Annotated in this window: 39 protein-coding genes, 1 tRNA gene and 2 pseudogenes; 25 read left to right on the forward strand and 17 right to left on the reverse strand. The window is 62.7% G+C overall.

What is annotated here, in order from left to right; genetic code table 11:
• Positions 1-174: 174 nt before the first annotated feature.
• Both NKI99_RS30530 and NKI99_RS30535 read right to left on the reverse strand, forming a co-directional pair.
• Complete coding sequence (locus NKI99_RS30530) at positions 175-693, reverse strand: disulfide bond formation protein B (protein WP_352613258.1); 519 nt, start codon at positions 691-693, stop codon at positions 175-177.
• Between the two features lie 34 nt (positions 694-727).
• Positions 728-1,315: a YqaA family protein gene (locus NKI99_RS30535; protein ID WP_023811139.1), complete on the reverse strand. Its 588-nt coding sequence runs from the start codon at positions 1,313-1,315 to the stop codon at positions 728-730.
• A 276-nt stretch (positions 1,316-1,591) separates the two neighbouring features.
• Between NKI99_RS30535 and NKI99_RS30540 the strand changes: the two genes are divergently transcribed.
• Positions 1,592-1,676: transfer RNA gene (locus NKI99_RS30540), tRNA-Leu, on the forward strand.
• Between the two features lie 42 nt (positions 1,677-1,718).
• On the opposite strand, the gene NKI99_RS30545 is transcribed toward NKI99_RS30540, so the two are convergent.
• The 5 genes from NKI99_RS30545 to NKI99_RS30565 all read right to left on the reverse strand — a co-directional run bounded on the left by NKI99_RS30545 (position 1,719) and on the right by NKI99_RS30565 (position 8,139).
• Complete coding sequence (locus NKI99_RS30545; RefSeq protein ID WP_352613260.1) at positions 1,719-2,843, reverse strand: coiled-coil domain-containing protein; 1,125 nt, start codon at positions 2,841-2,843, stop codon at positions 1,719-1,721.
• 378 nt (positions 2,844-3,221) lie between these two features.
• Positions 3,222-4,502 (reverse strand): GNAT family N-acetyltransferase, encoded by a 1,281-nt coding sequence (locus NKI99_RS30550; protein ID WP_128304568.1) that lies wholly within the window; start codon positions 4,500-4,502, stop codon positions 3,222-3,224.
• The gene (locus NKI99_RS30555; RefSeq protein WP_128304567.1) at positions 4,502-5,902 is read right to left on the reverse strand and encodes a lipopolysaccharide biosynthesis protein; all 1,401 of its coding nucleotides are present in this window, start codon (positions 5,900-5,902) and stop codon (positions 4,502-4,504) included. Before NKI99_RS30555 ends, NKI99_RS30550 begins: the two co-directional genes overlap by 1 nt.
• Before the next feature lie 1,641 nt (positions 5,903-7,543).
• Positions 7,544-7,738 carry a hypothetical protein gene (locus tag NKI99_RS30560; protein WP_128304566.1) on the reverse strand — a complete coding sequence of 65 codons (195 nt, stop codon included), beginning with the start codon at positions 7,736-7,738 and terminating at the stop codon, positions 7,544-7,546.
• 215 nt (positions 7,739-7,953) lie between these two features.
• Positions 7,954-8,139, reverse strand: a complete 186-nt coding sequence (locus tag NKI99_RS30565) for a DUF6471 domain-containing protein (protein WP_352613262.1) — start codon at positions 8,137-8,139, stop codon at positions 7,954-7,956.
• Between the two features lie 26 nt (positions 8,140-8,165).
• Between NKI99_RS30565 and NKI99_RS30570 the strand changes: the two are divergent.
• A pseudogene (locus tag NKI99_RS30570) lies at positions 8,166-8,321 on the forward strand (IS1595 family transposase); the annotation flags it as partial.
• A gap of 10 nt (positions 8,322-8,331) precedes the next feature.
• Here NKI99_RS30570 and NKI99_RS30575 read toward each other — a convergent pair.
• On the reverse strand, positions 8,332-9,321 hold the full coding sequence (locus tag NKI99_RS30575; protein ID WP_128304564.1) for a hypothetical protein: 990 nt from the start codon (positions 9,319-9,321) through the stop codon (positions 8,332-8,334).
• A 410-nt stretch (positions 9,322-9,731) separates the two neighbouring features.
• Between NKI99_RS30575 and NKI99_RS30580 the strand changes: the two genes are divergently transcribed.
• Positions 9,732-9,941 carry a hypothetical protein gene (locus NKI99_RS30580; RefSeq protein ID WP_128304563.1) on the forward strand — a complete coding sequence of 70 codons (210 nt, stop codon included), beginning with the start codon at positions 9,732-9,734 and terminating at the stop codon, positions 9,939-9,941.
• 309 nt (positions 9,942-10,250) lie between these two features.
• Here the strand turns inward: NKI99_RS30580 and secA are convergent, their stop codons facing one another.
• On the reverse strand, positions 10,251-12,983 hold the full coding sequence (gene secA / locus NKI99_RS30585) for a preprotein translocase subunit SecA (RefSeq protein ID WP_128304562.1): 2,733 nt from the start codon (positions 12,981-12,983) through the stop codon (positions 10,251-10,253).
• A gap of 268 nt (positions 12,984-13,251) precedes the next feature.
• Here secA and NKI99_RS30590 point away from each other — a divergent pair, with 268 nt between their 5' ends.
• A complete protein-coding gene (locus NKI99_RS30590) occupies positions 13,252-14,169 on the forward strand; it encodes a peptidylprolyl isomerase (RefSeq protein ID WP_352613264.1) in 918 nt (305 codons plus the stop codon).
• Positions 14,170-14,235: 66 nt separating this feature from the next.
• On the opposite strand, the gene NKI99_RS30595 is transcribed toward NKI99_RS30590, so the two are convergent.
• Together NKI99_RS30595 and NKI99_RS30600 are read right to left on the reverse strand one after the other, a co-directional pair.
• Positions 14,236-14,835: a TetR/AcrR family transcriptional regulator gene (locus tag NKI99_RS30595; RefSeq protein ID WP_352441706.1), complete on the reverse strand. Its 600-nt coding sequence runs from the start codon at positions 14,833-14,835 to the stop codon at positions 14,236-14,238.
• Positions 14,836-15,138: 303 nt separating this feature from the next.
• Positions 15,139-16,368 (reverse strand): caspase family protein, encoded by a 1,230-nt coding sequence (locus tag NKI99_RS30600; RefSeq protein WP_023811148.1) that lies wholly within the window; start codon positions 16,366-16,368, stop codon positions 15,139-15,141.
• Positions 16,369-16,537: 169 nt separating this feature from the next.
• On the opposite strand from NKI99_RS30600, the gene argJ reads away from it, so the two are divergent.
• The 5 genes from argJ to NKI99_RS30625 all read left to right on the forward strand — a co-directional run bounded on the left by argJ (position 16,538) and on the right by NKI99_RS30625 (position 19,714).
• Positions 16,538-17,779 (forward strand): bifunctional glutamate N-acetyltransferase/amino-acid acetyltransferase ArgJ, encoded by a 1,242-nt coding sequence (gene argJ, locus NKI99_RS30605; RefSeq protein ID WP_352613265.1) that lies wholly within the window; start codon positions 16,538-16,540, stop codon positions 17,777-17,779.
• 29 nt (positions 17,780-17,808) lie between these two features.
• On the forward strand, positions 17,809-18,561 hold the full coding sequence (locus NKI99_RS30610) for a GNAT family N-acetyltransferase (RefSeq protein ID WP_352613267.1): 753 nt from the start codon (positions 17,809-17,811) through the stop codon (positions 18,559-18,561).
• Positions 18,554-18,976 carry a (deoxy)nucleoside triphosphate pyrophosphohydrolase gene (locus tag NKI99_RS30615; protein ID WP_352613269.1) on the forward strand — a complete coding sequence of 141 codons (423 nt, stop codon included), beginning with the start codon at positions 18,554-18,556 and terminating at the stop codon, positions 18,974-18,976. Before NKI99_RS30610 ends, NKI99_RS30615 begins: the two co-directional genes overlap by 8 nt.
• Positions 18,977-19,104: 128 nt before the next feature.
• Positions 19,105-19,419, forward strand: a complete 315-nt coding sequence (locus NKI99_RS30620; RefSeq protein WP_352613271.1) for a hypothetical protein — start codon at positions 19,105-19,107, stop codon at positions 19,417-19,419.
• 109 nt (positions 19,420-19,528) lie between these two features.
• Positions 19,529-19,714: a Flp family type IVb pilin gene (locus NKI99_RS30625; protein WP_128304558.1), complete on the forward strand. Its 186-nt coding sequence runs from the start codon at positions 19,529-19,531 to the stop codon at positions 19,712-19,714.
• Positions 19,715-19,742: 28 nt separating this feature from the next.
• On the opposite strand, the gene NKI99_RS30630 is transcribed toward NKI99_RS30625, so the two are convergent.
• The gene (locus NKI99_RS30630; protein ID WP_352613273.1) at positions 19,743-20,618 is read right to left on the reverse strand and encodes a class I SAM-dependent methyltransferase; all 876 of its coding nucleotides are present in this window, start codon (positions 20,616-20,618) and stop codon (positions 19,743-19,745) included.
• Between the two features lie 65 nt (positions 20,619-20,683).
• Between NKI99_RS30630 and NKI99_RS30635 the strand changes: the two genes are divergently transcribed.
• Genes NKI99_RS30635 through NKI99_RS30650 form a run of 4 tightly spaced genes read left to right on the forward strand, consistent with a single transcriptional unit; the run spans position 20,684 to position 23,080 of the window.
• On the forward strand, positions 20,684-21,484 hold the full coding sequence (locus NKI99_RS30635; protein WP_023811155.1) for a ComF family protein: 801 nt from the start codon (positions 20,684-20,686) through the stop codon (positions 21,482-21,484).
• A 27-nt stretch (positions 21,485-21,511) separates the two neighbouring features.
• The gene (grxC, locus tag NKI99_RS30640) at positions 21,512-21,781 is read left to right on the forward strand and encodes a glutaredoxin 3 (protein WP_023811156.1); all 270 of its coding nucleotides are present in this window, start codon (positions 21,512-21,514) and stop codon (positions 21,779-21,781) included.
• A 10-nt stretch (positions 21,782-21,791) separates the two neighbouring features.
• Positions 21,792-22,658 carry a carbon-nitrogen hydrolase family protein gene (locus NKI99_RS30645; protein ID WP_023811157.1) on the forward strand — a complete coding sequence of 289 codons (867 nt, stop codon included), beginning with the start codon at positions 21,792-21,794 and terminating at the stop codon, positions 22,656-22,658.
• A complete protein-coding gene (locus NKI99_RS30650) occupies positions 22,655-23,080 on the forward strand; it encodes a DUF1178 family protein (RefSeq protein WP_023811158.1) in 426 nt (141 codons plus the stop codon). The genes NKI99_RS30645 and NKI99_RS30650 overlap by 4 nt, the downstream gene beginning before the upstream one ends.
• 4 nt (positions 23,081-23,084) lie before the next feature.
• On the opposite strand, the gene NKI99_RS30655 is transcribed toward NKI99_RS30650, so the two are convergent.
• Positions 23,085-23,570, reverse strand: coding sequence for a MarR family winged helix-turn-helix transcriptional regulator (locus NKI99_RS30655; protein ID WP_023811159.1), 486 nt, complete (start codon positions 23,568-23,570; stop codon positions 23,085-23,087).
• Positions 23,571-23,669: 99 nt separating this feature from the next.
• Between NKI99_RS30655 and NKI99_RS30660 the strand changes: the two genes are divergently transcribed.
• The gene (locus NKI99_RS30660; protein ID WP_023811160.1) at positions 23,670-24,596 is read left to right on the forward strand and encodes a DMT family transporter; all 927 of its coding nucleotides are present in this window, start codon (positions 23,670-23,672) and stop codon (positions 24,594-24,596) included.
• On the opposite strand, the pseudogene NKI99_RS30665 reads toward NKI99_RS30660, so the two are convergent.
• Positions 24,593-24,933: pseudogene (locus NKI99_RS30665) on the reverse strand (MmcQ/YjbR family DNA-binding protein). The gene NKI99_RS30660 and the pseudogene NKI99_RS30665 sit on opposite strands and share 4 nt — an antisense overlap.
• A gap of 26 nt (positions 24,934-24,959) precedes the next feature.
• On the reverse strand, positions 24,960-25,709 hold the full coding sequence (gene ubiG, locus NKI99_RS30670) for a bifunctional 2-polyprenyl-6-hydroxyphenol methylase/3-demethylubiquinol 3-O-methyltransferase UbiG (protein ID WP_023811162.1): 750 nt from the start codon (positions 25,707-25,709) through the stop codon (positions 24,960-24,962).
• Positions 25,710-25,988: 279 nt separating this feature from the next.
• On the opposite strand from ubiG, the gene NKI99_RS30675 reads away from it, so the two are divergent.
• Positions 25,989-26,561: a putative glycolipid-binding domain-containing protein gene (locus NKI99_RS30675; protein WP_348629846.1), complete on the forward strand. Its 573-nt coding sequence runs from the start codon at positions 25,989-25,991 to the stop codon at positions 26,559-26,561.
• Between the two features lie 11 nt (positions 26,562-26,572).
• On the opposite strand, the gene NKI99_RS30680 is transcribed toward NKI99_RS30675, so the two are convergent.
• Positions 26,573-28,429 (reverse strand): CHASE3 domain-containing protein, encoded by a 1,857-nt coding sequence (locus NKI99_RS30680; protein ID WP_352441701.1) that lies wholly within the window; start codon positions 28,427-28,429, stop codon positions 26,573-26,575.
• Between the two features lie 257 nt (positions 28,430-28,686).
• Here NKI99_RS30680 and NKI99_RS30685 point away from each other — a divergent pair, with 257 nt between their 5' ends.
• The 9 genes from NKI99_RS30685 to NKI99_RS30725 all read left to right on the forward strand — a co-directional run bounded on the left by NKI99_RS30685 (position 28,687) and on the right by NKI99_RS30725 (position 42,217).
• Complete coding sequence (locus NKI99_RS30685) at positions 28,687-29,940, forward strand: aspartate kinase (RefSeq protein ID WP_013529459.1); 1,254 nt, start codon at positions 28,687-28,689, stop codon at positions 29,938-29,940.
• Positions 29,941-30,023: 83 nt separating this feature from the next.
• On the forward strand, positions 30,024-32,294 hold the full coding sequence (gene ptsP / locus NKI99_RS30690) for a phosphoenolpyruvate--protein phosphotransferase (RefSeq protein ID WP_013529460.1): 2,271 nt from the start codon (positions 30,024-30,026) through the stop codon (positions 32,292-32,294).
• 10 nt (positions 32,295-32,304) lie between these two features.
• On the forward strand, positions 32,305-33,384 hold the full coding sequence (prfA, locus tag NKI99_RS30695) for a peptide chain release factor 1 (RefSeq protein ID WP_352613274.1): 1,080 nt from the start codon (positions 32,305-32,307) through the stop codon (positions 33,382-33,384).
• Complete coding sequence (gene prmC / locus NKI99_RS30700) at positions 33,377-34,249, forward strand: peptide chain release factor N(5)-glutamine methyltransferase (protein WP_352613275.1); 873 nt, start codon at positions 33,377-33,379, stop codon at positions 34,247-34,249. The genes prfA and prmC overlap by 8 nt, the downstream gene beginning before the upstream one ends.
• A 303-nt stretch (positions 34,250-34,552) precedes the next feature.
• Positions 34,553-35,476 carry a DUF4167 domain-containing protein gene (locus tag NKI99_RS30705; protein WP_352613277.1) on the forward strand — a complete coding sequence of 308 codons (924 nt, stop codon included), beginning with the start codon at positions 34,553-34,555 and terminating at the stop codon, positions 35,474-35,476.
• Positions 35,477-35,695: 219 nt separating this feature from the next.
• A complete protein-coding gene (clpB, locus tag NKI99_RS30710; protein ID WP_352613279.1) occupies positions 35,696-38,302 on the forward strand; it encodes an ATP-dependent chaperone ClpB in 2,607 nt (868 codons plus the stop codon).
• A gap of 115 nt (positions 38,303-38,417) precedes the next feature.
• A complete protein-coding gene (locus tag NKI99_RS30715; RefSeq protein ID WP_352613281.1) occupies positions 38,418-38,783 on the forward strand; it encodes an MmcQ/YjbR family DNA-binding protein in 366 nt (121 codons plus the stop codon).
• Positions 38,784-38,931: 148 nt separating this feature from the next.
• Positions 38,932-40,437, forward strand: coding sequence for a L,D-transpeptidase family protein (locus tag NKI99_RS30720; RefSeq protein ID WP_352613283.1), 1,506 nt, complete (start codon positions 38,932-38,934; stop codon positions 40,435-40,437).
• Positions 40,438-40,657: 220 nt separating this feature from the next.
• A complete protein-coding gene (locus NKI99_RS30725) occupies positions 40,658-42,217 on the forward strand; it encodes an MFS transporter (protein WP_352613285.1) in 1,560 nt (519 codons plus the stop codon).
• 6 nt (positions 42,218-42,223) lie between these two features.
• Here the strand turns inward: NKI99_RS30725 and NKI99_RS30730 are convergent, their stop codons facing one another.
• Positions 42,224-44,191 carry a M23 family metallopeptidase gene (locus tag NKI99_RS30730; protein WP_164892966.1) on the reverse strand — a complete coding sequence of 656 codons (1,968 nt, stop codon included), beginning with the start codon at positions 44,189-44,191 and terminating at the stop codon, positions 42,224-42,226.
• A gap of 252 nt (positions 44,192-44,443) precedes the next feature.
• On the opposite strand from NKI99_RS30730, the gene NKI99_RS30735 reads away from it, so the two are divergent.
• The coding region (locus tag NKI99_RS30735) for a hypothetical protein (RefSeq protein WP_352441783.1) at positions 44,444-44,652 on the forward strand (209 nt) is incomplete at its 3' end.

Genomic DNA, 44,652 nt, shown 5'->3' on the forward strand with positions numbered 1-44,652 from the left:
CCGCCCGGACCTTGGCTCAATCGCTCTAATCCCACGAAATCTCTCTCGTGTAGATACAAGGTGGCTCGGCGAAGCCGAGACGGAGTGGGGGTCGATCTTGCTCGGACGTCGAAAGTCGCGCCATCCGGCTCAGTCTGGCGAATTTTTGCTCGAACTCTGCGTCGCGCTGCTCAATCAGTCGCGCGTGAAAGCGCCGCGGAAGGCTACGGCGGCGAGGATCAGGCTGGCGATGGCGTTCCAGCCGGCCAGCGACAGGCCGAGGATGCGTAAGGCGGCCTTGTCACAGGACGGCGGCACGAATTTGTCGAGCGCGTCGAGCACGCCCTTGCCGCCGGTGTCGACCGGCCCGGCGCCTGCGGTACAATCGGTCGGGCCGGCCCACCACTGCCATTCGACGCCGGAGTGGTAGACGCCGAGATAGAGGCCGTAGAGCATCAGGATGCCGCCGACGGCCAGCAGGCCGCGCGTTAGCCATGCCGGTGCGTGCAGCATCGACGCAATCACCGCCAGCACCATCAGCGGCACGCCGATATAGTAGGGCGTGCGCTGTTCGAGGCAGAGGTGGCAGGGGATGTAGCCGCCGAGATACTGGAAGCCGAGCGCCGAGCCGACGGTGGCGGCCATGGCGACGGCGAGGAACAAGGCGGTTAGCGTGCGCTGGCGTCCGGTGTCGGCATTCATGGTCGCTGTCATTTCAATCGGTCCGTCCGGCTCGCAATGGTTCTGTTCAGAACGCGTATTTGACCAGGATATAGAGCAAAATCAGGGCAGCCGCGCCGGCGCCGGCGATGAGGCCGAGGCGCTTCTCGATGAATTCGCGGATCGGTTCGCCATAATGGCGCAGCAGCCAGGCGAGCAGCAGGAAACGGCCACCGCGGGCCACGATCGCCAGCACCACGAACAACAGCAAATTGACGCCGATGACGCCGGACAGGATCGTCACCACCTTGATCGGCGGCAGGTGGGCAGCGCCCGATGTGATCAGCATCAGGACGATGAAGCCGACGCCTGCCCCCGCGCGCAGCGCTTCGAACTCGTCGTACTTGCCGTAGAATTCGAGGATCGGCCGCGCCACCGCGTCATAGGCGTAGTGGCCGATGAACCAGCCGGCGATGCCGCCCAGCACCGAGGCGACGGTGGCGATCAGCGCATAGCGGTAGGCGCGATCCGGCCGCGACAGCGCCATCGGCAGATAGAGCACGTCGGCCGGCACCAGGAACACCGAGCTCTCGACGAAAGCGATGAAGGCCAGCCACCATTCGGCGGATTTGCGGGCCGCCAGCGACAAGGTCCAGTCGTAAAGTCCGCGAAGCATCGGCACTCCTAATGCGTGTCGTTCAATTGCGCAGGCAGGTTGGGGTGTAACGGCATGCACAGAACAAAGACCCAGAGCACGCCATCCGTCCCCGCAGACGTGCCGCGCTTTGATGCGCCGCCTGTCTAGAAAGATTTTCCGCGCTGCACAATGGCAGCCCCGTCACGAAATCGAAAGGCGCAGTTTGGTCGCATCTTGAGAGCGCCGGAGAATTGGCCAGTTGACGAACAGCCCTCCAACCGTATAGTCCCGCGCCATCCAGGCCGCCCGGCCTGAGCCCCTATGGCGGAATTGGTAGACGCGCTCGACTCAAAATCGAGTTCCGCAAGGAGTGCTGGTTCGATTCCGGCTAGGGGCACCACCCTTCACTCTTCGAGCTTTGGGTGGCAAATCCCCAACGCGATCAAGACGCCTTGCGCGTCGCGGTGGGATCGCCGTCATTGGCCGCGCCAAGCTCGCCAGCCGCCAGCAATTCGTCGAATGTCCGTTCGAGATCGGCATTGTCATCCGCTGCCGGTCCGTTGGGCGGATCCTGGCGTGTCAGCGTTTCCAGCCTGTGGTGAAGCTGGCGGTTCTCATCGCGGCAACGGGCATGCCCGAGCTCGTCGGTCATGTCGCGCAAGCGGAGATCGGCGAGTTGAACCTTCACCGCGCCATAGTCTCGGCGCGCCGCGTCGCGCTCCTGGCGCAACGTCGCAATCTCGGTTTCCGAGGTTTGGCGCCGATGCTCGGCCACGTCCTCGGCGGGCTGTCCCACGCTCGGCGTTGCGCGGACCACGCTTTGATCGGCGGCGCTGCGCTGGAGCGAGCGCAACCTCTTTTCAAGTTCGACGGCCCGTACCTGCGCGGTGGCGGCGCAATCGCCGAGAACGCCGCGCTGATGCTCGACCGTGGACAGCCGCACCTGCAGGTCCTGCTGCACCAGCATCTGCGCAGACAGTTTGCCGGTCAGTCTTTCGTTTTGGAGCTGGTAATCCGCGACCTTGGAACGAAGCAGCATGGCGGCCTGTTGCAAGCTGGCGAGCCGCGATGCAACGTCCTCACGCGCCTGCTCGGCGGCTTGCCTGGCGATGATCTCGTCGCGAAGTTGCCCCGACACGCGCGCCAGGTTCCGGCCCAGACGCTCAACCTCGACATTCGCTTCGAGGAACCGCGTTGCCCGCTGGCCGGCATGCCTGTCCGCTTGCGCAATGGTCTGCCGTGCCTTGTTGAGTTGGACCTCCAGGTCGGCGATTGTCTTACTCGCGATCGATAGCTCGCGCGATTTTCGCCCAAGCTCTTTCGAGGTGCGATCCTGCAAGCGCTGCAGCTTCGCCACCTCTTCCTGCAATTCCCATTTGTCGGTATCGGGAGCGTCGGCATCGTGATCAACCAACGACCACGCCAAGTCGTCATCGGCACGTGGATCCAGCCTATCGTTGGACAAGAGCGAGGAGCCGCGCATGGCGCGGGCCTGGCTCGAGCCCGTCCGGGCCGAAGTCGAGCCGAGGGAGGCGGCCAGCGTGTCTGACTGGGCCAACCCGGTCACGGGCTCCTCTTCGAAGAGAGGCAAAGCTTGATGCGTTGCGGCTCGAATGCTTCGAATCAGTTCTTCGAAGTCTTCGTCGGCCCTTCGGACAACGGCGCTGTCCTCCGCACTGATGTGCCGGGCGCCGTTGGCCTCATGATTCAGCGACATTTCTCTCTCATCGCTACCGAATCACTAGATTATCGTGAATTAAGAACAAGAATGCGAGTAGGTCTTATGGGCTTTCACTGGAAATTTCTGCGAGAAATCTCGTTTTTTTATAAGCAGAGATCAATATTCGCGTTTGCCTGCTGGCAACCGAAGTAAATTCCCGGTCACCCACCTGTCAAATATTGCAGCGAAGATGTGCCATTCTCCAGAACCGCACCCTGCCTTTTCTTACCGCCGCCCCAGCAAGCTCTTCATCCGGTTGCGCAGCAGGCGGGCCATGTTGCGGGTTTCGCGGTAGAGGTGCAGTTGCGAGGCGGCCTGGCGGGTGAGGCGGTCGGCGTCCGGCGCCAGGCCGATCACCAGGGTGCCCATCGGCTTGCGCTCGGCCCATAGCCGGCTCATCACCGGATGGTCGGGCACCGCGCAGGAATCGGTCATCATGATGTTGGGATCGTCGAGATGCTGCCTGGTCACCTCGATCATCAGTAGCGTGCCGGGCGAATAGCTGGCCAGCGTCTCGTCATAGGCCGTCTTCCAGGTGTAGGCGATGCCGGCTTCGACGAAGACGATCAGGCAGGCGATGGTGCGGCCGTCGAGCGTCAGCGAGTGGATGCGGCACATGTCCTGTTCGGCCAGCCGGTGCACGGCTTCGCGGGCGAAGGCGGCGCGGAAGCGGTCGATCGCCATGGCGGTGCGTTCGCGGCCTTTCCAGCCGGCCGCTTCCAGCGACAGGAAGCCTTCGATAGCATGGCGGATGTCTTCGGGGCCGCGCGCCACGACATGCTCAAGCTTGCCAAGGTCGCCAAGGCGCCGCTTCAGGCGGCGGAACTCGCGATAATGGTGCGAGCGCAGCGAGGCCTTCAGATAATCGTCTCCATCGAGCTCGCTCTCCAGCGCCGGGCGCTGGCTCTGGCCGGTGGTGACCAGCGTCAGGCCGCGAGCCTCGGCCACGGTGGCAAGCAGGCTCGCCACCGGGCCATCGAGCCGGATGTCGGGCAGGACGAACACTTTCGGCAGCTTGAGATGCGGGCGCGACAGCATCGCAAAAAAGTCCTCGACGACGCCGACCGGGTCGTCGCGGTCGACCAGCGGCGTGCCGAGCGGACCGAACGGGCTCGACCATGTGCGCATGACCGGAACGCCGAGCGGCACCACCGGCCGCTCAACAGAGAACGGCACCAGAAGGCGCAGCCGGTTGCGGTATTCGTCGCCGTCACGGATGACCGCCAGCCGCACCTCGCGATCCTCCAGCCGCGGCATGGCCGGGGCCAGGAAGCGCGGATTGAAGAAAACATTGGGCTCGACCGTGCGGGCGCAGAGATAGTCCAGTTCCTCGACCAGGTCGAAGCCGGCCGATGCCGGGTAGATGGCGAGCTTGCGCTCGGGCCGGTTGTTGGCGAGGATCTCGATATGGGCGGGGTCGGCATCGCGGGTCAGCCCGGCGAGCCCCGACACCATGGCGCCGGCGGTGCCGCCGCTGGTTTCCTCAAGCAACGGGATGGCAGCCATCACGCGGCTCCTTTGGCAGGCACGAAGATAAGCATGGCGATGCCGAGCTTGCGCCACACCGTGAAGGAGAGCGCGCCGGCTTCGAAGATCATGGCAAAGGCGGTGGCCATTGCCGCGCCCCACAGGCCGAACATCGGGATCAGCACCACATTGAGGGCGATGTTGAAGGCCAGCGTCATGGCATAGACGGCGGCGCAGATGTTCTGGTTGCCGCTCATCGTCAGCAGGCTTTCGCAGGGGCCGACGGCGGCCCGCGCCACGACGCCGAAGACGAGCAGGAACAGCAGCGGATAGCCTGATGTGAATTCAGGGCCGAACAGCACCAGCATCGGCTCGCCGAGCGCCAGCACCAGCAGCGCCATCAAGAGCGATGGCCAGAACGTCCACGACACCGTCTCGCGGGCAAAGGCGGCAAGCCTTTGCGGGTCGCCATGGGTGAACTGGGCGTAGCGCTGGGCAACGCCGGCCTTGACGGCGAAGTAGACGAAATGCACCAGCGCCAGCGTCTTCACGGTGGCGAAATAAACGGCGACGTCGTTGGGATCCATATAGGCGCCGACCATCAGCACGTCGGCATTGGTCAGCAGGAAGAAGAAGCTCTCGACCAGGAAGATCGGCAGCGAGACGATGAACCATTGCGCGAAATGCACCTTCATCGGCCCGGCCGGGATCTGCCTTTCCATGCGCTGGGTGACACCGACGAGTTGTCCCAGCGTGGTGGCGTAGGTGGCGGCGATCGAGGCGAAGATGGCGGTCCTGGCATCGGGTGCGTAGCCCACGAACAGCATCAGCGCCATGAACAGCAGGATCAGCACGGGCCGCACCAGATAGGTCGGCGACAGGGCAAACAGTGCCCAGCTGTTGGCGCGTGCCAGGCCCGACAAAAGGTCGGACATGGCGATCATCGGCAGGCAGATGACGCCGAGGATGAACGGGATCACATAGTAGTTCTCGATCCAGGGTGCCGCCAGCCAGACGCCGAGCGCGCCGAGCCCGGCAATCAGCGTGGAGGCGATCAGCACGAACAGGCGGCTGGCCAGCACGATGCCGCGCAGTTCGTCCATCAGGCCGCGCTCGCGATATTCGGGAATGTAGCGGATGACGGAGGTGTGGAAGCCCAGGCAGGCGAGGTTTCCGACGATGACCATCGTCACCCAGACGAGGACGAAGATGCCATATTCGAACGAGCCCATCCACCGTGCCATCAGCACCTGGCTGACGAAGGCGATGACGGCGCTGACGATGCGGACCGAGAAGGCGATGACCGACATGCGGCTCGCCTCGCCGCGCTCGTCGGCGGTGAACAGCACGGCATCGATGCGGCCAAGCAACGGCCCCATGCGCAGCGCCCAACGCTGCGGCAAGAACCGCCCGGCAGTCGTGGCCGCGGAAAAGCGCACCCCGATTTCTCTCCGTTTTCCGCTTCTTTTCAGGGTTGGGTGTAGCGGAGACACATTAAGAAACGGTTGGGTGAGGGCGGGGTGCGGCGGGCGAAAAGTCAGCGATTTGGCTTTTTCGAGTGACGAACGTCCGGTGCCATAGCGGAGGGCCGGTAGGGGCGGTGCGTGGCACGCGCATAAGTCATGCCGATGGCGTCGCCATAACGAGGGTGGTGCCGTCATCCATTCGAACACCATCGAAAGCTATCTCTCGGCGTTCAAGCGTGGCATGCGCGGCAAGGTGTCGTCGGCAACGCCTGACTTATGAAACGACTAGTGCAAGGTGAGGCACCCTATGGTGTCTGGCGACCGTCTAAATATCGCTCCAAAGCCAAAGCCAAAAAGGGCTGGAGAGCTTAGTCAGAAAGAGCAATCCGAGCGGTTTAAACAAGCCGCCCGGGAAGCTGAGGCCGACGAAACGGATCAGGCTTAGCGGTATTATGGAGCAAACTCGCCAAATTTATTGATGTTTGCCGTCAATAATCGTGCAAATTGCGACTTGTTTGACAAACTTGGGGCGCGGGAGTACCCCATACATGCCAGTCCTGCAGTATGAAGCGTAGGAAACGCACCTCAAGTTTCTAGTTAGCCGAAAATGGGCGATCCGGATCGTTCCTAGGCGCGCTTGAGGAGTCGAGGTTCGAGTCCTCTGAATGGGTGTGTGGATTGTCGCCCGGTATGGGAAAACATAGGAAACGCTGGAAAAAGCCGTAGGCATTGGAAAAATCAGGAAAATAGAACGGCCTTCCAAGCGCTTGGAAGGCCGTTCGCGTTTAGCCACCTACTTTGGTGCCGCTACCTTGCGTTTATGAGATCCGAAAATTCGGCTAATCAAACTCGGCGTAGGGTCAGCATAATAGAAGCTTTCGAAGTGAACGTTTTCGATCTCAGAGCCTGATACAAACATTTGGCCTCGGCTTTGCTCCTGCCTCGATACCCGTCGAGCCTCTCCAAACGTCGTCGTGGGTACAGGATCGTCAAAAACCATATAGAACTTCTCTGGGTCGGAGAGAATTATATGGTCGATGTTATTTCCTTCCCGGAGGCAAATTTCCTCAGGATATCCGCAATACATCAACCTCTGTTTGTCGTGGCCGACTTTGGTAAGGACAAAACACGTTAGGAACGGCGCGCCTTTTTGTGAGAGCATCGGATAGATAGGTCCATACATCATCCGGCCAATTAAGCCGATTTGGCGGGAAAGTCGCTGGACGGTGCGAGCCAACACGTATGCGAGTAGGCACACCAAGGAAAACATGGCAACAGTCCTCATCGGATAATTTATGAGGAAGTTCGCTATTGTAAATCGCCTATTTTCTTGTAGGTGGTCATCAAAGATATAAACAATGTCATTTAGCTCGGCAATGCCGAACCTTATTCCATTGCCTATTTCATTTGCGATATACGTGTTTATCTGCAGAATTGATATCGTAAGCGTAAATATCATCGTCGAATACAATATGACCGCTATCGACGAATACAACGTTCCAGATGCCAAAAAGGGCCGCCTCACGGGCGACCCTTCATATAAAGAAAACCTAAAAATGAGACCAGGAACGAGAAACAGGAAAAGCGCTAGGGTAGATACGCTTAGCGACATGCCTAGTTGGCTTCGACGGCTTGTTCCCTGATGATAGCACGAATGCGCCGCTTCACGTCCTCAACGTCCAGGTTTTTATCCTTCTCATGGTTCGCTTTCGCTGCCTCAGACATAGCGCGATAAACGACCGAAAACGATGCGTTAGATTCCCGACGCAATTCGTCGAGAACCTTATCCCGATATGCGAATGCGTTCATCGAATTGCTCCCTACGAATCCGCGCTAATCCCAACGGATGCATGCAGCCATTGTTCCGAATCAAACGTTTCCAGTTTGTTAATCGCAGATTTTTCAATCCTTACGTACATTCGAATCGTACGTCAATTGCAACGATCAGCGCAATGGTTGCGGATGCAATCGCTGCAAGGGACTTATGCATTACGATTAATACGTTCAAGAATGTGCGCGAAAATTCACACTTCCAAGCTAACATGGCGAACGCCGATCACGTCTATGCAGATCATAAAAAATGCAGCGGTGAAGCTACCACGGCTTATCTTGTTGGCCAGATTGCGCTCGCTTTTGTGGGCGTCCTTCTCGGTCAGTTTTTCGGCAAGCGCCGCATAGGTTATGCCCCGGCGCTTCAGCTCGCCCTTCAATTCTTCTCGCGTATCAGTCGCGCCGCATCGCTGGCAACTATTTCGGCTCCTATGCCGCCGAGATGGTATGGCGCGAAGACAACCGCCGCGAGGCAAACGGCACTCAGTACGCGATGGTTGTCAGCGCGGTAGGTGTCGCGCCGAAGTCGGATCAATGGTGCGGGTACTGGCAGCGCCGCGCAAGGCAAGCCTTTAGGCGCCGGCCTTCTTCTGCTCTTTCTTTAGGAAGACATCCAGATACTGACCAAGAACGGCAAGCCCGTCAGCGGACATGTTTTCCGGGAAGATCAGTGTCACGTCCCCTTCCTCTACGGGGAATACCGCCTTTCGCGATCCCTTTTTCGCTTCAATCACTACAGTTTCGCCTGGGCGGTGGACCACGTAGTCCACGAGATGTTGCGGCATGGCCGGAGGCGTCTGTGCGGGAGAAGGTTCCATAACTTTGATCTCTTTTACTGGAATCCCCGACATCCCCCGATCGGTGAAGATCCATTGATTGTCAGCCGAAAACCCTAAGACGGTCGCGCCGTTCGGGAACTGGTCCGAACCTTGACTGGTCCACTGGATCTTATCACCGACCTTAACATCAGGGGGAGACTTGTCCGCCCCGTCATTATGATTCCCGGCGCCATTTTTGTCCACATCTTTATCGGGACCGTACAGACCGATGTATTGGGCTGTCTCCTTAAATTCGGCCAAAAGCTCGTTGGCTGCGTCCCTGTTGAAATGAAGATCGAAGACCAAAAAATGGATTAGGGAGCCGTCCGATGCTAGCCCCGTGGGGTATTTTTCGAAGATCGCCTTATGTGCCGTTGGGTTAAGAGCAACCCGCCGTACCAAAACTTTTTTCTCCGTGTCGTCTTCGCGCTGGTCGAGCAGAATGCGTCGCGCGATTTCAGAGACTTTCACTTTGCGCGTGTCGCCTTCACCTTGGACTTCGATTAACCCATAATATCCGAGAGTTGCAAGAATCTGGCGCCCCCCACTGCTCTTGGAGCTATAGCCCCATGCGGTTGCCGCCGATTCGATTGGCGCTGCATACTCCCCCTCTCTTTCATAAAGGGCCTTGGTCTTCTCCACGGCCTTCTGGACGCTGATGGCGGGGTAAGAGGGGCTGCGCCCGACCCGACGCTTCTGCGCGCTCTTGGTCTCAGCGCTCATGGTCTCGCTCTGGTCCGACATTTTGGCCTCCGGCTCTGATTTCCAAGCCTTCATATAGGAAGAGGCTGGCAAAGTCAAAAATCCGAATATGTCCAGACGACGTATTGCATTATGACCACATTGCCCGCAGGATGCGCCGTGGAGATTCGTTCCCCACGGTGCATCAAGTAAAGGTATCGGCATGGAACCCATATAGCTTGACCGCTTCCTGATCTGACGAGGTCTGATCCACCTGGTCAGTTTCAGCAGCCGCCGCTGGGCGGTAGGAGCCGGGGCGCGAATGCTCCGGTTCCACAACTGGTCCGGGAATGGTCCCAGATCAGAAACATGCGACCGAATAAACGGCGCACTTACAACCCGGCGACAATGATTCATCCTTGAATCAGCGTCAACTGTTTATTCGGTCGCATCCTTTTCAGAAAGGAAAAGGGATGAACGACCGTAAGGTGACGCCGGATATGGTTCCGGTGATCAAGTTGGCCCGCTATCTAGGAATCCCGTATTCATGGATTTCGGGCTATTACCCCGGCCTCAACTTTGGCCGGATTGCCGACGTGATGGCGGGGCGCTTGTTCCCCGAAATCCCGCCGGCGGCAGAACTCCCGCTTGACTTCCCGCTGCCGGAAGCAGAAGCGGCTTAAGGCGATTAGATAGGGGCGACCTATAGGTCGCCCCTTTTCAGTTTCCACAGCTTGTAAGGGCCGAATGCGTCTTGGTCGTCGGTCCAGCCACAGTCGCTCACGCCACCAGCGAGAAGGCAGCTGTAACTAATGAATTAACCACCATAAGAACCCTAGCGAACCTAGATACGCGCTCTGTGCAAAGGGCATTTGCAGTTCTGAAACGATCCCAAAGATGTTCGAACGAGGGTTTTCGTTCTGCCTAGGTATCTTAGCCTCGCTGATAGCGTCTTTCATTTCTGATTGGTGGCGGTAGTCCGAGCTACGAGACTACGCGAACGCCCCGTGGCAGTGCTTGTACTTCTTCCCCGATCCACACGGGCAGGCTTCGTTGCGGCCGACCTTGCCCCAGGTGGCCTGGTTGTTGGGGTCGCGGTCTTCGGGAGCGACGACGGCGGTTGTCTCCGGGCGGACCAGGAGGGCGGTCTCGCCGCCTTCGAAGTCGTTTTCGCCGGTTGTGCCGTCAATATGGGTGCCGAACATGTCGGGGGCTTCCGGAGGCGGCGCTTCGGCGGCCTGGCGGACCAGTTCGACGCGCATCAGCTGCGCGGTGACGGCCTGGCGCAGATTGCCCAGCATGGCCTGGAACAGCTCGAACGCCTCGCCCTTGTATTCCTGCAGCGGATCGCGCTGGGCGTAGCCGCGGAAGCCGACGACCGAACGCAGATGGTCGAGATTGACGATGTGCTCGCGCCACAGATGGTCGAGCGTCTGCAACACAACCGAGCGCTCGACGTAATTCATCACCTCGGGGCCAAAACGCTCGGCGCGCTCCTTGGCGGCGGCTTCGGCGGCCTGCCCGATGCGCTCGCGGATGTCGTCCTCGGCGATGCCCTCTTCCTTGGCCCAGTCCTCGACCGGCAGGTCGAGGTTCAGGAACTCGGCGATCTCGGCCTTCAGCCCGGCAACGTTCCACTGCTCGGCATAGGCGTTTTCGGGAATGGCCTTGGCGACGATCTCGTCGATGACGCCTTCGCGCATCTCGGCGATCGTTTCGGAGAGGCCCTCGCCGTCCATCAGCTCGATGCGCTGCTCGAACACCACCTTGCGCTGGTCGTTGGAGACGTCGTCATATTTCAGAAGGTTCTTGCGGATGTCGAAGTTGCGCGCCTCGACCTTCTTCTGCGCTTTTTCCAGCGCCTTGTTGATCCACGGATGGATGATCGCCTCGTCTTCCTTGAGGCCGAGCTTCTGCAGCATGCCGTCCATGCGCTCGGAGCCGAAGATGCGCATCAGATCGTCCTGCAGCGACAGGAAGAATTTCGAGCGGCCGGGGTCGCCCTGACGACCGGAGCGGCCGCGCAACTGGTTGTCGATGCGGCGCGATTCGTGGCGTTCGGTGGCCAGCACGTAGAGGCCGCCGGCGGCTAGCGCCTTTTCCTTCAGCCGCTCGATGTCGGCAATGATTTCCTTTTCCCGCGCCTCGCGCTCGGGTCCGGCCGGCATGTCGCCGAGTTCTTCCTCGATGCGCATCTCGGCATTGCCGCCGAGCTTGATGTCGGTCCCGCGGCCGGCCATGTTGGTGGCGATGGTGATGGCGCCTGGCTTGCCGGCCTGGGCGACGATCGCCGCCTCGCGCTCGTGATGGCGGGCGTTCAGCACTTCGAAATCGGTAAAACCTTCCTTGCGCAGGCGCTCGGCCAGCTGCTCGGACTTTTCGATGGAAGTGGTGCCGACCAGCGTCGGCTGGCCCTTGGCGCTGGCTTCGCGGATCTCCCTGACGATCGCCTTGTATTTCTCCTCGACAGTCCGGTAGACCTCGTCGTCCTCGTCGATGCGCACGACGGGCAGATTGGTCGGGATCTCAGTGACTTCGAGACCGTAGATGTTGCCGAATTCCTCGGCCTCGGTCAGCGCCGTGCCGGTCATGCCGGAGAGCTTCTTGTAGAGGCGGAAATAGTTCTGGAAGGTGACGGAGGCCAGCGTCTGGTTCTCCGGCTGGATCGCCACATGCTCCTTGGCTTCGAGCGCCTGGTGCAGGCCTTCCGAATAGCGGCGGCCCGGCATCATGCGGCCGGTGAACTCGTCGATGATGACGATCTCGCCATTGCGGACGATGTAGTCCTTGTCCTTCTGGAACAGCCGGTGCGCCTTCAGCGCATTGTTGACGTGGTGGACTATGGCGACGTTCTCGACGTCGTAGAGCGACTCGCCCTTGAGCAGGCCGGCGTCGCGCAAAAGGTTCTCGAGCTTCTCGGTGCCTTCCTCGGTGAAGATCGAGGTCTTCTGCTTCTCGTCGACCTCATAATCCTGCGGCTGCAGCTGGATGATGAAGGTGTCGATGGTGTTGTACATTTCCGAACGGTCCTCGAGCGGACCGGAAATGATCAGCGGCGTGCGCGCCTCGTCGACCAGGATGGAATCGACTTCGTCGACGATCGCGTAATTGTGACCGCGCTGCACCATCTGGGCGCGCTCGTATTTCATGTTGTCGCGCAGATAGTCGAAGCCGAGCTCGTTGTTGGTGGCGTAGGTGACATCGGCGGCGTAGGCGGCGCTGCGCTCCTCGTCGGACAGGCCATGGACGATGACCCCGACCGAGAGGCCGAGGAACTTGTAGACGCGGCCCATCCATTCGGAGTCGCGGGTGGCCAGATAGTCGTTGACGGTGACGACGTGGACGCCCTTGCCGGCGAGCGCGTTGAGGTAGACCGGCAGCGTCGCGACCAGGGTCTTGCCCTCGCCGGTGCGCATCTCGGCAATGCCGCCATTGTGCAGCACCATGCCGCCGATCAGCTGGACATCGAAGGGGCGCATGCCGAGCACGCGGCGCGCGGCCTCGCGGGCGGTGGCGAAGGCCGGCACCAACAGGTCGTCGAGCGTGGCGCCGTTGGCGATGTCCTGGCGGAATTTTGCGGTGCGGCCGACCAACTCCTCGTCGGAAAGCGCCCGCATCTCGTTTTCCATGGCGTTGATCGCCTCGACACGAGGCCGGGTCGATTTGACCCGACGGTCATTGGAGGAACCGAAAACCTTACGGGCGAGACCGCCGAGACTGACCATCCAATGGTCCTTTCGATAGAATTCTCAATCTTGAGATGAGCGCCGGCCGGCCCCATCAATTCCACGTGAACACTGGCAAACACATTAGTGAACACTGGCAAACACAAAAAGCGCCCGGAAAACGGTTCTGGACGCAAAGTCGTTGGACAGATAAGAGGGGGCTCAACTGATGTCAACGCCGCGCCGGCCCTGCTGGCTGCGCCAAATTCCGCCACAATCTGGCCGATCTGGAAGCCACCCCTCTTTCAATCCCCACCGGAGTTACCCCATGTCCTTGTTGTTCCGCCGCGCGTCGCTCGCCAGCCTTGGCTTGGCAGTCGGCCTGTCGGCCCTTTCGCTCTCGCCGCTGATGGCGCAGCAAACCGCTCCCGCTCCGGCGGATGCAGCAGCGCCGGCCGCGGCACCGGTCGATCCGAACAAGGTTATCGCCACGGTCAACGGCCAGCCCCTGACCGAAGCAGATCTGGTGCTTGCCGAAGGGGAATTGTCGCAGCAGTTCGCGCAATTGCCGCCCGAGCAGCGCCGTGCCGCCGCCCTTTCGGCTGCCATCGAGATCCGCGTCATGGCCGCCGAGGCGGTCACCACAGGGCTCGACAAGGATCCCGACTTCCAGCGCCGCATGGCTTTCCTGCAGGAGCGCGCGCTGCATGGCGAGATGGTCGAGAAGGGCGTCGTCGACAAGGTCACCGACGCCGAGGTCCGCGCCCGTTACGACCAGGAAATCGCCAACACGCCGCCCACCAATGAGCTGCATGCCCGTCACATCCTCGTGAAGACCAAGGAAGAGGCCGAGGCCATCATCAAGCAGCTCGATGGCGGCGCCGACTTCCAGAAGCTCGCCAACGAGCACACCAGCGATCCCTCGGGCAAGACCAGCGGCGGCGATCTCGGCTGGTTCGGACCTGGCCAGATGGTGCCGGAGTTCGACAAGGCGGCCTCCGCGCTCGAGGTCGGCAAATACACCGAGCAGCCGGTGCAAACGCAGTTCGGCTGGCATGTCATCAAGCTCGAGGACAAGCGCACCAAGCAGCCGCCGGCCTTCGAGGACGTCAAGGACCAGGCCAAGCAGGCGGTCATCCGCGACAAGTATTTCGCACTGGTCAAGTCGCTGCGCGCCGGCGCCAAGATCGAGATCCACGACGCGAACCTGAAGAAGACGGTCGATACGCTGGAAAGCGCCAAGTAAGACTGATAGCTCCTTGAAAAAGGGCGCGGCAGCCAGGGGTTGCCGCGCCCTTTCTCATTGCCATCTTTACGGGGCGGGCGCCGCTATGCCTCGCATCACGTAGTTGACCGCCTTGCCGATGGTCGCTTCGTCCTCGTCGAGCCGGTTGGTCAACAGATGTCTCCAGGCGAAGGAGGCGATGAGGTCTGCGACAACAGCTGAATCGATTTCGGCCGGGATTTCGCCCCTTGCCTTGGCGCGTTCGATGATCTGGCCGGTATGGGACCGTCGGCCCAGCGAGTAGTCGGCAAGGGCTGCGGCAGCGGTCTCGTCGGACTGGGCCTCGGCGATCAGCGACCGGAACACGCTTCCCGACGATGTCTCGCGCCAGTGGGTGAACAGGTTTTTCAGGAAGCCGACGAGATCCTCCTCCAGCCGCCCGGTATCGGGAACATCGACGCGCTTCTGGCGCTGGTAGACTTCGAGCAGCAACGCCGCCTTGCTCGGCCACCAGCGATAGATGGTGGGTTTGCCGGCGCGGGCCCGCCGCGCCACCGCTTCGATGGAAAAACCGGCATAACCGGCTTCGACCAGCACGGCCTCGGCGGCTTCGAGAATGGCATCGGCGCTGTCGGGGTTGCGCCGCGCACCGATCGATCTGCGCGCCGGATCGGCGTCCTCGGCCATCTCTGTCTCCTCGCCAACACTATCGCCGGCAATATAGGCGACCCGACGCTCAAACGAAACGGCGCGTTTTCAAGCTTCAGGAACGGATGGTAGCGGCAGGGGTTAAGTTTATTCTCTGGAAGTCTACCGGCGTGTCGGTTGGCGAAGCTCCAAAGGCAAAAACCCGCCGGGCGGCGGGTCACTGGCGCAAATCAGCACCATGGGCAAAAATGTAGCATAGCTGCCCTCACCGAGTCAAGAAAAAATTCCTATCGCTATGAGACGCTGCCGGCTTAAATTGCCCGGCTGGCCGTGGGATCACGCCTACTGCATCGCCTGCGATGTCTCGGATTCGATACGCCAGCCGCCGCCGGCCTTGACCAGCCCAAGCGTGACGCGCGCCTTGCCGGTCAGGCGTGCCGCCGACGTGTCCTTTGGAAGATAGTCGTAGCGCATCGCAAAGACTGCCTCGGCGCGATCTTCGCCCTGCGGAGCGACTTCCAGGCTGCCGGCCTCCATGCTTAGCGACCAGGAGGCCCACTGCGCGAACCAGTCGGCCTTGACCTTGACGATGGCGTCGGCGTCGTAGCGGGTTCCGAAGATGATGGCGGATGGGCCGTAGAGCCGTTTGACGGTCTCGCTCATCGCCCTGGTGTCCGGCGTCAGATAGTCCTGGCGCAGGAATTTCTCGATCGATCCCTTGTCGTCGCCGACAGAGCGTTCAAGTGCGGCGACTTCCGTCGAAGGCGCCGGCGCCGCGGCCGGCCTTTGTGGCTCTGCGGGTTGTCCGTCCGAGACGAATTCGAAGCGTTCGAGCAGCGATCCCTGCTCCCAGGGGCGCTGGGTTTCGCGGGTTTGCGAAACCACGTCGCGGCGCACCGCGATCATCATGTCGTTGATGCTCTGGCCGGGCTCGGCGATGTGGCGCAGCAGGGCGGCGGCGAAGGGCGAGTTGCGTCCGCTGCCGTCCATGGCGACAGCGCCAGGTGCCGTCGAGAAGGCGATGAACGAGCCGCGCGTCGAATCGAATTGCGCCAGCCCGGCCAGCGCCTTCGCCGAGCGCGTGGTGGCGGTGCGGCTGAGACTGCGGGCAAATGGATTGTTGCGGCAGGCATCGAGAAACACCAGGCTGACCTTGGTCTGCTGTTCCATGATGTCGAGGACTTCGTCGATCGGCACGGCCTCGAGCTGCAGCTTGACCGGTACGTCCAGCCTGGCGTCGACCGGCACGATGTAGTTGCGCCCGTCGACCTGCAGGCCGTGGCCGGCATAATAGAAAAGCCCGACGCCGGCGCCCTGGAGCGCATCGGAAAACGCGCCGATGCTGCGTTCGAGTTCACGCTTGCCGAGATCATTGCCCTCGATGACCTCGAAGCCGATCGAGCGCAGCTTGTCGGCGATGTCGAGGGCGTCGTTCACAGGATTGGCCAGCGTGCCGGCTTCGGCGTAAGTGCCGTTGCCGATGACAAGCGCTACCCGCCGTTGCGGCTGCGCATCCGCGCTCAGCAGCAAAAGTCCCAGAAATGCCCATGCAAGGATCGCAAGCCTGCCCATGGGGCAGATCATAACGCCATCGGCCCCGGCGACGCCATCGGATTTGAAATGCAGGCCTAACCACGAGCGGGTTCGAGCTCCCGGGCAAGAGCGACGAAAACGCCTTGCGCCCGCGCGGTCTATCGGGCAAACCGGCCTTCCCCTGCGATTTTTCCCGCCCGAGGCCTCCATGTCCACGACGATTTCGCCGCTCGCGCCGAAGAAATACCCCAAAATGCCGGAAATCGAAGGGGTGCGCATCGCCACCGCCGAGGCAGGGATAAAGTACAAAAACCGCACCGATCTTTTGACCATGGTCTTCGATGAAGGCACCGCGATCGCCGGCGTGTTCACGAAATCGAAATGCCCTTCGGCGCCGGTCGACTTCTGCCGGCAGAATCTCGGCGCGGGCAAGGCCCGGGTGCTGGTCGTCAATTCCGGCAACGCCAACGCCTTCACCGGCAAGAGAGGCCGCGAGTCGACCGCGCTGACCGGCGAGGCGGCCGCGAAGGCGGCCGGCTGCACGGCAGCGGAGGTTTTCCTGGCCTCGACCGGCGTCATCGGCGAGCCGCTCGATACCAGCAAATTCAGCCATCTGCTCGCGGGACTGGTCAGCAACGGCAAGCCTGAGCTGTGGACCGAAGCGGCAAAGGCGATCATGACCACGGATACCTATCCGAAACTGGCGACCGCGACCGTCAAGCTCGGCGATACCGACGTCACCATCAACGGCATCTCCAAGGGCGCCGGCATGATCGCGCCCGACATGGCAACGATGCTCTCCTTCATCGCCACCGACGCGCCGATCGCCGCCCCTGTTCTGCAGGACCTGTTGTCGCGCGGCACGGCCAAGACCTTCAACGCGGTCACCGTCGACAGCGACACCTCGACCAGCGATACGCTGCTGATCTTCGCCACCGGCAAGGCTGCCAAGCGTGGCGCGCCAGAGATAACCGACCCCAAGGATGCCCGTCTCGGCGCGTTCCGCCGGGCACTCGGCAAGGTGTTGAAATCGCTGGCGCTGCAAGTGGTGCGCGACGGCGAGGGCGCCCGCAAGCAGGTCGAAGTCACCGTCACCGGCGCCAAATCGGCGCGCTCGGCCAAGCGCATCGCGCTGTCGATCGCCAATTCGCCGCTGGTCAAGACGGCGGTCGCCGGCGAGGATGCCAATTGGGGCCGCGTCGTCATGGCCGTCGGCAAGGCCGGCGAGCCCGCCGATCGCGACCGGCTGTCGATCTGGTTCGGCGACAACAGGCTGGCGCATGAAGGCGAGCGCGATCCTGGCTATTCCGAGCAGGCGACGTCGGCCTATATGAAGCGCGACGACATCCGTATCCGCGCCGATATCGGCATCGGCCGCGGCAAGGCGACGGTGTGGACTTGCGATCTCACCAAGGAATATGTCGCCATCAATGGCGATTATCGGAGCTGATGGTTTTGGGTTCCAGGCATCCGGCAAGCATGCTCGCGATCGTGCGCCGCTACGAGGCGGCCGGCTTTCGCGCCTGGCCGGCAGCCGCCATCCATTATGACGGCACCTGGGTGGTGCGGCTGACCGCCGGCCATCCGGCCAAGCGGCTGAACTCGGTCAATCCGCTCGATCCAGGCGATACCCAGCACATTGCCGACCGTATCGGCCGGGCCAGCCGCCGTTTCGATGCCTATGGAAGGCCGCTGACGTTCCGCATGTCGCCGCTGTCGGGCCCAGATCTCGCCAGCCATCTCGACCGCGAGGGCTGGAGCCGGTTCGACGAGTCGCTGGTCATGCGGCTGCCGCTGGCCGGCGCGCAGCTCGACGCCGCCATGGACCAGATTCCGCTCAAGGACATCAGCCGCTTCATCGGCGCGTCGCTCAAGGTCAGCGGTTCGGATGTTTCGCTGCGGCCCGGCCTGTCGGAGATCATCGGCGCCATCCAGCCCGAAGCCGGGCTGTTCGCGCTCGAAGATGGAGCCGAGGCGCTGGCGACGCTTATCTGCGTGCATGACGGCGATCTCGCCGGCCTGTTCGAGGTCGCCACCGACAAGTCGGCACGCAACAGGGGCCATGGCCGCAACCTGATCCTGTCGGCGCTCAAATGGGCGCGACTGCGGGGCGCGCGGGAAGCCTGGCTGCAGGTCGAGGCCAACAATGTGCCGGCGCTGGCGCTCTACCATTCGCTCGGCTTCGAGGAAGTCTATCGCTACCACTATCGCCGGCCCCCGGGTCATGAATGATGTCGTGACCGCCGGCAAACGCCTGCTCCTGGTCGCCGCCTGCGCGCTGGTCGATGCCGACGGCCGGGTGCTTCTGGCGCAGCGGCCTCAGGGCAAGCAACTTGCCGGGTTGTGGGAATTTCCCGGCGGCAAGGTCGAGCCCGGCGAGACGCCCGAACAATGCATCATTCGCGAACTGCATGAGGAAATCGGCATCGAAACCGACATCCCGTGCCTGGCGCCGCTTACTTTCGCCAGTCATTCCTACGACGATTTCCACCTGCTGATGCCGCTGTTCGTCTGCCGCCGCTTTCGCGGCATAGCCCAGCCCAGGGAAGTGCAGACGCTGAAATGGGTGCGGCCGAAGCAGATGCGCGACTATCCGATGCCGCCGGCCGATGCGCCGCTGATCCCGTTCCTCATCGATCTTCTCTGAGGCTCGCGTTCGGTCGGTTCCTGGCCGAGGCGTGTATCAGCCAGCGTTAATGGAAGATTTATCTCGTCGTGAAAAATTGAGGCATGGCCGTTCGCGGCCGAGCCGTCGATTTGCCGGGGAGCGATAGCATGAGCCTAGACAGGGATTGGGACTCGATCCGGCCCGAGCGCGGCTTTCGCGCCGCCGATGCGGGCATGGGCATATTGCGCATCACGCTGCTGTTCGGTTCGGCCGCGGTGGCGCTGGCGCTGATCGCAACCCCTTTCCTCGACAGCCAGACACGCTCGCTCTCGGCCCGTGATGGTTTAGGCGGGCTCGACATGGCGGCCACAGGCTCGATCGGCCATCGCGAAACCTACACGCTGCGCCGCAGCGTGCTGCAGCCGCAGCCGAGCTCGGTCTGCATCATCAGGTCCAATGGCAGGAGCAGCGGCGACTGCTGACATGGTTAAGAGATTTTGGAAAGGCGGCAGCTTCATCGCCTGTTAAGCCTTTGCCGTTAACCTTTCTTAACAGGTCGGCTGTAAGGTCCCGGACAGAGGGGTTAAGGCCATGAAAGCAGTGCTGCTGCGTTTTCTGAACGACGAGACCGGCGCCACGGCCGTCGAATATAGCCTGATCGTCGCCGTGCTGTCACTGGCTATCGTCGGCGGCATCGGCCGGGTCTTCGACTCGCTCACCTGGCTGTTCAGCGACAATAACAGCAAGCTTGCGAACGCTTTCGCACCCACTCCCTGATCCGGCTTTTCCGCGCCTGCGGGCAGGATCATTGCCCGCCGGGCGTCTCCAGAATTGTTTTCAGCGAGACCTTGGCCGACCCTGGCTTCAGCGGTTTTTGCTGCGATGCGTCGGGCGCCCAGCCGGACATCCAGACAATCGAGAAGCTTGCCCTCACGCGCCCGTCGGGGTCGGAAAACCGCTCGGCGTAGATTTCCGCCGCACGGGCAAACAGCTTGCGCGAGCCCGGCCGCCGGCTGCGATCGGTGAGCGCATTGGTCTCGCCCATGGCCCGCAAATCGGCCATAAGGTTAAACAGGCTGGCATAGCGCACGGTCACCGTCTCGACGTCGGCGACCGGCAGAGCGAGACCGGCGCGCTGCAGCAGCCCACCGGCATCGCGCACGTCGGTGAACGGGGCGACACGCGGGCTGGCGCCGCCGTAAAGCTCGGTCTCGGCCGAAAGCAGGCTTTCGCGCAACTCGAAAAGCGTACCGGCGCCGGCAAAGGCGCCGAGGAAAAGCCCATCCGGCCGCAACGCACGGCGGATCTGGATCAGCATGCCGGGGATGTCGTTCATGGCCTGCAGCGACAGAAGCGACACCGCCAGATCGAGGCTTTCCGCTTCGAACGGCACGGTTTCGAGCGGTGCGATCAAGCCGGCGCCGCCACCGCTCAGGAAGGCCGTGTCCGCCTCGACGCGGACAATGTCGGCGACCTTGCTGCTTTCGGCGAGCGTTTCGGCCGCCGCCGGCGTCTGGCAAAACAGCACAGCCGCCTTGCCGAACCTGCGCTCGACGGCGCCCAGCCGGTCGGCAAGGTCCTCGGCCGTGCGGCGCATGAGAAAGTCCGCACCGTCGACCGGATGGGCAAGCGCGCGCCGCTTGTGCGCCAGCCACAGAGAGGTATCCATTATCGGCTGCAACGGGCAGATCCTTTGTTTGTCCACGCTCCGAGATCGTTGATATAGTGGCGTGCAGGAGCAACCACTTGGCCGATCCGATGCCCAAGATCAAGTCCATCGGAATAACGAACCTGGCCCGGTCGGTTGTCGGCTGGCCGGCGCGGATGCTGTTTCCGCCGGTCTGCGCCGGTTGCCGCCGGCATGTCTCGCAGCCAGGCGTGCTGTGCGGCGCCTGCTGGCCGAAGCTCAGGCTGCTGGAGCGGCCATGGTGCCCGGTCATGGGCACGCCGTTCACCCACCATATGGGCGAAGGCTTTCTGTCGGCCGAGGCGATTGCCGATCCGCCGCCTTTCGAGCGGGCGCGGGCGGCGGTCGCCTATTCCGGCGTCGCCCGACAGATGGTGCAGGGGCTGAAATACCAGGATCGCACCGATCTGGCACCATGGATGGCGCGCTGGATGGTTCGCGCCGGTGCCGATCTCATCGCCGACGCGGATGTGGTGGTGCCGGTGCCGCTGCACTGGCGGCGCTTTTTCAGGCGGCGCTTCAACCAATCTGCGGAACTGGCGAGGGCCGTCTCGACGCTCAGTGAATTGCCCTTCGCCCCCTCGGCGGTGCGGCGCGTGAAACTCACCCGCCAGCAGGTCGGGCTGGAGCGCGGGGAACGCGAGGAAAATGTGCGGGCCGCCTTTCGGGTACCCGCCGAGGCGGAAATCGAGATCGCCGGCCGCAGGGTGCTTTTGATCGACGATGTCTACACCACCGGCGCCACGGTGCGCTCCGCCACCAAGGCGCTGAAAAGGGGAGGTGCGGCCGCCGTCGACGTGCTGACCTTTGCCCGTGTGTTGCCGGGGGACTTCCGGGCGGACGAGTCCGCGACTATATAAGTCGGCAACGAACAGCGGAAATTCGTCATGGTCGATGTCACGATCTACACCCGCATGATGTGCGGCTATTGCACGGCAGCCAAGCGGCTGCTCGAGCGCAAGGGCATAGCCTTTACCGAGCACGATGCCTCCTTCTCGCCGGAACTGCGCCAGGAGATGATCTCCCGGGCGCATGGCCGCTCGACCTTTCCGCAGATTTTTATCGGCGATACGCATGTCGGTGGCTGTGACGATCTCCACGAGCTGGAGGCCGAAGGCCGGCTCGACAAACTGCTCGCTGACGGCGCGACGAATTAAGGGAATGACGATGGGTGTTTTCAAAGCCGCTGCGATCCAGATGCGTTCAGGCGAGAGCCCCGAGCGCAACGCCGTCGATCTCGAACGGCTGGTGCGTGAAGCAGCTGGCCAAGGTGCCGCCTACATCCAGACGCCGGAAATGACCGGCGCGCTGATCCGCGACAAGGAAGCTCGCGCCGCCTCCTTCACCTCCGAGGACAAGGATATCGTCGTTTCGACCGCGCGCAAGCTGGCCAAGGAACTCGGCGTCTTCCTGCATATCGGCTCGACAGCCATTTTACGCGCCGACGGCAAGCTCGCCAACCGGGCGCTGCTGTTCGGGCCGGACGGCGCCACGCTCGCGACATACGACAAGATCCACATGTTCGACGTCGATCTCGACAATGGCGAGAGCTGGCGCGAATCCGCCGCCTATGAGCCGGGCACCGAGGCCGTCGTCACCGAGATCGAGGGTGCAAAGCTCGGCTTCGCCGTTTGCTACGATCTGCGCTTTCCGCAACTCTTCCGCGCCGAGGCACTGGCCGGCGCCGACCTGCTTTCCGTACCTGCCGCCTTCACCCGGCAGACGGGTGAGGCGCACTGGCATGTGCTGCTCAGGGCCCGCGCCATCGAGAATGGCGCCTATGTCGTCGCCGCCGCGCAGGGCGGCTTGCATGAGGATGGCCGCGAGACCTACGGTCATTCGCTGATCGTCGATCCGTGGGGCCGTATCATCGCGGAAGCCGCGCATGACGAGCCGGCGGTGATCATCGCCGAGATCGACCCGGCGCAGTCGCTTGCCGCGCGCAAGAAGATCCCCAATCTCAGGAATGCGCGGGATTTCGCCGTCAATGCTGGCTTGGGCGAGGCGCCGCGGCTCAGGGGTGCAGCCTCTTGATCCGTTTTGCCCTGATCTGTGAGCACGAGCACGAATTCGAAGGCTGGTTCCGCAGCAACGACGATTTCGACACCCAGAAGAAGCGCGGCTTTGTCGATTGCCCCACCTGCGGTTCGCACAAGGTGCAGAAAGCGCTGATGGCGCCGGCTGTCTCCACGGCGCGCAAGCAGGAAACCATAGCGCTCGCCATGGGCGAGGCGCAGAAGCAGGCTCTGGCGCAGCTGAAGGCGATGGCCGAGAAGGTGCGCGAGAATGCCGACTATGTCGGCGACAAGTTCGCCGAGGAAGCGCGAAAGATCCATTTCGGCGAGAGCGACCCGCGCGGCATCTATGGCGAGGCGACGCTGGACGAGGCCAAGAGCCTGGCCGAGGATGGCGTCGAGTTCATGCCTATCCCGGTATTCCCGGACGATCGCAACTGACCGGCTAGCTGACGCTACCGATCAATTTCTCAAGCAGCCGAGAGAGCGTTTCGCGTTCCGCCTGCGTCAAGCCCGAGAGAACCGCGTGCTCGTTGGCCACGTGGGCGGTAACGGCCTCGTCGACCAGCGCCAAGCCCTTTTCGGTCAGCCTCACGACAATGCCGCGTCTATCGTTGGGATGAGGCCCACGCAGGATCAATCCGGACGTTTCGAGCCGGTCGAGCCGGTTGGTCATGGCGCCCGATGTGACCATCGTCGCTTCATAGAGAGCGGTCGGCGTCAGCGCATAGGGTGAGCCAGCGCGGCGCAGCGTCGCCAGCACGTCGAACTCGCCCGACTGCAATCCATAGCGGGCAAACAACGGCGCCAGGCGCTCGCGGGCGATCAGCGAGGAGGCCTCGTTCAGCCGTCCGAGCACGGCCATCGGCGAGACATCCAGATCGGGCCGCTCCCGCTTCCATTGCTCGATCGCTCTTGCTGCCCTGTCCAACTGTCTCACCATTATTTATCTTGACGTTAAGAATCTTGCCATTATCTTATCGTAACATGCAATGCCGGCCAAGAGCCGCCGCGCTACAGGATTCGGTCAATGAAACTTCTCTGGGATTCGGCGCTCGGCCTGCTGGTCGTCACCGGCGGCCTGCTCGGCCTGACGCTGCCCTTCGGCAAGCTCGCCACGGCTGCCGGCGTGCCGGCCATGGTCTGGGCCTTCGTCATCTCGCTCGGCGCCGGCGGGGTCTTGCTGTGCGTGCTCTTGGCTCGCGGCAAGCGGGTCCGGCTCACCGCGCACAAACTGCGCTATTTCTTCGTCACCGCCGCGGTGTCCTATGCTGTCCCCAACCTCCTGATGTTCTCGGCCATCCCGCATCTGGGCGCCGGCTACACCGGCATCATGTTCACCCTGTCGCCTGTCATCACACTGGTGTTCTCGATCCTGTTGCGTGTCCGGCGCCCCAACATGCTGGGCATTGTCGGCATCGCCGTCGGCTTCGTCGGCGCTGTCATGGTGGCGGTGACGCGCGGCGAGGCCGGCCAGCCGGCCGATTTGTTCTGGGTGGCGATGGGGTTGCTCATTCCGGTCAGCCTTGCCGTCGGCAACATCTACCGCACGGTCGACTGGCCGGACGGCACCGGCCCGATCGAGCTTGCCGTCGGCAGCCATCTGGCGTCAGCGGCGATGCTGCTTGCCGGCATTCTTCTCCTGTTCGGCGGCGAGGCTTTCGTGCCACTCGGCGGCGTGCCGCTGGTGGTGGTCGCGCAGGTCGCGTCGGCGTCGGCGATGTTTGCCTTCTTCTTCAGGCTGCAGGCGGTTGGCGGTCCGGTCTATCTCAGCCAGATCGGTTATGTGGCGGCCGCCGTCGGCCTGTTTGCCGGAACCATCTTCCTCGGCGAGCACTATCAGTTGCTGACCTGGGCAGGCGCGCTCATCATCACTGCCGGCGTGTTCATCACCACCAGGGCACAAAGCCAGAAGGGTCGAGTTCCTGCAGCCGGAGCCGCCTTGCCGATCCGTTAGGCCTGGCTCGCGTCAAAGATTTTCCTGAGAGCCGGCGGGGCAACATTTCGCCATGACATCCGTATTGCGCTGCGAAATGTCTTTCATCGCATGCGTCAAGAATGATCGACGTCCAGCCCTTTCGTCCCCATCCACCAGGCACTGGCTTGAAAACCAGCGGTTCGGCTGCAGTCGTCATCTCTTGCTGGCCGATGTCGAGCTTTATGACGGCGCGATCGTTTTCGGGCAGCGACATGAAGATGCGATTGCGTACCCGGAAGTCGGCCTTGCCGAAATGCGATTTCTCGGCCGCTTCGGGAAGCTCAAGCGCCAATTGTCGGGCTCTCACACTGTCCACGGTCCGACAAATCTCCAGATCAGCCTTCAGACCGAGCCTTTTTCCGCCAGGACCATGTAGTTGACGTCCATGTCCTTCGACCGCGCCCAGCGGTCGGCCAGCGGGTTGTAGGTGACGCCGGTGCGGTCGATGATGGTCAGGCCGGCGCCGCCAAGCGCCTTTTCGAGCTCTTCCGGGCGCACCAGCTTGCCGAACTGGTGGGTGCCGCGCGGCAGCCAGCGCAGCACATATTCGGCCCCGATGATGGCTAAGCCCAGCGCCTTCAGCGTGCGGTTGATGGTGGCCACGAACATGATGCCGCCGGGCCGCACCATCTCGCCGCATTTGGCGACGAACAGGTCGATGTCGGCGACATGCTCGACCACTTCCATGTTGAGGATGACGTCGAATTTCTCGCCGGCGTCGGCAAGGTCCTCGGCCGTCGTGGCGCGATAGTCGACGCTGACATTGCCCTCGGCGGCGTGCAGCTTGGCCACTTCGATGTTGGTTTCGGAGGCATCTGCGCCCACAACCTCGGCGCCAAGCCGCGCCATCGGCTCGCACAGAAGTCCGCCGCCGCAGCCGATGTCGAGGATGCGCAGGCCCTCGAAAGGCCTTGCAGCGCGCGGGTCACGGCCGAAGCGCGTCGCTATCTGGTCGCGGATATAGGCCAGCCGGACCGGATTGAATTTGTGCAGGGGACGGAATTTGCCGTTCGGGTTCCACCATTCGGCGGCAAGGGCGGAAAAGCGTTCCACTTCTCCGGCATCGATCGTCGATCGTCGGGGCTCTGGCATCGGTTGGTCTCCTCGACACTACAGCGCCGCGCGTCCTCTTGGACGCGCAAAGGACGCTGTAGCACTTTAAATTCTGCGTATGATCCTTTCCGAAATCGACTTCGATTTCGGGGTCATGCGCTAGGAAGTCGGGCGTGAGGCCGCGAATGTCAAGGCAGCATTTTCCTCGGCCTGCCAGGCAACAGGCTCTGTCAGGGCATGTCACCTGTCACGCGCCTGCATCGAAACACAATTGATCCGCCGGGCGAAAAGGAGACAGGATTTGAATTGGAGGAAACCATGATGAAACAGGAAACGGCTTCGATCCTTTGGCACCGCCTCGACGTGGAGGGTCACGACGCCTGCCTGTTGTCACAGACCAATGTCGGGCACAGTCTCGAGGGACAGGCCATCTTCATCCAGGACGGCAAGCCGTGCTGCCTTGGCTATGAGGTGATCTGCGATGTCGGCTGGCGCACGCGTTCAGCGCGGATCGACGGCTTTCTCGGCACCCGCAAGCTGCATTATGCGATCGAACGCGATTCGGACGGCCAGTGGACGCTGAATGGCGAAGTCCAGCAGGGCGTCGACGGCCTTGTCGATGTCGATCTTGGCTTCACACCGGCATCGAACCTGCTGGCGATCCGCCGGTATGACCTCGGCATCGGCGAGGCGACGCCTGCTCCGGCCGCCTACCTGACTTTCCCTGAACTGAGCCTGGTGCGCCTCGATCAGACCTATCGGCGTCTCGACACGGTTCGCTACGCCTATGCCGCGCCGGTGTTCGGCTATGACGAGACCCTCAACATCTCGCCGCACGGCTTCGTTGTCGACTATCCTGGCCTGTGGAGAAGCGCGGCTGCGTCAGACTGAAGCGATTGTAATCAATCCGCTGCGCCCTGCGTCGTGCCGAGCACGTCACGCAGTTTCGCCGCCAGTTGCTCGATGGTGAAGGGCTTGGCGAGGAAATGCACGTCGTGGTCGAGCACGCCGTTGTGGACCACCGCGTTCCTGGTGAAGCCGGTGGTGAAGATCACCTTCAGCTGCGGCATGCGGGCAACGGCCTCTTCCGCCAGCTTGCGGCCGTTCATGACGGGCATGACGATGTCGGTGAACAGAAGGCCGACGTTCGGGCGCTCCGCCAGTTTCTGCAACGCTTCCTCGCCGCTCGCGGCATGAATGACGGTGTATCCGAGTTCGCGTATGGCCTCGGTGGTGGAGACCCTCACGCGGGCATCATCCTCGACGACAAGGATCGTTTCGGTGACCGGTGCGGCGGGGTTGTCGCCTCGCCCGGTGGGCACGGCCGGCTCATCGGCGCCGAAATACCGCGGCAAGTAGATCTTGATCGTCGTGCCTTCGCCGGGTTCGGAATAGATATTGACGTGGCCGCCCGACTGTTTGACGAAGCCGAACACCTGGCTCAATCCCAGGCCGGTGCCCTTATTGACCGGCTTGGTGGTGAAGAAGGGTTCAAAGGCCTTGGCGATGACATCGGGGGTCATGCCCGAACCGGTGTCGCTGACGGCGATCATCACATACTGGCCGGCCGCGACTTCGGCATGGGCGGCGGCGTAGCTCTCATCGAGATGGCTGTTGGCGGTCTCGATGGTCAGCTTGCCATCATCGCCCATGGCGTCGCGCGCGTTGACGGCCAGGTTGAGAACGGCGTTCTCGATCTGGCTCGGGTCGGCATGGGTTTTCCACAAGCCTCCCGCCAGCACCGTTTCGATGCGGATGGTTTCGCCGAGTGCCCGACGGATCAGGTCGGACATGCCGGTCAGCAGACGGTTGGCGTCGACGATCTGCGGCGCCAGCGGCTGCTGGCGCGAGAAGGCGAGCAGCCGGGCCGTCAGATTGGCGGCACGGGTCGCGGCATCGATCGCCGCATCGACGAATTGTGCGATGTCGTGCTCGCCGCGCGCCAGCTTGCGCTGGGCGAGGTTCATGGCGCTGATGATCACCGCCAGCATGTTGTTGAAGTCGTGGGCGATGCCGCCTGTAAGCTGGCCGACAGCCTCCATCTTGTGCATCTGGCGGATCTGGGATTCGGCCTTTTCGCGTGTCTCGATCTCCTTGCCGAGGGCGACGTTCTTGCGCACCAACTCATCCTGGGCAACGGCAACCTCACGGAAGCGGCGGCGCGATTCCCTGATCGCGTAGCCGGCAAGCAGGAAGATCGCCAGCAGCGCCGCCACCGAACCGATGCGTAACCAGGCCTCGACCTGGTCGGTATGCGCATCGCGCGCGGCGACGGCTGCGGCGCTGATGCGTCGGACCGTATCCATGCTGGTCCGGATTTCCTCCATGACGGCCTTGCCCTGGCCGCTGCGAACCAGATCCAGCGCATTCGTCGCATTGCCCTGGTCGTACAGGGCAATCGTCTCGGCCAGTTCAGCCTGCTTTTGCGAAAGCGCGTCCTTCATATGGCTGATCTGCTGGACGAGCTGGTCGTCAGGGGCAGTCAAGCTGTCGATGCGGGCAAGTTGCCCCGGAATGGCGCCGACAGCGCGCTGATAGGGATCGAGATAGGATTCCTCGCCGGTCAGCAGATAGCCGCGTTGGCCGCTCTCTGCATCTTGCGCCAGCGAAAGCAGTCCCGAAAGCAATTGCTGATATTCGATTGCCTCGCGCGCGGCGGCGCGGTTGGCCCGCTGTTCCTCGACCAGCATGGCACGGCTGCCGACAATCAGCGCCAGCACGGCAAAGCCGGCGACAAGCGGGAGCGATTGCCATCGCATGGCGCGTCGAAGACGAGCAATCATCATCTGTTATGCCGAACCAAAAGAATTCCCCGCAGGCAGCATTTCGTAGGCGGCGGCGGGGCGGAAGGCAATATGCCGGCTTCTGGAACCGGCAATCGGCCGCCAGCCTTGCGAAACCTTCATCATTTGGCTAAGGAGGCCGCGCATTCAGCGGCCGGCGTCAGCCGGCCTTCCGCTTTTCGGGATTCCGGCTTTTGGCCGGGTCCGGCTTCAGGCAAAGGCATTTCGCTCCCATGGCGCGCATCGTGATGAAATTCGGCGGAACCTCGGTCGCCGACATCGCCCGCATCCGCAACGTGGCGCGTCACGTCAAACGCGAGGTCGACGCCGGCCACGAGGTGGCGGTGGTCGTTTCGGCGATGGCTGGAAAAACCAATGAACTGGTCGGCTGGACGCGTGAGGCCTCGCCGATGCACGATGCACGCGAATATGACGCGGTCGTCGCTTCCGGCGAACAGGTCACGGCCGGCCTTCTGGCCATCACCTTGCAGAATATGGGCGTGCATGCACGTTCCTGGCAGGGCTGGCAGATCCCGATCAAGACCGACAATGCGCATGGCGCGGCGCGCATCCTCGACATCGACGGCGCGTTCCTGATCAAGCGCTTCGGCGAGGGCCAGGTGGCGGTGATCGCCGGTTTCCAAGGCATCGGCCCGGACAATCGCATCGCCACGCTCGGCCGCGGCGGCTCCGACACTAGTGCTGTCGCCATCGCCGCGGCGGTCAAGGCCGATCGCTGCGACATCTACACCGATGTCGACGGGGTCTACACCACCGATCCGCGCATCGAGCCCAAGGCGCGGCGGCTGGCCAAGATCTCGTTCGAGGAAATGCTTGAAATGGCTTCGCTCGGCGCCAAGGTTCTGCAGGTGCGTTCGGTCGAGCTTGCCATGGTGCACAGGGTGCGTACCTTCGTGCGGTCGTCCTTCGACGATCCCGACGCGCCCGGAATGGGGGATTTGCTCAATCCGCCCGGAACGCTCATTTGCGACGAGGAAGAGATCGTGGAACAGCAGGTCGTCACCGGAATTGCCTACGCCAAGGACGAAGCGCAGATTTCGCTGCGCCGGGTCGGCGACCGGCCGGGCGTTGCCGCCGGCATCTTCGGGCCGCTGGCCGAGGCCAACATCAATGTCGACATGATCGTCCAGAACATTTCCGAGGACGGCAAGTTCACCGACATGACCTTCACCGTGCCGTCGGGCGATGTCGACAAGGCGCTGGCCGTGCTTGAACGCCTCAAGGCCTCGATCGGCTACGATGTCGTGCAGTCGGAAGCCGGCATGTCGAAGGTTTCGGTCATCGGCATCGGCATGAGGAGCCATGCCGGCGTCGCCGCCACCGCTTTCAAGGCGCTGGCCGACAAATCGATCAACATCCGCGCCATCACGACCTCCGAGATCAAGATTTCGATCCTGATCGACGGTCCATATACGGAACTTGCGGTTCGTACTTTGCATTCCGTCTACGGTCTGGATAAGCAGTAGCGAGAACGATTTGAGTTGTTGCGTGTGCGCCGGTCGCGGTGGAAACTGCGGCGGGCAGAATGCCCATTGGAGAACAAGCCGCGATGCGTGATCAGGCCAGTGGCCCGCGCGTTTTGCTCAAACGGCTCCGCGAGCTCATGCAGGAGCCGCTGGAGCCGCAGGAGCGGCTTGACCGGATTGTGCGCGACATCGCCTCCAACATGGTCGCGGAAGTCTGCTCGCTCTATGTGCTGCGCGCCGATTCGGTGCTCGAACTCTACGCCACCGAAGGTCTGAACCCGAACGCCGTCCATTTGGCGCAGTTGCGGCTGGGCCAAGGTCTGGTCGGCACGATCGCAGCCAGCGCGCGGCCGCTCAACCTGTCCAATGCGCAGGAACACCCTGCCTTCGCCTATCTGCCGGAGACCGGGGAAGAGATCTACAACTCGTTCCTCGGCGTGCCGGTGCTGCGGGCAGGGCGCACGCTGGGCGTGCTGGTGGTGCAAAACAAGACCATGCGCCACTACCGCGACGACGAGGTCGAGGCGCTGGAAACCACCGCGATGGTGATCGCCGAGATGATCGCCACCGGCGATCTGGCGCGGCTGACCCGGCCCGGCCTCGAACTCGATCTGCGCCGTCCTGTCAGCTTCACCGGCCTGTCCTTCAATGAAGGCGTCGGGCTCGGCCATGTCGTGCTGCACGAGCCGCGCATCGTCGTCACCAATCTTTTCAACGAAGACAGCGAGGAAGAGGTCCGCCGGCTCGAGACCTCACTCAGCTCGCTCAGGCTGTCCATCGACGACATGCTGGAACGCCGCGACGTCGCCTTCGAAGGCGAGCATCGCCAGGTGCTGGAAGCCTATCGCATGTTCGCCAACGATCGCGGCTGGGTGCGGCGGCTGGAAGAGGCCATCCGCAACGGCCTGACGGCCGAAGCGGCGGTGGAAAAGGTGCAGAGCGACATGCGCGCCCGCATGCTGCACATGACCGATCCCTATCTGCGCGAGCGGATGAGCGATTTCGACGACCTCGCCAACCGCCTGCTGCGCCAGCTGATGGGGCGCGGGCCGGAAGATGTCGCCGCATCGCTGCCGAAGGATGCCATCATCGTTGCCCGTTCGATGGGGGCCGCCGAGCTGCTCGATTATCCCCGCGACAAGATGCGCGGGCTGGTGCTCGAGGATGGTGCCGCGACCAGTCACGTCGTCATCGTCGCGCGTGCCATGGGCATCCCCGTCGCCGGCCAAATGAAGGGCGCCGTTTCCATGGCGGAAAACGGCGATGCCATCATCGTCGACGGCGAAGAGGGCGTGATCCATTTGCGGCCGCAGCCAGATCTCGAGGCCGCCTACGCCGAAAAGGTGCGTTTCAGGGCGCGCCGGCAAGAGGTCTACCGCGAGCTGCGCAAGAAGCCGTCGACGACCAGAGATGGTGTCCAGGTCGATTTGCTGATGAATGCCGGTCTTGCCGTCGACCTGCCGCAGCTTGCCGAAGCGGGTGCGGCCGGCATCGGCCTGTTCCGCACCGAACTTCAGTTCATGGTCGCCTCGACATTTCCCCGGGCCGAAGCCCAGGAAAAGCTCTACCGCGACGTGCTCGAGGCGGCGCGCGGCAAGCCGGTCACCTTCCGCACCATCGATATTGGCGGCGACAAGGTGCTGCCCTATTTCAAGGGCGCGATCCAGGAAGAGAACCCGGCGCTTGGCTGGCGGGCGATCCGCCTGACGCTCGACCGGCCAGGGTTGTTGCGCACCCAGATCCGCGCTTTGCTCAAGGCCAGCGGCGGCCGCGAATTGAAGCTGATGCTGCCGATGGTGACCGAGCTGGGCGAGATCGCCCAGGCACGCGAGATCATCGACCGCGAGGTGCGGCATTTGTCGCGCTTTGCCCATCATTTGCCGACCAGCCTGAAGCTGGGGGCGATGTTGGAAGTGCCGTCGCTATTGTTCCAGCTTGATGAATTGATGAAGGCGGTCGATTTCGTCTCGGTCGGTTCGAACGACCTGTTCCAGTTCGTCATGGCCGTTGACCGCGGCAACACGCAACTGGCCAACCGCTTCGACACGCTGTCGGCGCCGTTCCTGCGCGTGCTCAAGCAGATCGCCGATGCCGGCGTCCGCAACCATACGCCGGTGACGCTGTGCGGCGAACTCGCAGGCAAGCCGATCTCGGCGATGGCGCTGATCGGTCTCGGCTTCCGTTCGATCTCGATGTCGCCGGCCTCGATCGGTCCGGTCAAGGCGATGCTGACGGAACTGCCGCTGGACGAGTTGAAGGCGTTTTTCGACGACAATCTGATGGCTCCGGCACAGGGCTTGCCGATGCGGGCGCTGCTGCAGGCCTTTGCCGACGACCGTTCGATCCCGTTATAGCAGCTTCATCATGGTCAATTTGCCCCGCGATCGTATGGATCAAGTCGTCAAGCGTTTCGAGATGCTCGAAGCGCAGATGTCGGCCGGCCCGGCGCCGGATGCCTATGTGCGGATGGCGTCTGAATATGCGGAAATCCAGGACATGGTGGCCAAGGTCAGGGCGCTGCGCCTAGCCGAGCATGAGCAGGCCGACCTCGAAGCCATGCTTGCCGACAAGGGCACCGATGCCGAGATGCGGGCGCTCGCCGAGGCCGAGCTGCCGGAGGTCGAGGACCGTATCGAGGCGCTGCAGAAGGACATCCAGATCCTGCTGTTGCCCAAGGATGCCGCCGACGACAAGAACGCCATTCTCGAAATCCGCGCCGGCACCGGCGGTGACGAGGCCGCGCTATTCGCCGGTGACCTGTTTCGCATGTATGAGCGCTACGCCGCCGAACGCGGCTGGCGTTTCGAGACGGCCTCGGCCAGCGATGGTGACGCCGGCGGCTACAAGGAAATCATCGCCACCGTGTCCGGCAAGGGCGTCTTTGCGCACCTGAAGTTCGAATCCGGCGTGCACCGCGTGCAGCGCGTGCCGGCAACCGAGGCGAGCGGGCGCATCCACACCTCGGCGGCAACCGTCGCGGTGCTGCCAGAAGCCGAAGAGGTCGACATCGACATCAGGGCCGAAGACATCCGCATCGACACGATGCGCGCCTCGGGTTCGGGCGGCCAGCACGTCAACACCACCGATTCGGCCGTCCGCATCACCCATCTGCCGACCGGCATCATGGTCGTGCAGGCGGAGAAATCGCAGCATCAGAACCGCGCCAAGGCCATGCAGATCCTGCGGGCCCGGCTCTATGATCTGGAGCGCGGCAAGGCTGACGAGGAGCGTTCCGAATCGCGCAAGTCGCAGGTCGGTTCCGGTGACCGCTCGGAACGCATCCGCACCTATAATTTCCCGCAAGGCCGCGTCACCGACCACCGCATCAATTTGACGCTGTACAAGCTCGACCGGGTAATGATGGGCGAACTCGATGAGATCATCAACGCGCTGATCGCCGATCACCAGTCGAAATTGCTCGCCGACATCGGCATCGATGACTGACCTGCCCGATGCACTCGGGCCGCTGCTGCGGGAAGCGCGGGCTCGGCTCGGCGCTACCGTCCACGACCCGGCGCTCGATGCGCGGCTGATCGTCGAGCATTTTTCGGGCACGACGCGCACGCAAGCCATTGCGGACCCCGAACGCAGGCTCGGCGCCGGCGTTGTTGCCGAAATCGATGCCGCCTTGAGACGTCGCGCTAGCGGCGAACCGGTGCATCGCATCCTCGGCTATCGTGAATTCTACGGTTTGCGCCTGTCGCTGTCGCCGGAAACGCTGGAGCCGCGGCCGGATACCGAAACGCTGGTCGAGGCGATATTGCCCTTCGTCAAGGCAGTTGCGGCGCGGGAAGGCGGGTGCCGCATCCTCGATCTTGGCACCGGCACCGGCGCCATTGCGCTGGCGCTGCTCAGTGTCGTGCCGACGGCTAACGCCACGGGCGTCGACCTGTCCGCGGGTGCGCTGGTGACGGCGGCGCGCAATGCCGGGCAACTGGGTCTTGCAGGCCGGTTCACGACGCTGCAGTCGGACTGGTTCGAAAAAGTTTCCGGCCGGTACCATGTAATTGTCGCAAACCCTCCCTATATAACCACGGAAGACATTGGAAATCTGCAGGACGAAGTCCGCAATTTCGACCCGCGCCTGGCCCTGGATGGCGGCGCGGACGGTCTGAACCCCTACAGAACCATTGCTGCGGAAGCGGCAAGGTTTTTGGAAACTGAAGGCAGGATTGCGGTCGAGATCGGCCAAACGCAACGCAACGAGGTCTGCGAGATATTCGCTGCAGCCGGCTATGGGCCGGGCGGTGCTTTTCGTGACCTCGGTGGAAACGACAGGGTTGTTGTCTTTGAAAGGATAAAGCCTTGACGCAGTGCAAAAAAGCGCTTGGCAATGCCGGGGAATGCGGCTAGGGTCGCCTTAACCGGATGAGACGAAGCAGGCAGTGCTCTTAGCGATTCGGTTTTCCTTGGAAATAGCTGCCTTCTTGCGCAAACGATGCCCAAGCTTCGTGCGGGAATCGTCCGGCAAGTGATGTAACCGGAACAGGATGGCACGTGGCGCCAACGCAATCGATGCGGGCGAACGCCGGTGAAGAGACGAAACGGCTGGCTGCATGAGCGCCTCCGTTCGTGAAGAGTTTTTCGAAAATTTCAAAATGAAGAGAGTTTGATGAGGCCACAACAGCAGAACAGGCGCATGCGCGGTCGCAACAATAGTGGCGGCGGCGGTGGTAACAATAACAACAACAATAACAACAACAACCGCAAGGGGCCTAATCCCCTGACGCGCAACTACGAGAGCAATGGCCCGGATGTGAAGATCCGCGGTTCGGCTCAGCAGATCGCCGAAAAATACGCCACCCTTGCCCGCGATTCTCACAGCTCCGGCGACCGGGTCATGGCGGAGAACTATCTCCAGCACGCCGAGCACTACAATCGCATCATCGCGGCCGCACAGGCGCAGATGCCGATCCAGAACGCGCAGCAGAATCGCGATGATTTCGAAGATGACGGCGACGAGGATCGCGACGATTTCGACAATGGCGGCAACAACAACAGCAACACTGTTTCCGACGCCCAGATCCCGGTGATCAACCATGGCGCCGGCCCGCAGCCGGTCATCGAAGGGACGCCGGCCGAGGTTGCGCTCAACCGGGAAGGTGGCCGCGAGGCCCGCGATAACAATGGCGGGCGTAACAATGGTGGCCGCGACAACAATGGCGGGCGCCATCGCGATCGTCGCCCCAATGGCGGTTATGGCCAGAACGGCCAGCGCGACTTTGGTTCACCTGTGGAGCAAGGTGGTCAGCCCCAGGGCAACGAGCCCCCGGTTCAGGGCGAAGCCGTTTCGCCGACCGAATCTGTAGCGCCGGCCGAACCGGCTCCGTCGTTCGAGAATCTTTCCCCGGCAGGTCTTGCCGCCCAGGCCGAACTCAACGAGGCGGCCGCCGAAAGCGGGGCTGCCCGTCGTCCGCGTCGTCCGCGCCGCCCGCGCGTCAACGCCGATCAGGTTGATGGCGGTGGCGAAAGTGCCGAGGCGGCCCCGGTCGAAAGCGGCAATGCCCAGCCGGTCAATGTCGATATCGACAACTGATCAAACGGCACCTCAAGACATGGAACGGCGGGGAGAAATCTCCGCCGTTTTCGTTTGGGCGGCCGTGCAATATTATGAAGTTGCCGATATCGAGACGTCTTGAGGGTTCGAAGCTTGTGCACCATATCAGCCTCAACTGGACCCGGCTCGACCGGGCGGGTCCGTCACCGCAATCGGATCCGGTGCCGCAAAGCGGGCCGGTGATGGAAGGAGACAGATATGAACCTCGAGAAATACTCAGAGCGCGTGCGCGGCTTTATCCAGTCCGCGCAGACTATGGCGCTTTCCCGCAACCATCAGCAATTCACTCCTGAACATATCCTGAAAGTGCTCGTCGACGACGATGAGGGCCTGGCCGCGTCGCTGATCGAACGCGCCGGCGGCAACGCCCGCGACGTCAAGCTTGGCGTCGAGACGGCGCTCGAAGCGATGCCCAAGGTCGAGGGCGGCAATGGCCAGCTCTATCTGGCCCAGCCGCTGGCAAAAGTGTTTTCGACCGCCGAGGAACTGGCCAAGAAAGCCGGCGACAGCTTTGTCACGGTGGAGCGGCTCTTGCAGGCGCTCGCCATGGAGAAATCGGCCAAGACCGCCGACATACTGGCCAAGGCCGGCGTCACCGCGCAGGCGCTCAATCAGGTCATCAACGATGTCCGCAAGGGCCGCACCGCCGATTCGGCGAGTGCCGAACAGGGCTACGACGCGCTGAAGAAATACGCGCGCGACCTGACCGCGGATGCCCGTGCCGGCAAGCTGGACCCCGTGATCGGCCGTGACGACGAGATCCGCCGCACCATCCAGGTGCTGTCGCGCCGCACCAAGAACAATCCCGTGCTGATCGGCGAACCCGGCGTCGGCAAGACGGCGATCGCCGAGGGCCTGGCGCTGCGCATCGTCAATGGCGACGTACCGGAATCGCTGAAGGACAAGCAGCTGATGGCGCTCGACATGGGCGCGCTGATTGCCGGCGCCAAATATCGCGGCGAGTTCGAGGAGCGGCTGAAGGCAGTGCTCTCCGAAGTCACCTCGGCCAACGGCAACATCATCCTGTTCATCGACGAGATGCACACGCTGGTCGGCGCCGGCAAGGCGGATGGCGCCATGGATGCGTCGAACCTGTTGAAGCCGGCTTTGGCGCGGGGCGAGTTGCACTGCGTCGGCGCCACCACGCTCGATGAGTATCGCAAGCATGTCGAGAAGGATGCAGCGCTTGCCCGCCGCTTCCAGCCGGTGTTCGTCGACGAGCCGACGGTGGAAGACACCGTCTCGATCCTGCGCGGCCTGAAAGAGAAGTACGAGCAGCACCACAAGGTGCGCATTTCGGATTCGGCGCTGGTGGCGGCGGCGACGCTGTCCAACCGCTACATCGCCGACCGCTTCCTGCCGGATAAGGCGATCGACCTGGTCGACGAAGCCGCATCGCGGCTGCGCATGCAGGTCGATTCCAAGCCCGAGGCGCTGGACGAGATCGATCGCCGCATCATGCAGCTCAAGATCGAACGCGAGGCGCTGAAGGTCGAGACGGACGGCGCCTCGAAGGATCGGCTTGCCCGCCTGGAAAAGGAACTCGTCGGCCTTGAGGAGGAATCGACCGAGATCACCGCCAAATGGCAGGCGGAGAAGCAGAAGCTCGGGCTGGCCGCCGATCTGAAGAAGCAGCTCGACGAGGCGCGCAACGACCTTGCCATTGCCCAGCGCAAGGGTGAATTCCAGCGCGCCGGCGAGCTTGCCTATGGCAAGATCCCGGAGCTGGAAAAGACGCTGAAGGAGGCCGAAACCCAGGACGGCAAAGCCGGCATGGTCGAAGAGGTGGTCACCCCCGATCATGTCGCCCATATCGTCTCGCGCTGGACCGGCATTCCGGTCGACAAGATGCTGCAGGGCGAGCGCGACAAGCTGCTGCGCATGGAAGATGAGATCGGCAAGCGCGTCGTTGGCCAGGGCGAGGCTGTGCAAGCTGTCTCGAAAGCCGTGCGGCGCGCCCGCGCGGGCCTGCAGGATCCGAACCGGCCGATCGGCTCGTTCATGTTCCTCGGGCCGACGGGCGTCGGCAAGACCGAGTTGACCAAGGCGCTGGCAAGCTTCCTGTTCGACGACGACAGCGCGATGGTGCGCATCGACATGTCGGAGTTCATGGAAAAGCACTCGGTCGCCCGGCTGATCGGTGCGCCTCCCGGCTATGTCGGCTATGAGGAAGGCGGCGCGCTGACGGAAGCGGTGCGGCGCCGGCCTTATCAGGTCGTGCTGTTCGACGAGATCGAGAAGGCGCATCCCGATGTGTTCAACGTGCTGTTGCAGGTGCTCGACGATGGCCGCCTGACCGATGGCCAGGGCCGCACGGTCGACTTCCGCAACACGCTGATCATCATGACGTCGAACCTGGGCGCCGAATATCTCGTCAATCTCACCGAGGATCAGGACGTCGATCTGGTTCGCGACGAGGTGATGGGTGTCGTCAGGGCGTCGTTCCGGCCGGAGTTCCTCAACCGCGTCGACGAGGTGATCCTGTTCCACCGGCTGCGCCGGCAGGATATGGGCCGCATCGTCGAGATCCAGCTCAAGCGGCTGGAGAGCCTGCTTGTCGATCGCAAGATCACACTTTCGCTGGACCAGGAGGCGATCGATTGGCTGGCGGCCAAGGGCTACGACCCTGCCTATGGCGCGCGACCGCTGAAGCGGGTGATGCAGAAGGAATTGCAGGACCCGCTGGCGGAGAAGATCCTGCTCGGCGACATCCTCGACGGCTCGACCGTCAAGGTGACAGCCGGTTCCGACCGGCTGAACTTCCGCTCGAAACCGACGATTGTGGCGGCGGAAGTGGCAGCCTGATCCAAAGCCGCGCGTCCATCCCGGACGCGCGGCTTTTTAGGTCTTTGTCATATGCATGTCGTTCTCCCAAAATCGGGGCCACTTTTGGGCGACATGCGCAAAAAAGCGGGCGCGGATGACACTGGACGATTACAACAGCTTCTGCGCCTCGCTGCCCGCGACGAGCCATGTCGTCCAGTGGGGCGGCGCCCATGTCTGGAAAATCGGGGCCAAGGTCTTCGCGATCGGCGGCTGGGACCAGGGCCAGCAGCTCTTCGTCACCTTCAAATGCTCCGATATCGCCTATGACGTGCTCAAGGAGCAGCCGGGCCTGCGGCCCGCGCCCTATCTTGCCTCGCGCGGCATGACATGGATCCAGCGTCGGACAAGCCAGAGCATGGATGATGCCGCGCTGAAGGACTATTTGCGCGAGAGCCATCGCCTTGTAGCCCTGAAACTGACCAAGCAGGCGCGCAAGGAATTAGGACTTGCCGCAAGCTAGTCTATATTCCTCGAGGCGCCGGAAAACCGCCATCTTCATGCCCGGTTCATGTTGGAACCATATGGTGGGTAACTGGTTTGCTGGCGAGGGGCTTCGCCAGAGAACAATGCCGGGCGGCGGCAATTACGGACCGGAGAGTTTCGCCACTATGCTGCGTACGATCTTCACCCTTTCGGTACTTGCCGGCGGGCTTTTGTCTGCCAATGCAATCGCTGCCCCAACGCAGGACAGCGCACCACCGATTGTCCGTGCCGCCGATACCGGGGGCATCCTTATCGCCCAGGACGGCAATCTCGACATCTACTACGACGCTAGAGGCAACCGCGTCATCGTCGATGCCGATACCGGCAAGGTCATCGCCATCCAGCCGCCGCAGACCCGGCTCGACCGTCGTGCCCTGCGCCGTGAGACACGACTGCGCGAATTGGGCCGCGCCCCCGACGGCGACGACCGCTACTATCTCGACGATCCGGAAGACATGGCGCGGTTCCGCCGCCAGCAGTTGGAAGAGGAAGGCCGCGTTATCCCGCCGCCGGCGGACGAGTACGATCCCTATGGGGACAATTCCGTCGAAGCCTATCCTCCCCCACCGCAGGACGATGGCAGCTACGACGACAATTATCCCGACGCGCCGCAGCCGGCGAAGCCGGGCACCATCAAGCGCCAGCCGCTGAACGAGGCCTCGATAGACCCTGCCCAGCCGGCGATACCCGCCGATCAGGCGGCTCTGCCACCAAAGGCTGGCGACAAAACCACTGTTGCCCCGGCACTTTCGCTGGGAGCGCGCCAGGATGTCGCCGCCCTTCAGGTGCTGCTCGACCGGGGTGGCGCTTCGCCTGGCGTCATCGACGGGCGTTTCGGTTCGAATGTCGACAAGGCGCTCGCTGCCTACAACCAGATCACCGGCGCCAATCTGCGATCGACCGACGCGGTCGCCATCCAGGCGGCACTTGCGCAATCCGGCGGCGATGCCTTCGCCAACTACACGATCACAGCGGAGGATGCGGCCGGTCCCTATGTCGCGTCGATCCCGGAAGACTACAGCCAGAAGGCGCAACTCGACCGCATGGGTTACACGTCGGTGACCGAGGCGCTCGCGGAGCGCTTCCACATGGACGAGAATTATCTCAAAGCGCTCAACCCGGACGTCGATTTCAATCGTCCCGGCGCGACCATCAAGGTCGCCAATTTTGGAAAACTGGTTTCGACGCCGGTGGCCCGCATCGTCGCGGACAAGGACAAGAAAGAGGTTTTCGCCTATGATGCCGGCGGCAGACTGGTCGCGGCCTATCCCGCAACCATCGGCTCATCGGACACGCCGTCACCGTCCGGCATTCACACGGTGTCGCGCGTCGCGCTCGATCCGAACTACACCTACAATCCCAGCATCAATTTCAAGCAGGGCCAGAACGACAAGGTCCTGACCATTCCGCCGGGCCCGAACGGTCCCGTCGGCTCGGTCTGGATCGCCCTGGACAAGCCGACCTACGGCATCCATGGCACGCCGGATCCGTCGAAGATCGGCAAGACCGAAAGCCATGGCTGTGTGCGCCTGACCAACTGGGATGCGCGTGAACTGGCCAAGCTGGTGTCGCCGGGTGTGACGGTGGAGTTTGTCGGCGGACCTTCAGCCGATGATTTTGCGCAGCAGTGAACTGTGAAGTGCGGCGGCATAGACCAGATGCACGATCAGAATGAAACCGAGCTTTCAAGTGGTCGCCTCACCGAAATCCCCGCCGGCTGCGTGTAACGGCGCCAGCATGACTGTGCCATTTGCGCCCTGACAGAGTGCGACCTGGCCAAACGGCTGGTTTCAGCGACAGCAAGCCACTGGCTGGTTGTTGCCGGTGCGCTAGGGGTTTAAGCAAGATTTCATGCATTCACCGAGTAAAGCTGCCGCCGTCCCGCTGACCAGCCCGGTCAGGAATGGGACGTTCTGTCCGCAGTCGCAGCGGCGATTTGTGCTGATCGCGGCAATTCTGGCCTCGGCGCTTGGCTTCATAGACGGCTCGATCCTGGCCATCGCCACACCGGCGATCCGCGTCAACCTCGGCGCCAGCCTTGCCGAGGCGCAGTGGATTTCCAATGCCTATGCGTTGACGCTGTCGGCGCTGATCCTGGCCGGGGGTGCCGCCGGCGACCGATTCGGCCTACGCCGCGCCTTCGTGGCCGGCATTGCGCTGTTCATCGTCGCTTCGCTTGCCTGTGCGCTGGCGCCGAATGCCATTGTGCTGATCGCATTTCGTGCCGTCCAGGGCATTGGCGCAGCGATCATGGTGCCCGGCAGCCTCGCCATCATCGCCAAGGCCTACCCGAAGAAAGAACGCGGCCGCGCTATCGGCATCTGGGCGGCGGCTTCAGCGCTGACCACGGCACTTGGCCCGGTGTTCGGCGGTTTCGTGCTGTCGGCCTTCGGCGACGGCATCTGGCGGGCGATCTTCGCCATCAACCTGCCGCTCGGGCTTATTTCGATCTGGCTTCTGCTGGCCAAGGTTCCAGCCGATACGCCGACGGAGAAACGCAGCCTGGATCTCGGCGGTGCAGCGCTCGCGACATTGGCCTTCGGCGCGCTTGCCTATGGGCTGACCTCGATGAGCGCCAGCGGCGAGGGCCTCATGGCAGGGCCGAGCATTGCCGCAGGCGTCGTATTGCTGGCTGTCTTCATCTTCTTCGAGCTTCGGCAGCGTGAGCCGATGATCGACCTCAGCCTGTTTCGTGTCGGTGCTTTCGCCGGTGCCAATGTGGCGACGTTCTTCCTCTATTTCGCGCTATCGGCCAACCTTTTCTATCTGCCGATGCTGCTGATCGCCGGCTGGGGGCTGAGCACGGCCGAGGTCGGCTTCATCTTCCTGCCTTTGTCGGCAGCGATCGCGCTTTTGTCGGGACCTGTCGGCAAGCTGTCGGACCGGATCGGACCGCGTTTTCCGATCGCCTGCGGCAGCCTGGTAGTGGCTTTCGCGTTTGCCGGGCTGGCCTTGCTCACCTACGCCGGTATCCATAATTTCTGGACCGGAACATTCCCGCTGATGGGGCTGATGGGGCTCGGCATGGCTCTGGTCGTATCGCCTTTGTCGACCGCGATCATGACGGCGGTGGAAGACAAGGACACGGGGGCGGCCTCCGGCATCAACAATGCCGTCTCACGCATCGGCGGTTTGATCGCGGTGGCGGCGATGGGCTCGCTTGCCGCATGGGTTTACGCGAATGCACTGGACGCGAGCGCAACGCCGGGCATCCCAGGATTTGGTGAACCGGCGCCAGCCGGGCTTGCGCCGGCCATCGATGCGGCGAGGCTCGCCGCCAGCGACGCCGCTTTTGCCGCGGTCTCTTCGGTGACCGCGCTGCTTTGCCTGCTTGCGGCTGTCATCGCCTGGATGACCATTCCCGGTGAGCGATTGCCATGGCCGCGACAGGCCGAAGATACGCCAGGCTGAAGCGGGTCAACCGTCGATCTTGGCGCTCGCAACCTTCAGCGAATCGCTGTCTTCCTGCTTCAGCAGTTCGTCGATGCGCTCGCGCTCGCGCTTGAAGGCAACGAGGTCATCGCCCTTCAGCACCTTGCCGACCGGCAGGCGGACACGCATCGGATCAACCTTGGTGCCGTTGACGATCAGTTCGTAGTGAAGATGCGGGCCGGTGGCGAGGCCGGTCTGGCCGAGGAAGCCGATGGTCTGGCCCTGGCGGACGTGCACGCCCGGTTCGATGCCTTTGGCAAAAGCGCTCTGGTGATTGTATGATGTCTCATAGCCATTGGCATGGCGGATGATGATCTGCTTGCCGTAACCGCCGGCCCAGCCGACCTTCTCGACCGTGCCGTTGCCGGCGGCGATGATCGGCGTGCCGATCGGCGCGGACCAGTCGACGCCGGTGTGCATGCGGACATAGCCGAGGATGGGATGCCTGCGGGCGCCGAAACCGGAGCGGAATTTCCCGGCGGGCAGGGGATTGCGCAACAGGAACTGCTCGGCGCTCGAGCCGTCCTCATCGAAATAGTCGGTGCCGCCGTCCTGCATCTGGAAGCGGTAGAAGTTGCGGGTCTGGCCGCCGAACGTCGCCGAGACGTAAAGAAGCTCGGAGCTGTCCGAGGTCTGGTCGTCACCGTCGGGCTGCGAGAACAGGACTTCGATGCGGTCGGCGGGGCTGAGGCGGGATTGGAAGTCGACGTCGGACGCCAGCAACTTGATCAACCGCTGCGTCATCACCTTGGACATGCCGTAGGAATAGGCGGCGCGGTAGATGCCGTCATAGACGTTGGGCAGGTTGCCGCGCACCACCACGGGCGCCGACGAATCATCGAAGGCCGTCAGCAATTCGGGGTTCGGATCCGGTTCCTGCGCCGGCACATACTGGCCGCGATCGTTGAGCGCGATGGTGACGATGTGCTGGGTCCGGTCATAGACGCTGGTGCGCACGACCTTGGCGGCATCGCCGTGAACCTCAAGACCGACACGCAGCACGGTTCCAGCTTTGAGCGCCGTTGCGTTGAGCAACTTGGCGATAGCTTCGGCCATTCCGGTGGCATCTTCACCCGTGTAGCCCGAATTAGCAAAAGCCTCGGTGACGTCGAGATCCTTGGTGAAGGGGATGATTTCCTCGGCGAAAGCCGGCGCCTGGTCGTCAACAGTGGCGCGGGGCGCCACCGAGACATTTTCCGGCACGATCTTGACGTCGTAGGAGCCCGCCATGCTCTCGGCAAAAGCTTCGCCGAATCGCTGCGGGTCGACATAGTGAAGTGAAGCGACCTGCACGGCGCCGTCGCTGAGGTCGGTGCCGGCTTCGCGCACCACTTTTTCCACCTCGTCGGCGGAGAGGTCACTCTTTTCGTCGAAGGAAGCCGTTTCGATCGGAAAATCGATGGTCTTCAGGCTCATCTCGCTTTCGACCTTGGCGCCGTAGATCTGGCCGGAAGCGGCAGAGGCCGTCGCCGGCTGGGCATTGTCGTCGCTGTCGTCGCCGAACACCTGCATCGGGTCGAAGGGTGGGTAGGCGCGGCTGGTGGTGTGGCCGGCGGCAAGGGCCATCTTGATCTGGACGAAAGGCATGGTGTGGATGACGTCGCGGTCGCCGACCTTGGTGACCATCGACACTTCCATGCGGCGGCGGTCCTTGGCCTTTGCGATCTGACGCGGCGCCACCAGCCTGGTGGTCTTGGCGACTTCGCCAGAATCCCCGTTGCCGGCAAGGCTGATCAACTCGGCGATCTCGGGTGGGGTGGCTAGTTGCTGGCGGCCGTCAAGGGCGGCGAACAGCGCCACGCCCATCAGCACGCTCGAGGTGACGCCAGTGAGAAATGTTCCCGACAGCCAGCGTGCAGAAACCTCGCGCCGGTCGGGCGGGCCGCTGCGGCCATCCGCGACAAGCGGCGGCTCGTTGCCGAGTTCGGCTATGACATCTTCCGTGTCTGGCATCCAGAAAGGCTGCTTCTTCCCCGGGCGGAACGGCTTGTCGCTTTTGTTGTGGCCGTGACATTTGCCTGTCATGGCAGGTGAAGTCAACGAAGCGCCAGGCTCCGAACGAATTGCCCCCAAGCACTTCTCTTATAGAGCGCCCTACCAGGCGGGGCGGTGTACCTTCTCTGCAAGGCCATCGCACACTCCTATATAGGAGGGCTCATAAGAGAGGGGCTGCTCCGTCGGCGGCGCCCACTTTCGTTGGCTTTGGTGTCGAACGGCAATGCGGCGGCAATAGGGCTCCTTCCTGGCCGTCCAATCGGTATTGCCAGCGTTCCCCTGGGGCAGTCGGCTATCGACAGATCCGGTCCGAAATTTCTGTCGCAAAAACTTCAAAAACATTGTCGATGTGTGTTGACAGTTGTCGAGTGTGGCGACTATATACGCCTCACGAACGAGGGCGGCTCGCCGCTGGCGAC

Source organism: Mesorhizobium sp. M0239 (assembly GCF_040321815.1).
Classification (GTDB): Bacteria; Pseudomonadota; Alphaproteobacteria; order Rhizobiales; family Rhizobiaceae; genus Mesorhizobium.

Coding starts and splice junctions, on each gene's coding strand:
- NKI99_RS30530 (WP_352613258.1), bottom strand. CDS start 693: ATGACAGCGACCATGAATGCCGACACCGGACGCCAGCGCACGCTAACC.
- NKI99_RS30535 (WP_023811139.1), bottom strand. CDS start 1,315: ATGCTTCGCGGACTTTACGACTGGACCTTGTCGCTGGCGGCCCGCAAA.
- NKI99_RS30550 (WP_128304568.1), bottom strand. CDS start 4,502: ATGGCTGCCATCCCGTTGCTTGAGGAAACCAGCGGCGGCACCGCCGGC.
- NKI99_RS30560 (WP_128304566.1), bottom strand. CDS start 7,738: ATGAACGCATTCGCATATCGGGATAAGGTTCTCGACGAATTGCGTCGG.
- NKI99_RS30575 (WP_128304564.1), bottom strand. CDS start 9,321: ATGTCGGACCAGAGCGAGACCATGAGCGCTGAGACCAAGAGCGCGCAG.
- NKI99_RS30580 (WP_128304563.1), top strand. CDS start 9,732: ATGAACGACCGTAAGGTGACGCCGGATATGGTTCCGGTGATCAAGTTG.
- secA (WP_128304562.1), bottom strand. CDS start 12,983: ATGGTCAGTCTCGGCGGTCTCGCCCGTAAGGTTTTCGGTTCCTCCAAT.
- NKI99_RS30590 (WP_352613264.1), top strand. CDS start 13,252: ATGTCCTTGTTGTTCCGCCGCGCGTCGCTCGCCAGCCTTGGCTTGGCA.
- NKI99_RS30595 (WP_352441706.1), bottom strand. CDS start 14,835: ATGGCCGAGGACGCCGATCCGGCGCGCAGATCGATCGGTGCGCGGCGC.
- NKI99_RS30600 (WP_023811148.1), bottom strand. CDS start 16,368: ATGGGCAGGCTTGCGATCCTTGCATGGGCATTTCTGGGACTTTTGCTG.
- argJ (WP_352613265.1), top strand. CDS start 16,538: ATGTCCACGACGATTTCGCCGCTCGCGCCGAAGAAATACCCCAAAATG.
- NKI99_RS30610 (WP_352613267.1), top strand. CDS start 17,809: ATGCTCGCGATCGTGCGCCGCTACGAGGCGGCCGGCTTTCGCGCCTGG.
- NKI99_RS30615 (WP_352613269.1), top strand. CDS start 18,554: ATGAATGATGTCGTGACCGCCGGCAAACGCCTGCTCCTGGTCGCCGCC.
- NKI99_RS30620 (WP_352613271.1), top strand. CDS start 19,105: ATGAGCCTAGACAGGGATTGGGACTCGATCCGGCCCGAGCGCGGCTTT.
- NKI99_RS30625 (WP_128304558.1), top strand. CDS start 19,529: ATGAAAGCAGTGCTGCTGCGTTTTCTGAACGACGAGACCGGCGCCACG.
- grxC (WP_023811156.1), top strand. CDS start 21,512: ATGGTCGATGTCACGATCTACACCCGCATGATGTGCGGCTATTGCACG.
- NKI99_RS30645 (WP_023811157.1), top strand. CDS start 21,792: ATGGGTGTTTTCAAAGCCGCTGCGATCCAGATGCGTTCAGGCGAGAGC.
- NKI99_RS30660 (WP_023811160.1), top strand. CDS start 23,670: ATGAAACTTCTCTGGGATTCGGCGCTCGGCCTGCTGGTCGTCACCGGC.
- ubiG (WP_023811162.1), bottom strand. CDS start 25,709: ATGCCAGAGCCCCGACGATCGACGATCGATGCCGGAGAAGTGGAACGC.
- NKI99_RS30675 (WP_348629846.1), top strand. CDS start 25,989: ATGATGAAACAGGAAACGGCTTCGATCCTTTGGCACCGCCTCGACGTG.
- NKI99_RS30680 (WP_352441701.1), bottom strand. CDS start 28,429: ATGCGATGGCAATCGCTCCCGCTTGTCGCCGGCTTTGCCGTGCTGGCG.
- NKI99_RS30685 (WP_013529459.1), top strand. CDS start 28,687: ATGGCGCGCATCGTGATGAAATTCGGCGGAACCTCGGTCGCCGACATC.
- ptsP (WP_013529460.1), top strand. CDS start 30,024: ATGCGTGATCAGGCCAGTGGCCCGCGCGTTTTGCTCAAACGGCTCCGC.
- prfA (WP_352613274.1), top strand. CDS start 32,305: ATGGTCAATTTGCCCCGCGATCGTATGGATCAAGTCGTCAAGCGTTTC.
- prmC (WP_352613275.1), top strand. CDS start 33,377: ATGACTGACCTGCCCGATGCACTCGGGCCGCTGCTGCGGGAAGCGCGG.
- NKI99_RS30705 (WP_352613277.1), top strand. CDS start 34,553: ATGAGGCCACAACAGCAGAACAGGCGCATGCGCGGTCGCAACAATAGT.
- clpB (WP_352613279.1), top strand. CDS start 35,696: ATGAACCTCGAGAAATACTCAGAGCGCGTGCGCGGCTTTATCCAGTCC.
- NKI99_RS30715 (WP_352613281.1), top strand. CDS start 38,418: ATGACACTGGACGATTACAACAGCTTCTGCGCCTCGCTGCCCGCGACG.
- NKI99_RS30720 (WP_352613283.1), top strand. CDS start 38,932: ATGCTGCGTACGATCTTCACCCTTTCGGTACTTGCCGGCGGGCTTTTG.
- NKI99_RS30725 (WP_352613285.1), top strand. CDS start 40,658: ATGCATTCACCGAGTAAAGCTGCCGCCGTCCCGCTGACCAGCCCGGTC.
- NKI99_RS30730 (WP_164892966.1), bottom strand. CDS start 44,191: ATGCCAGACACGGAAGATGTCATAGCCGAACTCGGCAACGAGCCGCCG.